Annotated in this window: 51 protein-coding genes and 1 pseudogene (1 of these 52 cut by a window edge); 10 read left to right on the plus strand and 42 right to left on the minus strand. The window is 44.5% G+C overall.

Annotated elements, in window-relative coordinates; translation table 11 throughout:
- On the minus strand, positions 1–1,011 hold the 5' portion of the coding sequence (rsxC, locus tag AB5706_RS04720) for an electron transport complex subunit RsxC (protein WP_256144057.1). The gene continues 315 nt to the left of window position 1, outside the view; only the first 1,011 of its 1,326 coding nucleotides appear in the window; the start codon lies at positions 1,009–1,011; the stop codon falls past the left edge of the window.
- A 100-nt stretch (positions 1,012–1,111) separates the two neighbouring features.
- Positions 1,112–2,002 (minus strand): putative ABC transporter permease, encoded by an 891-nt coding sequence (locus AB5706_RS04725; protein WP_173717753.1) that lies wholly within the window; start codon positions 2,000–2,002, stop codon positions 1,112–1,114.
- Positions 2,003–2,134: 132 nt separating this feature from the next.
- Between AB5706_RS04725 and AB5706_RS04730 the strand changes: the two genes are divergently transcribed.
- Both AB5706_RS04730 and AB5706_RS04735 read left to right on the plus strand, forming a co-directional pair.
- A complete protein-coding gene (locus AB5706_RS04730) occupies positions 2,135–3,157 on the plus strand; it encodes a ribonuclease H-like domain-containing protein (RefSeq protein WP_227199147.1) in 1,023 nt (340 codons plus the stop codon).
- 115 nt (positions 3,158–3,272) lie between these two features.
- The gene (locus AB5706_RS04735; protein ID WP_368365915.1) at positions 3,273–3,452 is read left to right on the plus strand and encodes a DUF6783 domain-containing protein; all 180 of its coding nucleotides are present in this window, start codon (positions 3,273–3,275) and stop codon (positions 3,450–3,452) included.
- A gap of 1 nt (position 3,453) precedes the next feature.
- On the opposite strand, the gene rpsA is transcribed toward AB5706_RS04735, so the two are convergent.
- From rpsA to AB5706_RS04885, 29 genes are all read right to left on the minus strand, one after another.
- Entirely contained in the window at positions 3,454–4,533 is a 1,080-nt protein-coding gene (gene rpsA / locus AB5706_RS04740; protein WP_118578042.1) for a 30S ribosomal protein S1, read from the minus strand.
- On the minus strand, positions 4,514–5,383 hold the full coding sequence (gene ispH, locus AB5706_RS04745) for a 4-hydroxy-3-methylbut-2-enyl diphosphate reductase (protein ID WP_148461991.1): 870 nt from the start codon (positions 5,381–5,383) through the stop codon (positions 4,514–4,516). The genes rpsA and ispH overlap by 20 nt, the downstream gene beginning before the upstream one ends.
- Before the next feature lie 3 nt (positions 5,384–5,386).
- A complete protein-coding gene (cmk, locus tag AB5706_RS04750) occupies positions 5,387–6,055 on the minus strand; it encodes a (d)CMP kinase (RefSeq protein ID WP_148461990.1) in 669 nt (222 codons plus the stop codon).
- 60 nt (positions 6,056–6,115) lie between these two features.
- Positions 6,116–7,393, minus strand: coding sequence for a BaiN/RdsA family NAD(P)/FAD-dependent oxidoreductase (locus AB5706_RS04755; RefSeq protein WP_173772328.1), 1,278 nt, complete (start codon positions 7,391–7,393; stop codon positions 6,116–6,118).
- A gap of 239 nt (positions 7,394–7,632) precedes the next feature.
- Positions 7,633–9,045, minus strand: coding sequence for an oxaloacetate decarboxylase subunit alpha (locus AB5706_RS04760; RefSeq protein WP_173715969.1), 1,413 nt, complete (start codon positions 9,043–9,045; stop codon positions 7,633–7,635).
- Between the two features lie 87 nt (positions 9,046–9,132).
- On the minus strand, positions 9,133–10,281 hold the full coding sequence (locus AB5706_RS04765) for a sodium ion-translocating decarboxylase subunit beta (protein ID WP_173772330.1): 1,149 nt from the start codon (positions 10,279–10,281) through the stop codon (positions 9,133–9,135).
- Positions 10,282–10,297: 16 nt separating this feature from the next.
- The gene (locus tag AB5706_RS04770) at positions 10,298–10,666 is read right to left on the minus strand and encodes a biotin/lipoyl-binding carrier protein (RefSeq protein WP_118578036.1); all 369 of its coding nucleotides are present in this window, start codon (positions 10,664–10,666) and stop codon (positions 10,298–10,300) included.
- 18 nt (positions 10,667–10,684) lie between these two features.
- Positions 10,685–11,419 (minus strand): OadG family transporter subunit, encoded by a 735-nt coding sequence (locus AB5706_RS04775; protein ID WP_173772331.1) that lies wholly within the window; start codon positions 11,417–11,419, stop codon positions 10,685–10,687.
- Between the two features lie 14 nt (positions 11,420–11,433).
- Complete coding sequence (locus AB5706_RS04780; protein ID WP_148461985.1) at positions 11,434–12,870, minus strand: acyl-CoA carboxylase subunit beta; 1,437 nt, start codon at positions 12,868–12,870, stop codon at positions 11,434–11,436.
- Positions 12,871–13,042: 172 nt separating this feature from the next.
- A complete protein-coding gene (locus AB5706_RS04785; RefSeq protein ID WP_233456020.1) occupies positions 13,043–14,371 on the minus strand; it encodes a D-alanyl-D-alanine carboxypeptidase family protein in 1,329 nt (442 codons plus the stop codon).
- Positions 14,372–14,524: 153 nt separating this feature from the next.
- Positions 14,525–15,322: a zinc dependent phospholipase C family protein gene (locus tag AB5706_RS04790; RefSeq protein WP_173772333.1), complete on the minus strand. Its 798-nt coding sequence runs from the start codon at positions 15,320–15,322 to the stop codon at positions 14,525–14,527.
- Positions 15,323–15,454: 132 nt separating this feature from the next.
- Positions 15,455–16,024: an SMC-Scp complex subunit ScpB gene (gene scpB, locus AB5706_RS04795; protein ID WP_173772335.1), complete on the minus strand. Its 570-nt coding sequence runs from the start codon at positions 16,022–16,024 to the stop codon at positions 15,455–15,457.
- A gap of 3 nt (positions 16,025–16,027) precedes the next feature.
- The gene (locus tag AB5706_RS04800; protein WP_118578030.1) at positions 16,028–16,819 is read right to left on the minus strand and encodes a segregation and condensation protein A; all 792 of its coding nucleotides are present in this window, start codon (positions 16,817–16,819) and stop codon (positions 16,028–16,030) included.
- 17 nt (positions 16,820–16,836) lie between these two features.
- Complete coding sequence (locus AB5706_RS04805) at positions 16,837–17,625, minus strand: metallophosphoesterase (protein ID WP_118578029.1); 789 nt, start codon at positions 17,623–17,625, stop codon at positions 16,837–16,839.
- A complete protein-coding gene (locus AB5706_RS04810; RefSeq protein WP_368356998.1) occupies positions 17,597–17,722 on the minus strand; it encodes a DUF6783 domain-containing protein in 126 nt (41 codons plus the stop codon). The genes AB5706_RS04805 and AB5706_RS04810 overlap by 29 nt, the downstream gene beginning before the upstream one ends.
- A complete protein-coding gene (locus tag AB5706_RS04815; protein WP_173717744.1) occupies positions 17,704–18,732 on the minus strand; it encodes a molybdopterin-binding protein in 1,029 nt (342 codons plus the stop codon). Before AB5706_RS04815 ends, AB5706_RS04810 begins: the two co-directional genes overlap by 19 nt.
- Before the next feature lie 39 nt (positions 18,733–18,771).
- A complete protein-coding gene (locus AB5706_RS04820) occupies positions 18,772–20,520 on the minus strand; it encodes an ABC transporter ATP-binding protein (RefSeq protein WP_148461980.1) in 1,749 nt (582 codons plus the stop codon).
- Between the two features lie 323 nt (positions 20,521–20,843).
- Entirely contained in the window at positions 20,844–22,112 is a 1,269-nt protein-coding gene (locus tag AB5706_RS04825) for a D-alanyl-D-alanine carboxypeptidase family protein (RefSeq protein ID WP_233456122.1), read from the minus strand.
- 134 nt (positions 22,113–22,246) lie between these two features.
- Positions 22,247–22,939, minus strand: a complete 693-nt coding sequence (locus tag AB5706_RS04830) for a P-II family nitrogen regulator (protein WP_173772452.1) — start codon at positions 22,937–22,939, stop codon at positions 22,247–22,249.
- Positions 22,940–23,127: 188 nt separating this feature from the next.
- A complete protein-coding gene (locus tag AB5706_RS04835) occupies positions 23,128–24,732 on the minus strand; it encodes a DUF1538 domain-containing protein (protein WP_330602718.1) in 1,605 nt (534 codons plus the stop codon).
- A gap of 451 nt (positions 24,733–25,183) precedes the next feature.
- Complete coding sequence (gene mnmA / locus AB5706_RS04840) at positions 25,184–26,269, minus strand: tRNA 2-thiouridine(34) synthase MnmA (protein WP_226815611.1); 1,086 nt, start codon at positions 26,267–26,269, stop codon at positions 25,184–25,186.
- Between the two features lie 321 nt (positions 26,270–26,590).
- Entirely contained in the window at positions 26,591–27,766 is a 1,176-nt protein-coding gene (locus AB5706_RS04845) for a cysteine desulfurase family protein (protein WP_173772453.1), read from the minus strand.
- Between the two features lie 20 nt (positions 27,767–27,786).
- Positions 27,787–28,959: a serine hydrolase domain-containing protein gene (locus AB5706_RS04850; RefSeq protein ID WP_173772456.1), complete on the minus strand. Its 1,173-nt coding sequence runs from the start codon at positions 28,957–28,959 to the stop codon at positions 27,787–27,789.
- Between the two features lie 102 nt (positions 28,960–29,061).
- Positions 29,062–29,190: a DUF6783 domain-containing protein gene (locus AB5706_RS23055; RefSeq protein WP_472515472.1), complete on the minus strand. Its 129-nt coding sequence runs from the start codon at positions 29,188–29,190 to the stop codon at positions 29,062–29,064.
- Between the two features lies 1 nt (position 29,191).
- Positions 29,192–30,742, minus strand: coding sequence for a cardiolipin synthase (gene cls, locus AB5706_RS04865; protein WP_233456123.1), 1,551 nt, complete (start codon positions 30,740–30,742; stop codon positions 29,192–29,194).
- A 174-nt stretch (positions 30,743–30,916) separates the two neighbouring features.
- Positions 30,917–31,093, minus strand: a complete 177-nt coding sequence (gene rpsU / locus AB5706_RS04870; protein WP_004222305.1) for a 30S ribosomal protein S21 — start codon at positions 31,091–31,093, stop codon at positions 30,917–30,919.
- A gap of 159 nt (positions 31,094–31,252) precedes the next feature.
- On the minus strand, positions 31,253–33,892 hold the full coding sequence (gene alaS / locus AB5706_RS04875) for an alanine--tRNA ligase (RefSeq protein WP_173772458.1): 2,640 nt from the start codon (positions 33,890–33,892) through the stop codon (positions 31,253–31,255).
- A 210-nt stretch (positions 33,893–34,102) separates the two neighbouring features.
- Positions 34,103–35,332 (minus strand): tyrosine--tRNA ligase, encoded by a 1,230-nt coding sequence (gene tyrS, locus AB5706_RS04880; protein ID WP_173772460.1) that lies wholly within the window; start codon positions 35,330–35,332, stop codon positions 34,103–34,105.
- A 598-nt stretch (positions 35,333–35,930) separates the two neighbouring features.
- Complete coding sequence (locus AB5706_RS04885; protein ID WP_173772462.1) at positions 35,931–37,304, minus strand: cell wall hydrolase; 1,374 nt, start codon at positions 37,302–37,304, stop codon at positions 35,931–35,933.
- 374 nt (positions 37,305–37,678) lie between these two features.
- On the opposite strand from AB5706_RS04885, the gene AB5706_RS04890 reads away from it, so the two are divergent.
- Entirely contained in the window at positions 37,679–37,969 is a 291-nt protein-coding gene (locus AB5706_RS04890; protein WP_118578021.1) for a hypothetical protein, read from the plus strand.
- Positions 37,970–38,143: 174 nt separating this feature from the next.
- Here AB5706_RS04890 and AB5706_RS04895 read toward each other — a convergent pair whose 3' ends face one another.
- Together AB5706_RS04895 and AB5706_RS04900 are read right to left on the minus strand one after the other, a co-directional pair.
- On the minus strand, positions 38,144–38,302 hold the full coding sequence (locus tag AB5706_RS04895; RefSeq protein WP_173717738.1) for a hypothetical protein: 159 nt from the start codon (positions 38,300–38,302) through the stop codon (positions 38,144–38,146).
- Between the two features lie 57 nt (positions 38,303–38,359).
- Positions 38,360–38,467, minus strand: a pseudogene (locus AB5706_RS04900) (DUF6783 domain-containing protein); the annotation flags it as partial.
- A 21-nt stretch (positions 38,468–38,488) separates the two neighbouring features.
- On the opposite strand from AB5706_RS04900, the gene AB5706_RS04905 reads away from it, so the two are divergent.
- Positions 38,489–38,854 (plus strand): hypothetical protein, encoded by a 366-nt coding sequence (locus tag AB5706_RS04905; protein ID WP_118578020.1) that lies wholly within the window; start codon positions 38,489–38,491, stop codon positions 38,852–38,854.
- 75 nt (positions 38,855–38,929) lie between these two features.
- Complete coding sequence (locus AB5706_RS04910) at positions 38,930–39,202, plus strand: hypothetical protein (protein ID WP_118578019.1); 273 nt, start codon at positions 38,930–38,932, stop codon at positions 39,200–39,202.
- 24 nt (positions 39,203–39,226) lie between these two features.
- Here the strand turns inward: AB5706_RS04910 and AB5706_RS04915 are convergent, their stop codons facing one another.
- The 7 genes from AB5706_RS04915 to AB5706_RS04945 form a co-directional block, all read right to left on the minus strand.
- Positions 39,227–40,489, minus strand: coding sequence for a competence/damage-inducible protein A (locus tag AB5706_RS04915; protein ID WP_148461973.1), 1,263 nt, complete (start codon positions 40,487–40,489; stop codon positions 39,227–39,229).
- A 127-nt stretch (positions 40,490–40,616) separates the two neighbouring features.
- Positions 40,617–41,156, minus strand: coding sequence for a CDP-diacylglycerol--glycerol-3-phosphate 3-phosphatidyltransferase (pgsA, locus tag AB5706_RS04920; RefSeq protein WP_148461972.1), 540 nt, complete (start codon positions 41,154–41,156; stop codon positions 40,617–40,619).
- Positions 41,140–42,477 (minus strand): 30S ribosomal protein S12 methylthiotransferase RimO, encoded by a 1,338-nt coding sequence (gene rimO / locus AB5706_RS04925; protein WP_173772472.1) that lies wholly within the window; start codon positions 42,475–42,477, stop codon positions 41,140–41,142. Before rimO ends, pgsA begins: the two co-directional genes overlap by 17 nt.
- Before the next feature lies 1 nt (position 42,478).
- The gene (gene rpoZ / locus AB5706_RS04930; protein WP_118578015.1) at positions 42,479–42,823 is read right to left on the minus strand and encodes a DNA-directed RNA polymerase subunit omega; all 345 of its coding nucleotides are present in this window, start codon (positions 42,821–42,823) and stop codon (positions 42,479–42,481) included.
- 135 nt (positions 42,824–42,958) lie between these two features.
- Positions 42,959–43,585, minus strand: a complete 627-nt coding sequence (gmk, locus tag AB5706_RS04935; protein WP_173772474.1) for a guanylate kinase — start codon at positions 43,583–43,585, stop codon at positions 42,959–42,961.
- Entirely contained in the window at positions 43,578–43,844 is a 267-nt protein-coding gene (locus tag AB5706_RS04940) for an extracellular matrix/biofilm biosynthesis regulator RemA family protein (RefSeq protein ID WP_118578014.1), read from the minus strand. The genes gmk and AB5706_RS04940 overlap by 8 nt, the downstream gene beginning before the upstream one ends.
- Before the next feature lie 211 nt (positions 43,845–44,055).
- A complete protein-coding gene (locus AB5706_RS04945) occupies positions 44,056–44,934 on the minus strand; it encodes a YicC/YloC family endoribonuclease (protein ID WP_148461967.1) in 879 nt (292 codons plus the stop codon).
- A gap of 252 nt (positions 44,935–45,186) precedes the next feature.
- Between AB5706_RS04945 and AB5706_RS04950 the strand changes: the two genes are divergently transcribed.
- Positions 45,187–46,935, plus strand: coding sequence for an Rqc2 family fibronectin-binding protein (locus AB5706_RS04950; protein ID WP_173772476.1), 1,749 nt, complete (start codon positions 45,187–45,189; stop codon positions 46,933–46,935).
- A 138-nt stretch (positions 46,936–47,073) separates the two neighbouring features.
- Complete coding sequence (locus tag AB5706_RS04955) at positions 47,074–48,630, plus strand: ABC-F family ATP-binding cassette domain-containing protein (protein ID WP_173772478.1); 1,557 nt, start codon at positions 47,074–47,076, stop codon at positions 48,628–48,630.
- 162 nt (positions 48,631–48,792) lie between these two features.
- Here the strand turns inward: AB5706_RS04955 and AB5706_RS04960 are convergent, their stop codons facing one another.
- Positions 48,793–49,851 carry a hypothetical protein gene (locus AB5706_RS04960; RefSeq protein ID WP_368365914.1) on the minus strand — a complete coding sequence of 353 codons (1,059 nt, stop codon included), beginning with the start codon at positions 49,849–49,851 and terminating at the stop codon, positions 48,793–48,795.
- 85 nt (positions 49,852–49,936) lie between these two features.
- Positions 49,937–52,027 carry an elongation factor G gene (locus AB5706_RS04965; protein WP_118578841.1) on the minus strand — a complete coding sequence of 697 codons (2,091 nt, stop codon included), beginning with the start codon at positions 52,025–52,027 and terminating at the stop codon, positions 49,937–49,939.
- 210 nt (positions 52,028–52,237) lie between these two features.
- Here AB5706_RS04965 and AB5706_RS04970 point away from each other — a divergent pair, with 210 nt between their 5' ends.
- The 3 genes from AB5706_RS04970 to AB5706_RS04980 all read left to right on the plus strand — a co-directional run bounded on the left by AB5706_RS04970 (position 52,238) and on the right by AB5706_RS04980 (position 56,231).
- Complete coding sequence (locus AB5706_RS04970; RefSeq protein ID WP_173772482.1) at positions 52,238–53,347, plus strand: prephenate dehydrogenase; 1,110 nt, start codon at positions 52,238–52,240, stop codon at positions 53,345–53,347.
- A 174-nt stretch (positions 53,348–53,521) separates the two neighbouring features.
- Entirely contained in the window at positions 53,522–54,796 is a 1,275-nt protein-coding gene (aroA, locus tag AB5706_RS04975) for a 3-phosphoshikimate 1-carboxyvinyltransferase (RefSeq protein WP_173772484.1), read from the plus strand.
- Between the two features lie 445 nt (positions 54,797–55,241).
- Positions 55,242–56,231 carry a 2-hydroxyacid dehydrogenase gene (locus tag AB5706_RS04980; RefSeq protein ID WP_118578845.1) on the plus strand — a complete coding sequence of 330 codons (990 nt, stop codon included), beginning with the start codon at positions 55,242–55,244 and terminating at the stop codon, positions 56,229–56,231.
- Positions 56,232–56,365 lie beyond the last annotated feature (134 nt).

Consider the following 56,365-nt stretch of genomic DNA (forward strand, 5'->3'; position numbering starts at 1 on the left):
ATACATGGCAAATCCCATCATAGGACCGCCGGAAATCACCTTGCCGGCATGCTCCTTCAGACCGCCGGCTGCATCGATCAGTTCGGCCATATCCGTTCCTGTACAGACTTCAAAATGTGCCGGACGGTTGATGCCCTTACCGGTTACTGTGAAAATTCGCTTCATGATCGGTCTTCCAAGTGCCACTGCGTCATAAATACTGCATATTGTTTCAACATTATCTACAATACATCCGGCATCTGCTGGAAGCATGGAGGAGTTGATTTCTCTTCCTGTCACTGCATAGATCAGGGTACGCTCACCACCCTGGGGATATTTGGTCATCAATTCTTTTACTTCGATATTCGGGACTCCGGCAGCCAGTTCTTTCATTCTGGCAATACAATCTGGCTTATTGTCCTCAATGCAGATACAGCCCTTTGCATTTGGAAAAAGTCCGACTACAATCTTTAATCCTTCCACAACCTTCTCCGGCTGATCCATCATGCGCCTGTAATCACTTGTAAGATAAGGCTCACATTCTGCACCGTTCACCAATATGTATTCAATCTTGTCAGGCTCCTTGGGGGAAAGCTTCACATGTGTGGGAAAGCCTGCACCTCCAAGACCTACTACACCGCCGTCGCGAATCCTTCCGATAATCTCCTCACGAGTAAGCGAAGCCGGATCTGCCGGGTGGAATTCCACCTCTTCATACAGTCCGTCATTCTCCACTATAATGGAATCTACCATACTTCCGGTAGCTGTCAGACGTTTCTCAATCCCTTTCACTGTACCAGATACAGAAGCATGAACAGGAGCAGATACAAATCCGCCTGCTTCAGCGATCATCTGACCAGCAAGCACATGGTCACCCTTTGCAACCACAGGCTTCGCCGGAGCACCAATGTGCTGGGACAATGGGTATGCCAAATCTGCCTTAGGAAGATATTTCTCCACCGGACAGTCCTTTGACATTTCTTTCCCCTCGAAGGGGTGTACGCCTCCTTTAAAAGTTAATCGCACTAATATTCACCGCCTTTATTTTATTGATTACTGACTCTTTTGTCCGCAGCAACCTGATTTATTGTCTGTTTGATTTATATTATTAATATCACTTTTGTCTGAGTATTTATTCAGCGTCTTTATTTCTCCTGCCAAATCCATATTTCTTATGGATCTTATATCCACGGTTCAAATTCGGATATGCCTTTACAAAACGCTGCATGTTGTGGCTGACCTTTCCTGCCATAGCCTCTTTACGCTTCTGAAGCTCTTCAGAGATATCTGACAGCATAGCAGTTCTCTTCTCTTCCAGTTCCTTGATCAGAGCAACATCATCAAGGCGTCCCAGCTTGCTCTCCAGCTGTTTCTTGATTCTCTCTCTGGAAAGTCCGCTGCTCTCCTCCAGATTCTCCATCTTCTCACGTGCCTGTACAAGCAGTTCTACACGCATCTGATCCAGCGCCTGCTCCCATGCAGGAATACGCTCGTGAATATGGAATGCAGCTGCAGCTGAGAAAGCGAAATCCACTATGTAAACAACTGTGACCACACAAACTGCAATCTCACCTGTTTTTCTGGAGTAAAGCTCTACAAAATCAGAGACCACCGGATGAAGGACTCTGAAAAGCCCTACTGTAAATAAGCCCCATCCAAGGGAACATCCCAGGCAGATACGTCCCTGAAAATTAAACTTCTTATCACTGTAGTCCCACCATGACGTATGGAAAATATTCTCCATCAGAGCTGCTGTCACATATTCCAAAGCCGTTGCAACTACAACTCCTCCCACAAACAAAAGAAGCAGATCCCCGCTTACAGGAAGAAGAATCAGATAAACAGCAAGTGCTCCGCAGCCATATATGGTACATAAAGGACCATTGATAAAGCCTCTGTTTATCAGCTTGCCTTTTCTCACCGATACATAACAGGTTTCCCACAGCCATCCAAGAAAGCTGTATATATAAAACCAATTGGCAATGTGATAGAAATCCACTCCGTTAATTGATAACTCCCACATAGATTTCTCCTTTTCTTTATATATTCTGACTATTCTATACATTCTACTATACCGCATTTTATGAAAAAATTCACTACCTAAAAATAAAAAAATTGTGTATAATTAAATACAATCCATGAAAGGAGTATAAACATGCTGATTGTTAAAAAAATGCCGATTTTACAAGGTTTTCCGGACTTTGAGACTGTTAAAAATTTATCTGGAAATGCTACTGAGAATGTCAATTTTTCACCATTATTTTATGATATTGAAACCACTGGATTGGGACGAAATTCATCTTTTTTATATTTAATTGGTGCAGTTTGCTATGAATCTGGTTCCTGGCAGCTTTATCAGTGGCTTGCTCCCGATTTCCGGGAAGAAAAAGCATTATTGGAGGTTTTTTCAGAATTTATAAAAAATTTCAGCTGTACCATCCAATACAATGGAGATTCTTTTGATCAGCCTTACCTTCAGGCTCGTTATAAATTCTACGAGCTGCCAGATCCTTTTGAGGGGATTTCTTCTTTTGACCTGTATAAAATGCTTCGCCCTCTGAAGGGATTTTTAAAGCTCCCAGGGTTAAAACAGGAACAGATGGAAGCCTTTCTTGGAGAACAGAAGCGCATTTACTGTAATGGCGGGGAATGCATTAAAATCTATAAAAAATATATGGCACACCAGGAGCAGACGGACCTGGATACGGTTATGGGACACAATATGGAAGATCTTCTCGGACTTGGCGATGTGTTTAAAATGATGGGGTATCTTGCACTCAGGGATGGTGAATTTACTATTCGCGGAACTGATTTTGACGGTGAAAATCTAATTTTGCAGATGAACCCCCATTACAGCCTGCCCGCTTCCTTTTCTAACGGCACAGAAGAATTCTATATTACAGGTCAGGACAATCTGGTAAGCCTCCTTGTAAAGCCTTTCAATGGCCGTATCCGCCAATATTACAGCGATTACAAAAGTTATGATTATCTGCCCGGAGAGGACATGGCAGTACCTAAATCTATTAGCAAATTTATGGAAAAAGGACTGAAAAAATCTGCTACAAGAGAGACCTGTTATACCTGGTTTCCATGCACAGAAGAATTTCTGGAAAATGAAGAAAAGCAAAAGCAATATTTAATACATACCCTGGAATTTTTATTTTGGAAATTAAAATAAACTTTCAACCCATATTCCAAAATTCCCAAAACCTTTTTCAAACATACTCAAACTTCCAAAGCACGTAAAATCTCACGTAAAAAAGACATCATCCCCAGAGCGTATCTGAAAAATCATTCCCGCAAATTGTGATGCACATCTTGCAGAAAGCCTTTTCCAGACACGCTCTAACAGACAATGTCTTTTTACTAATATCATATTCATGATATCAAAACCAACCGCCATTCACAAATCCTGTGAATGGCGGTTATTTACATGGGATAAAAGAAATGCACAACACATCCCTCTTGGTTAAATTATTCCTCTACAGACTCTTCCTCAGCCGGAGCCTCAAGAGCTTTCATGCTAAGGCTGATCTTCTTGTCTTCGCCATTGAAATCAACAACTTTAGCCTGGATCTCCTGTCCGATTGTAAGCACATCAGATGGTTTTGCAACGTGCTCTCTGGAAATCTGAGATACATGAAGAAGTGCATCTACGCCAGGTGCAAGCTCAACAAATGCACCGAAGTCTGTCATACGTGCAACTTTACCAGTTACTACGTTTCCAACAGCGAAATCCTCAGCAGCTGTAAGCCATGGATTCTCCTCCGGGAATTTCATTGTAAGAGCAATCTTCTCGCCCTTGATATCTTTGATCATAACTTTAACAGTCTCACCAACTGTGAAGACTTTCTTCGGGTTCTCTACTCTGCCCCAGGACATCTCAGAGATGTGAAGCAGTCCGTCAGCGCCGCCCAGATCGATGAATGCACCAAAATCTGTAACGTTCTTAACAACACCCTCTACTGTATCGCCAACATGGATACGCTCCATAAGCTCCTGCTGTTTCTTAGCTTTCTCAGCAACAAGAAGCTGTTTGCGGTTACCAATGATGCGGCGTCTTCTTGGATTGAACTCTGTGATAACGAACTCAATCTCCTGATCAGCATATTTGCTGAGATCTTTCTCATATGTGTCGGAAACAAGGCTTGCAGGAATGAATACACGTGTCTCCTCAACGTTAACACATAATCCACCGTCAAGTACCTGAGTTACAGGAGCCTTTAATACTTCCTGGTTCTCGAATGCTTCCTCAAGGCGTTTATTGCCTTTCTCTGCAGCAAGTCTCTTGTAGGTTAAGATAACCTGGCCTTCGCCATCGTTTACCTTAAGCACTTTGGCTTCCATGGAGTCACCTACATGTACAGCGTCTGTGAGTACTACGGAAGGATCATTGCTATATTCACTCTTGGTGATAATACCATCAGCTTTATAGCCAATATTCAGGATAATTTCATCTTCTTTCACATCGATGACCTTTCCCTGTACGATTTCTCCATTTCTGATTGTTTTTACGGAATCTTCCAGCATCTGTTCAAAACTTAATTCTGACATGTTCTTGAACCTCCTCAATAATTTTCTTTGGGGTTGAAGCCCCTGCTGTAATACCTACATAACTACTGCATTGGAACATATCTGAATCCAAGTCTACAGGTGTTTGTATATAGTAAGTATTTTCACATTCCTTTTTACATATTTCAAACAGCTTTTGAGTATTGGAACTATGTCGGCCTCCTACGACTAACATAGTGTCTACCTCTCCGGCTATGCTCTTTGCTTCTCTCTGCCGTTCTTCGGTAGCATTACAAATAGTGTTTAAAATATTAAGAATATTTAAAACAGTATTATCATACCTCTTTTTGCGGAGAATTTCAACTAAATCTTTAAATTTATTATAATTAAATGTGGTCTGCGACACAATGCACACATTTTTGCCTTCCGGAGGCACGAAATCCAGTGCGTCCTGTTTGGTGCGGATCACAGTATATGGTCCTATACACCAGCCGCAGATTCCCACAACCTCAGGATGATCCGGATCTCCAATGATCACAATATGGGAACCGGCTTTGCTCTCCTTTTCCACAATCCGGTGGATCTTCAGGACAAAAGGACAGGTCACGTCCACATAGGAAAGGCCGCACTCTTCCAGCTGATCGTAGACTTTTTTTCCAACACCGTGTGAGCGGATCACTACGGTGCTGCCCTCTGGAAGAGTTTTCAGTTCTTCTTCTGAAGCAACACGGACACCTTTCTTTTCCAGATCATTTACCACTTCTTCATTGTGGATGATGGGGCCCAGGGTAAAAAGCCTGTCCGGACAGCTGTCGATCAGTTCATATACCTTATCTACTGCACGCTGCACGCCAAAGCAAAAGCCTGCTGTTTTTGCAACTTTTACTTCCATGGTTTATTCCACCTTATCTTTGTAAATTCCAAGGATCGCAGCTACCACTTCATCAATGTTCATAAGAGAAGAATCCACAAGCACTGCATCCTCAGCCTGGCGAAGAGGAGAAATTTCTCTTGTCATATCCTGATGATCCCGGTTTTCAATGTCTTTCTTGATTTCTTCAAGATCAGCACTCTCGCCCTTGGCAAGATATTCATCATAACGCCTCTTAGCTCTGGTCTCCACGCTGGCAGTAAGATAAATCTTCACCTGTGCGTCCGGAAGAACTACAGTTCCAATATCCCTGCCATCCATTACCACATCGTTCTTTGCTGCCAGATTTCTCTGAAGATTGAGAAGATGTGCCCTTACCGCCGGGTTTGCAGATGTTTTGGATGCCATGTTTCCAACCTCTTCCGTACGGATATACTGATTTACATTCTCACCGTTAAGAATTACAACTTGCTCTCCATTTTCATATCGAATGGAAACCTCAGCGCTCTGACAGTTACCTGCAACTGCTTCCGCATCTGTTCCGTCAATTTCATTTCTCAGCAAATAAAGTGCAACGGCACGGTACATAGCGCCTGTATCTACATAAATAAAAGACAGTTCCTTTGCCACTCTCTTTGCAATTGTGCTTTTGCCTGCTCCTGCCGGCCCGTCAATGGCAATGTTACATCCCATTTTCTCTGTTACCTCCTCTTAAATCGCAGTTTTTTCACTTCTTACATTTATAACAGATTTTTATTCATTTTTCAATGCCATAGCTGCAAGATATGCGGTAGACCATGCAATCTGGAGATTATAACCGCCGGTCACTGCATCCAGATCCAGTACTTCTCCGATAAAATAAAGCTTCTTTACCCTTCTGGATTCCATAGTACCAGGCTGGATATCCTTCACAGAAACACCACCTCTTGTAATAACTGCTTCTTTATATTCTCCCATTCCATTGATGGTAAATGGGAAAGCTTTCACCAGTTCTTCAAAGTGCATTCTTTCTTCCCTGGAAATATCGTGTATCTTTTTTTCCGGAGAAATACCACCCAGTTCCAGCATGACAGGTGTAAGGGATGATGGAAAAAGTACGCCGATCACATTCTTAAACTGTTTGTTCTGTCCTGCCTCAAATTCCCGCAGAATTCTGGCATCCAGCTGTTCCATGGTAAGGGCAGGCTTCAGATCCAGATAAGCATTCAGCTCTCCGGATTTCTGCAGTTGTTTGCCAATATGTGCGCTTGCAGATAAAATCATGGGGCCTGTCACGCCAAAGTGGGTGAACATCATCTCGCCAAAATCCCGGAAGAGCACCTTTTTGCCTGACTTAATCGTAAGTTCGGTGTTTTTTAAGGAAAGTCCCTGAAGTCTTGGGATATAATCCTCTTTTGTCTTAAGAGGAACCAGAGACGGAGAAAGCTCCGTTACTTTATGGCCGGTTTCCTCTGCAAAGCGATAACCATCCCCTGTGGAGCCTGTTGACTGATAGGAAAGTCCTCCAGTGGCAACCAGAACATGGTCGCCCTCCATAAAACTTCCATCTGCCAGTTCTACACCGGTTACCTGGCTGTGATGTGCCTTTTTCTCATCCACGTCCGGTTCCTCATAAGGACTGACCTTCACATTTTTCACCTCTGTGCGAAGATGGATATATGCGCCAGCTTTCTTAAGTTCCCGTTCCAGACCGCGGATAATATCTGAAGAATGGTCAGACACAGGGAAAACCCGGTTACCTCTCTCTGTCTTCAGTGGAACTCCCGCTTCTTCAAAGAATTCCATTACGTCCTGGGGTGTAAAAGAATAGAAAGCACTGTACAGGAATTTCGGGTTAGACATAACTGCCCGGAACAGTTCTTCCGTGTCACAGTTATTTGTAACATTGCATCTGCCTTTTCCTGTAATATACACTTTCTTTCCAAGTTTCTCATTTTTCTCCAGAATGTGGACCTCATGTCCTGCCCTTGCCAGATAAACACCGGCCATCATTCCAGCAGCTCCGCCGCCTACGATCAATATTTTACTCATTTAGATACCTTTCATAAATCTGTTCGAAAACCTTTTTCTGCGGAATTCCCAGGTTGTGACCAGCCGCCCCTGGCGATATTTGCCCACTGTAGAATATTTTTTTCATACCGGATTCAAACAGTTTTGTGTATATTTTTTAAAAAGACACGTGCAAAAACCTTCTCTGCACGTGTCTTTCGTCGTAATTTCTATAGGATCAGCATATAACCTGTCCCATAGAAATCCTTATTCCTCACTGATTAAACCGGATATGCTCCGTTTTTGGTATCAGCAACAGTCTCATCCACCTTTTTCTCCTGAGCCTGACGATACTTGAAGAAGTCAGTAGCAACCTGTGGGAACAGTGCATAGGACAGAACGTCCTCATCCTGCTCTTTATACTGTGCCATCTCGCCTTCAAGTTTGCCCAGCTCATTCTCAAGAAGATCTGCCGGACGGCATGTGATCGGCTGTGTGTCACCGATACATTTCTTCTGAACTTCTGGATTGAATGGTTTTGCTGTAGCACCATATTTTCCGCTGAGAACATCTTTTGTCTCTTTGGTAACCATCTTGTATCTCTCGCCCATGAGAACGTTAAATACAGCCTGTGTACCAACGATCTGGGAAGACGGAGTAACAAGCGGCGGCTCACCAAGGTCTTTACGCACACGCGGAACTTCCTCAAGAACATCATAGAACTTGTCTTCTGCATGCTGCTCTTTCAGCTGGGAAGTAAGATTGGATAACATACCACCCGGTACCTGATACAGAAGAGTCTTGATGTTTACGCCAAGGTTCTTCGGATTCAGAAGGCCGCTCTCAAGAGCCTCGTCACGCATTGGACGGAAGTAGTCTGCGATCTCAGCAAGAAGCTGCTGATCAAATCCGGTATCATATGGAGTGCCTTTGAAGGTCTCAACCATAACCTCAGTTGCAGGCTGGGAAGTACCCAGTGCAAATGGAGACATTGCAGTATCGATGATATCAACACCAGCTTCAACAGCTTTTAAGTAAGTCATGGAAGCTACACCAGAGGTGTAATGTGTATGAAGATCGATCGGGATCTTAACAGTCTCTTTCAGGGCTGTAACAAGCTCAGTTGCCTTATATGGAAGAAGAAGACCGGCCATATCTTTGATACAGATAGAGTCTGCACCCATTTCCTCGATACGTTTCGCAATGCTTGTCCAGTACTCAAGAGTATACGCATCACCAAGTGTATAGGAAAGAGCAACCTGTGCATGGCCATGCTCTTTGTTTGCAGCATGTACAGCAGTCTGAAGGTTGCGAAGGTCGTTCATACAGTCGAAAATACGGATGATATCGATACCATTTGCCAGAGATTTCTGAACAAAATACTCTACAACATCATCAGCGTATGGACGGTATCCAAGAATGTTCTGGCCACGGAAAAGCATCTGCAGCTTTGTGTTCTTGAATCCTGCACGTAATTTACGAAGTCTTTCCCACGGATCCTCATGAAGGAAACGAAGGCTTGCATCGAAAGTAGCACCACCCCAGCACTCAACTGCATGGTAGCCTACTTTATCAAGTTTATCAACGATTGGAAGCATCTGCTCTGTTGTCATACGGGTTGCAATCAGGGACTGATGTGCATCACGCAGAATGGTTTCCACAATTTTAACAGGTTTTTTTTCAATTTCTGCCATAATTGTTCTCCTTATTTATTTAGTTCATCCGGACTTCCCGGTTTCACTATAGAAAGCCGGGAAAAATCCGAATTTCTGGTATCATTATTAGATTCCGTAAATAGCCATAAATGCTCCGGCAGCAACGGCTGTACCGATAACACCGGCAACGTTTGGTCCCATTGCATGCATCAGAAGGAAGTTGGTAGGATCTGCCTCAGCACCAACCTTCTGGGAAACACGGGCTGCCATAGGTACCGCAGATACACCGGCGGAACCAATAAGCGGATTGATCTTGCCGCCTGTAAGCTTGCACATAATCTTTCCGAGCATAACACCGCCGAAAGTACCACATGCAAATGCCACAAGACCTAATACAACGATCTTCAAAGTATCCACATTCAAGAATGCCTCTGCACTTGTGGAAGCACCAACAGATGTACCAAGAAGGATAACTACGATGTACATAAGTGCATTGGAAGCTGTCTCTGTAAGCTGTTTTACAACGCCGCACTCTCTGAACAGGTTACCAAGCATAAGCATACCAACCAGAGGAGCTGTTGTCGGAAGAATCATGCAGACAACGATTGTGATTACGATTGGGAAGAGGATCTTCTCAAGCTTGGATACAGGACGAAGCTGCTCCATCTTGATTTTACGCTCTTTCTCAGTAGTAAACAGTTTCATGATCGGAGGCTGGATGATCGGAACCAGTGACATATAGGAATATGCCGCCACGGCGATCGGTCCCATAAGAGCAGTCTGACCAAGCTTACCAGCAAGGAAAATGGAGGTCGGACCATCTGCACCACCGATGATGGAGATTGCTGCTGCTGCTTTTCCATTGAATCCAAGGAAGATTGCAAGGAAGTAAGCTATATAGATACCGAGCTGCGCTGCAGCACCCATCAGGAAGCTTTTCGGATTCGCGATCAGCGGACCAAAGTCTGTCATGGCACCTACACCCATAAAGATAAGGGAAGGAAGAATACTCCACTCATCAAGGATGTAGAAGTAATGAAGAAGACCACCAACACCGTTGGACATGTCTTCCGGATTTGCCATAATGTCCGGATAAATATTAACAAGGAGCATACCAAATGCAATGGGAACAAGCAGCAGAGGCTCAAATCCCTTTGCAATGGCAAGATATAAGAATACACAAGCAACCACGATCATCAGGTAGTTACCCCATGTCAGATTAAAAAATGCGGTCTGATGGATCAGGTTGGACAAAGTGTCTGCTACGTAAGACATCCTATTACCTCCCGACTTAGTTCATTGTTGCCAGGGTATCTCCATTTTCTACAGAGGCACCTTCTGCAACGTCAATGCTTGCAACGGTTCCGTCCTGAGGAGCTACAACCGGGATCTCCATCTTCATGGATTCCAGGATTACAATGTTGTCACCGGCTTTTACAGCCTGTCCAACGCTTGCTGCGATTTTCAGAACCTTTCCAGGTACGGAAGCTGCAACCTTAACTGCGCCTGCTCCGGCTGCTGCTTTAGGAGCTGCCTTCGGTGCCGGTGCTGCTTTCGGAGCTGCTGCAGGAGCTGCAGCTGCTGGTGCGGAAACGCTTCCTGTCTCTTCAACAGTTACTTCATATGCTGTTCCGTTAACGGTAATTGTATAACTTTTCATTTTAGGATCCTCCTGTATTTATCTCTTTTTACGATTGATTTTGCGGATGGAACGAACAACGAATCCATCTGTAGTGGTTCCCTCAGCTGCTGCAATTGCTGCTGCGATAACCGCGATCAGTTCTGTATCGTCTGCTTCTGCTGCTTCCACTGGTGCTGCCACCGGTGCAGGGGCAGGGGCTGCTGCAGCCTGAGCTTTTTTCTTTGCTTCCGGATTCGGGATGAATCTGAACAGATAGATCAGGAAGCTCAGGAAAATAAGAACGATGAATACGATTGCAATACCCATGATAGTATTCATAACAGCTCTTCTTAAGGTCTCAGCCATGGAGTACTGTACATCAACAGTAAGGGATGTAGGTGCTCCTGTAGAAGCATCGAAAATATAAACGAAATTTGCATCTGCTTTCTCAAAGGAGACCGGTACAGTAACAGTATATCCGTCGTCAGAAGCCTTCACCTCTGTCTCTCCGGTTCTCTCCTTTAAAGCCCCAACTTCATCCTTGGAGCCTGCCCATGCAGTCATTGCACCAACAGTAAACTCATCAGATGACTTGGTATAATTCTCAATATCTTCATCACTGAGAGCAATGATGGTATCGGTAAGTCCCTCAGCAGTAGTGACCAAAGTCTGCTTTACCGAGTCATCTACCTCATCAGCTGCCCATACGGAGGAAGCTCCGGTAAGAGTGAGAACTGCCATCATGAGAAGTACTGTGCAAAGGGAGGATACTTTCTTAAAAATCTGTTTCATATGCTCCACCTCGCTTAGACCGTGCCGTGTTTCTTGGACGGACGTTCTTCCCTTTTTGTGAACAGCATTTCAAATGCACCGATCACATATTTTCTTGTATCAGCCGGGCTGATAATGGTGTCAACATATCCTCTTGCTGCTGCAGAGGAAACAGAGTTCTGAAGTTCTCTGTACTCAGCTGCTTTCTCAGTAAGAGCTGCTGCGTCATCGCCTGCATACATGATCTTGGCTGCAAGGTCAGCATCCATCATACCGATCTCTGCGTTCTCCCATGCGTATACCATGTCTGCACCGATTGCTTTGCTGTTCATAGCTGTGTAAGCGGTTCCAAATGCTTTGCCGATCACAACGTTAACCTTCGGAACAGTAGCGTCTGCAAATGCATGAACCAGTGCTCCGACAGATTTCGCCATCATCTTCTCGCCACATACAGTAGCCTTAAAGCCGTTTACATTTGTAAGAGTAAGTACCGGGATCTCGAAAGCGTCACAGAATTTTACGAACTCTGCTGCTTTTCTTGCACCGCGTGCACTAAGGGTACCATCAGACTCCCATACCTTTTTGCCTTCTGCATCATAGCTCTCGCTTCTGTTTGCAACAGCACCAACGGTAGCGCCGTTCAGTCTGATAAATCCAACAGCAACACTCTTGCCGTAGTCAGCTTTTACCTCGAAGAACTGGCCGTTATCAGCGATTCTGGAAAGTGCAATGGCTGTGTCGCCTGTGCAGTTCTCAATATCCTCGCATACACGGTTCAGGTCGTCTGTGCACTCCATGTAAGAATCAGTGTCTTCGCAGTTAGATGGCAGATATGTTACGAGTTCACGGATTTTTCCAAGGATCTCGTCCTCAGTGCCGATTCCGTCTACAAGACCTGTCTCTTCGCTCTGGAATCTGGCAGAGGATGTGTCACATTTGGAAACGTGATTGCCTTCAAGGGCGTTCGGGGTGTTTACAAACAGTTTGCCTTTCTTCTCTTCAACAAATGTGAAGTCTGTCAGTGCCGGTACAAGTGCCATACCACCACCGCAGGTACCGAAGATACCTGTGATCTGTGGGATCAGTCCGGATGCCAGAGTCTGTTTCATATAAATTTCACCGAATGCTTCCAATGCGTCAGTTGCCTCCTGAAGACGGAGACCTGCACAATCGATCAGGCCGATCACCGGAGCACCGGTCTTCATAGCCATATCATAAAGTCTGGTAATCTTCTTGGCATGCATTTCACCAACGGTTCCGTTCAGTACGGAAACATCCTGGCTGTACACATACACCAGATTTCCATCGATTACACCATATCCGGTAATAACACCGTCTGAAGGTGCTTTTTTCTCAGTCATGTTGAAATCTGTATTTCTGGCTGTTACACTTTGGCCGATCTCAACAAAACTGTTCGCGTCAAGCAAAGAAGTGATTCTTGTGCCCGCTAAACTTTGTGTTGCGTTACTCATTCTTTCTTGCCCTCCATTTTATAATAATTTAAAAGTATAACCAAAAATTCTGCCGATTCTAATTGTACATTTTTTCACACAATTTTTCAATAGTTTTCCGTGTTTTTATGCAAAAAAATCCCTCGATTTTCGGGGGATTTTTTTATATATCATACATATTCCGTCAGGCTTTTTAGTGAAAAAAGTCATGAAACACCTTGTTTGCGCACCATAAATAGGTGATTTTGACAATATTGCGATCTGCTGTCACAAAATAGTTATCCAGGACAAGTTCTCCAAGACAAAAAGTGACCTGACCAATTTTCTGCCCCTTTTTCACAGGTGCTGTCAAATTTTTCTCAATACGCAGATGGCAGGTAATCTTTTCCCCTTCTTTCAGAAGGATCTGTTTCTTTTTGTCAGAATCAGATGCCTGAATCCGGCCATTTATATATACATCTGCGAAACCTGTCCCAGTTTCTGTGAAAATTCTCCCGGAATTTTCCTGATTTTCCTTACCAGATTCTTTCCCGCTGCTTTCGTCAGTCCCATCCTTTACTGGTATAGCCGGAATCTCCGGCTCCTGCCAATAGGTTTCCTTGTGAAAATTTGCTTTGCCATATTCCAGCAGTTTCATGGCATCTTTCCATTTATATGTCTTATTATTCGGCCAGCCGCAGCCAAGAAGGGAAATAATAAATTTTCTTTCCTCATTTTCACAGGCTGCCACATAACAATAACCCGCATTTCCTGTAAAACCGGTTTTTCCTGAAATGGCATCCGGAGTCATATCAAGAAATGCATTTGCATTATGGACGGAAAACTGACGTTTTCCTGTAATATCAGAAAAAGAATAATCCCTGGTCTGTGTGATATGAAGAAATGCTTTATTTTTCACAGCATAGCTCATGATCAAAGCCAGATCTCTTGCGGTAGTCTGATGAATGCCTCCTGCATCTGCACTGTCAAGACCGTTCGGCGTAACAAAATGAGTGTTCGTGCAGCCAATCTCCTTTGCTTTTGCATTCATCATTTTTGCAAACCCTTCCACAGAACCGCCAATGTGTTCAGCAATTGCCACAGCCGTATCATTATGGCTTTTCAACATTAAAGAATAAAGAAGATCTTCCAGGTAATACTGCTCCCCTTCCTTTAAATTCAGCTTTACTTCTGGTTGAGAGGCCGCATTTTCTGACACCATTACATAATCATCACCGGAGCCCTTTTCCAGTGCAAGGATACAGGTCATTACCTTTGTGGTACTGGCATTTGGGCGAGCTGTATAGCCCTCTTTTTCGTACAGTACCCGGCCAGAATCCCCATCCATAAGAACGGCGGATAAGGCATAGAGATTTCCAGGTCCGTCTGTTTCTTTCATATCAACAGCTGCCGGTATCATCTGCACAATGGAGCTGACAGCCTTTTTTTCATCTGTGCCAGTGCTTCCTGACACCTGGGCAGCAGTGCATAAAACAAGTACAAAAGTCAGTGTAAAACAAAAGAATCTGTATCTGCTTTTCATAGTCCACCCCACATTCCGTTTATAGTATTTTACGCGGACCTGTCCCAAACTATGCAAAGCTCACTCTACAAGTTTTGCCTGATAAAAAGAACAGGTATCTTACAGAAATACCTGTTCCTGAAATTGGTTCAATTTTCAGTTTGTATATCACAGCTAACCATTGTAAGTCAGATTCCATCGCTCAGACAACAGCATGTCCTCCTGGGAAAGCTGATACAGCTCCAGCAATTCTGCCGGTGCCTCTTTCACCTCTTTTTCAAACAATGTATTCAGCTGTTCCACAGGTTCCCTGCTGCCACCTGCCGGCTGAGCCATCATATAGTGATCGATCAAAGCAGACTGTGCTCTTCTTCCTCCAAGGCTGGAAAGCTTCGCCAGACGCGCCCGTCTCGTCCCGCCATCGTCACATACCAGCAGATTTGTCATAAATTTCATCAGTTTAAGGCTCAGAAGAATATCTCCTGTTTTTACAAGAGGAAAAACCTTGTGGATTTCCTCCGCATTTTTGCGTTTTGCTTTGATACAATCAGAAGGATAAAAGGCATATGGATTTTTCCCATTTTCTCCCATAAGGAAGCGGTCAAATTCAATTTCCAGAAGGCTGTGGGAAATTCTGCCCTTATCATTCATTTCATTGACAAAAGGATGACAGGAAGAGTCCAGAAGATAATGACAGCCAAAGCCAAGAAGATAGGCAAGAAGCGCCTCATCACCAGTCTCTCTGACCTGCGCCATTCCCTGGGCGAAAAATGCCCGGGCTTTTTCTTTGTGCATACGGTATCCTACACTGCTTACGTGATTCTTAAAAATAAAATAATAGAAGAAAATATCCGGTCCGTGAAGACCGATCCGATACAGTTCACCGTTTTTCCGAATAATTTCTTTCACTTGATCGGGCAATTGCCTGTATACTTTCTGACCAAACAAATCATGTGCATATGTTGTGGGCATTTTTTCTCTCCTGTCTTATCGCCTGCAGTTTATCTGCGGCTTACTTGTCCTGTTTCATTGTCTGCAGTTTATCCGCAGCTTACTTGTCCTGTCATATCGTCTGCAGTTTATCCGTAGCTTACTTGTCCTGTCTTATATATCCAGCTTCAGCTGTACTTCCTCTTCTGCCTCAGCCTTAAAATCCGCCATTTTTACCGGATCCACAGCCGGCAGCTCTTCCAGACCCTGCACACCAAATGTGCGAAGAAATTCTTCTGTAGTGCCGAAAAGGATCGGCCGTCCAGGTGCATCAAGACGTCCAAGCTCCTTTACCAGATTATACTCAACCAGCTTATTTACTGCATGATCGCTTTTTACTCCCCGGATCTTTTCAATCTCAGCTTTTGTCACAGGCTGCTTATAGGCTATAATAGACAGCGTTTCCAGCATAACATCTGTAAGGGCAGGTTTCTTAGGCTGCATGGCAATCCGGATCAGACAGCCATAGTAATCCCGTTTGGTGCACAGCTGATAAGAGCCCTCCAGCTCAATGATCTGGATTCCCCTTCCCTCATCCTTATATTTATCCATCAGATTATGGAGTAGTTTTTCTGTAGTTGGCTTATCCTGCTGGATTGCTTTCGCAATCTGACCTAGTTCCACAGATTCACCCATCGCAAACAGGACTGCCTCAACGGCACCTTCTAATCGTTTAATTTCCATACACTATCCTTCTTCCTCTGCAAATTCTGTCAGATTCTTCCAGGTTTCCGGCTCTGTCACAACATTGATCTGAATGTCATCAAAAATCTCTTCCTGAACCACATGAATGTGTCCCATTTTTATCAGTTCCAGCACGGAAAGGAAGGTAACGATTACCTGTACTTTGGAGCACTGCTTTTTCAGCAGGTCCCGAAAACTGAATTTCCTGTGAGTCTTTGCAAATTCTTTCATCTCCAGCATTTTATCAGAAAGACTGACTTCTTCCTTCTCAATTTTTCCAAACTGACTTCGGATAGGATCTCGTCTGTCGTCCTGCCGCCTGATGATCGACTGGTAAATGGCGTTTAATTTCTCAAGAGTAAGACCAGCCAGAAGTTCTGAGGGATCCACTGGCTCCCGATACTGAAGCACCTCCCTTGGCACATCCGGCTCACGGAAATAAACGCCGCTGGCATCGTCCATTTTGTCCTTCAGCTCATAAGACATATATTTATACATCTTATATTCCAGAAGTTTCTGAACCAGTTCCGCTCTGGGGTCCTCCTCTTCTCCTTCTTCATTGATTTCTTTTGGAAGAAGCATCCGGCACTTGATATCCAGAAGTGTGGCTGCCATGACCATAAACTCACTCATAACTCCAAGATCTTCTTTTTCCATAGCGTGAATGTATTCCATATACTGATCCGTAATCTCCACAATCGGTATATCATAAATATCAATTTTATTTTTATCAATAAGGTGAAGGAGCAGATCAAGCGGTCCTTCAAAAACATTCAGTTTTACGGGAATTGCCATGCGCTTTCCTCTCTCCCTTACGGTTTCATTTCTATAAAAATCAGCTCTCTTGGATTATGGATCCGAAGAGGCACTGTGTGTTCCCCAAGGCCTGCACTTACGATCATACATTTGCCATTTTTGTAAAAATCGCCGCAACAGTATTTTGGAAAAGGTATAAACTGGGAACTGATGGCTCCCACATGTCTGGAAAAACGGAGCACACCGCCATGGTAATGTCCAGACAGAATCAGGTCTGCCCCCCAGTGGAAATAGGTTCTGCCATATTTTGGGTTATGGGCAAGAAGAATATTTATGGCTTCCGGATCTGGCTTTCCCATAAGCTCTTCCATTTTTTCAGAAGTTAGCTTCGGGGAAAAAGGCTTGTGATAGTATTCCAGTGGAAGTTCCAGTCCATTTACCACAAAGGAATTGCCAGCCAGAACAACTTTGCTCTTCTCATTTGCCAGAAAACAGATTCCTTTTTGTTTCAACTCTGCCTGATATTTCAGGTACTCATTCCGATAAAGGTGCCCTTTGGCTTTCATTTTGGTTTCGTGGTTTCCCATGGCGTAAAAGATGGGGAAGTTCTTCGCCAGTGTACAAAGCAGTTTTCTGGCAGTTTCCAGGGTGGAAGGATCCATCCGGACCACCATGTCTCCGGCAAGAAGAATGGCATCGGGGTCATTTTCCTGGATTTTTTTCAGCAAAGCACTGTTCTCTTCGCCGAAAATGCTTCCGTGAAGGTCTGCAAGAACAGCAAAGCGCACGCTTTTTTTTATTTTCGGGTTATGGACTTCATAGGTTACAGTTCGAAATTTTTCCATAAATCTCCTTAAATACTTTGTAATTTCCAGAGCGTGTTTGAAAAAGGCCTTCTGCAATCTGCACGCCCCAGGCCCTGCTTACTTTCCAAATCCACAATTGGGGAAGGTACAGACTTTGCAGCTCAGGCAGAGACCGCCTTCTCCGTATGCAGCAACTTCTTCCGGGAAAATTTCATCGTCTGCCATGATTCTTGGCAGAACCAGGTCAAATACAGTACGCTTCGCATACATGACACATCCAGGAAGCCCAAGGATTGGGATGCATTTGCCCTCTTTCTCATAGTAAGCGATGAGAAGCATGGCTCCTGGCAGTACCGGTGCACCGTAAGTAACAACTCTGGCTCCTGTATCACGGATTCCTCCAGGTGTACGGTCATCTGGATCCACACTCATACCGCCGCTGCAGACTACCATGTCTGCACCCTGGTTAATAAATTCCATAATGTCGTCTGTGATCTGTGCCTTGTCATCTCCTGGAGTCGTCTGACCGATCACCTCAGTGGGGTACTCAGAAAGCTTTTCTTTTAATACAGGGGTAAAAGTATCCTGAATCAGACCTTTTTTTACCTCGCTTCCAGTTGTAACGATTCCAACCTTTTTAAAATGATAGGGAAGAATGGAAAAAATCGGTTCCGGGCCAGCGGCTTCCACAGCTCTGTCCATTTTTTCTTTTTCGATTACAAGAGGGATGATCCTGGTGCCAGCCAGTTTATCTCCTTTTTTTACCGGGAAGTCCCCATGGCGGGAAGCAATCATCATCTCCCCCAGAGAATTCACTGCCAGAAGGGCATCTCTGCGGATTTTCAGAACTCCGTCCTCGTCTGCTACCAGTTCGATCTTGCCTTCTTTCACATCAGTTCCATGCATGGAATCTCCTGCACAGATTTTATACAAAATATCAGCGCCCTCATTTTCATGAAGAATTCCCTCTTTCTTTTCCCACACAAAAAGATGTTCTTTTCCAACAGAAAGGAGCAGCGGAATGTCCTCTTCTTTCACAATATGTCCTTTGGAAAACAGAACGCCTTTCTTCTCATCCTTTATAATCTGTGTAATATCATGGCAGAGGATCTGGCCTGCTGCGTCTTCGGTTCTTATTTCTTTCATTCTGCAATTCATCCTTTCGCATATAATTGCTGTTTACGATCACAATCCGGCTTTGCAAAGTTTCGCATATACGCCGTCCTTCTCCATCAGCTCCTGATGTGTACCTTCTTCTGCAATTCCATCTTCGGTCAGCACCAGGATCCTTCTGGCATTGCGGATTGTGGAAAGACGATGGGCGATCACGAAGGTGGTTCGGTCTTTGGCAAGACGTTCCAGAGATTGCTGCACTACCTTCTCACTTTCGTTATCCAGGGCGGATGTTGCCTCATCAAAGATCAGGATCGGCGGATTCTTCAGAAACGCTCTCGCAATGGAAAGACGCTGTTTCTGTCCTCCGGAAAGCTTCACGCCACGCTGTCCAATGTCTGTGCCATAGTTATCCGGCATTTCCATAATAAAATCATGAGCATTGGCAAGCTTGGCTGCGCGGATGACTTCCTCGTCGGTAGCGTCCGGACGGCCATATCTGATATTTTCCATAATGTTTCCTGCAAACAGGTATACATCCTGCTGCACAATTCCAATCTGATTACGAAGATCCTTCAGTTTGATCTTTCGGATATCTTTTCCATCCAGATAAATGGCACCAGATGAAACATCATAAAATCTGGGGATCAGGCTGCAAAGGGTAGTCTTTCCAGCTCCAGAGGTGCCTACAAGGGCAACATAGTCACCGGGCTTCACTTCCAGATTTACGTTAGAAAGCACTTTCTCATTGTGGTCTTCATAGTGGAAAGAAACATTTTCGAAACGGATATCTCCTTTTACATGATCCATAGAAACGGCATCCGGCGCATCCTCAATATCCGGCGCAATGGACATCATTTCCAGGAAGCGGTCATAACCACTGTAGCCGTTCTGGAACTGCTCGGTAAAGTTTACCAGCTTGGTAACCGGCTCTGTAAAATTGTTAATATACAAAAGAAAAGTCACAAGATCTGTGGCGCTTAAATCTCCTGCTGCCAGGAACATGGCTCCGGAAACCAGTGCAGTAACTGTGATCAGTGTGGTAAACGCATCCATGCCTGCATGATAACCTGCCATATAGCGGTAAGTCACACGCTTGGAATCCACAAAACGCTCATTTCCTTTACGGAATTTCTCAATCTCACGCTTCTCATTTCCAAAAGATTTTACCACACGGATTCCGGAAAGACTGTCCTCGATCTGGCTGTTGATCTCGCCCATGCGCACACGGTTTTCCTTAAATGCACTTTTCATCTTTTTATTATAAATCAGTGCATAGATCAGCATAATAATTACAACTGCGAAGCACAGCAGTGCCATCTGCGGCTTCACATTCATAAGAATGATCAGTGCTCCGAACAGCTTGATCACTGAGATCAGAATATCCTCCGGTCCATGGTGGAGAAGCTCTGTAATATCAAAAAGATCACTTGTGATCCTGGAAAGAAGCTGACCGACCTTCTGATTATCATAAAATGCAAAAGAGAGCTTCTGGTAATGGCTGAATATCTCGTTTCGCATATCATGCTCAATGTAAGCCCCCATCATATGTCCATAATAGGTGATAAAATAACGGCTTCCAAGCTGCACCAGGATCAGTACCAGCATTCCCACCCCGATTTTCAAAATCATGGTCTTCGCTTCAGCCGCTGGCATTTCACTTATGGAATTCATAATATAACGAACCATCAGTGGAATGACAAGTGTCACTGCAGCCCCAAGGAATGCAAAAAAAAGATCTGCAAAAAACAGTCCCTTATATGGTTTATAATAGCCTGCAAGCATCTTTAATCTGCCAGGCTGTTTTTTCTCTTGTTTCATATGATTCTCCTCCGCTTTTGCTGCTATATTTTTGTAAGACATCAGCAAAAATTTTCATACAGAGTTTATTATAAACCGACGAGGACTGTTTTGTCAAAATGCTTCTGTAATTTGTATAACTATTTTTAGGGTTACTGTTCACTCCGTTCACAGTAACGCGCTTCGCGATGCACAGAAATCATGCATTCGCATGATTTCGCGCCGCAATTCTCGGGTTTTCTGTGAACTTTGTTCACAAAAAACGCCTCGCGGAACGTTACCAGTGAACAGTAACTTTTTAGGGGCAAAGGTGAAAATCAGGTTCTCCTGCCATACTACGTTCTTTACAATAGCTTTAATAGCTTTTCCAGACAGTTTTTATAGGTTGCTTTTTCTATAGTTTCAGAAAAAAGAATGTTCACCTCTCCAAGCTTTTGTCCATTCTGGTAATACTCCAGGGTACCGGCAACATCGCCTTCTTTTACAGGCGCCTGGACCTGAGTTTCCAGATTCAGTTTTCGTTCCACTTCGCCTATGGTTTTGCCGTCGGTGCTCAGATACTGGAAGTTTTTTTCATATTTTACTTCTGTGGTAGGTTTGGTTCCTTTTCGGACCTCTATCTGGGGAAGCTTTTCGGGATTTTCATCCGTGTAAAAGCTGCATTTGGAAAAACCGTAGTTCAGCATGGCAGCGGCGTCCTTGAAACGAACTTTGTAATCGGGTGCTGCCATAACTACAGAAATCAAGGTAATGTTATTTCGGGACGCCACAGCAGATACGCAATACTTTGCCAGACTGGTACTTCCGGTTTTCAGACCGATGCATCCGTCGTAGCTGCGAAGGAGCTTGTTAGTATTCGTTAAGCAAAACTCTTTGGAGCCTTGTCTGGTCACATGAGTAATATTTTCCATCCATATAGAAGAGTACTCCAGGATCTTCGGATATTTGGTGATCAGCTCCCGGCTCATAATGGCAATGTCCCGGACAGTTGTGTAGTGATCTGTGGATTCTGTCAATCCACAGCAGTCTACAAAATGGGTATTCTCCATTCCAAGCCCTGCTGCCCGCTCATTCATCTGCCGCACAAATTCCTGCTCGCTGCCTCCAATATGCTCTGCCATTGCTACACTGGCGTCATTTCCAGAGGCGATCACAATGCACTTGATCATAATCTCCACATCCTGGGTTTCTCCTTCCTCCAGAAATACCTGGGAGCCACCCATAGATTTCGCATAGGCACTGGTGGTTACCAGATCATCCATTTTCAGTGTACCATTCTCCAACGCATCGAAAATCAGGATTAACGTCATAATCTTTGTAATACTCGCTGGACTTCGCCTGGTATCCGAATCTTTTTCGTAAATTACAGTGCCTGTACTGGCCTCCATTAAAAGAGCAGAAGGTGCCTGCACAAGCGCATCATCAGGTGCTGCTGGCTCCGTGGTTTTTTCTTGTTCTTCCGGGGATGCAGCGGTATTATCACTTGTATGATTTTCTGCCCTTTCATTCAACGATATATCTGCTTTCCCATATACAATCCGACAGCCAGTTCCCACCATGAGACTGGCCAGCAAAATAGGTAAAACCGCCTTTCTTATTGCCTTTCCAAGCATAGGATGTCTCCTCAAAAATAAGTTCTATTCTATTGTAAAGCGGTCACCATAATTTTATTACTATAATCTCAGAATGCAAAAGCATCACCAATCTGCAAATATTTCCATGACTTCTCCACGTAAAAAAGTGGAGTTTACGAATTTTCTTCCTCATCTTCCAGGATCCGCAGCCCGGCTGTGCTGGTTACGGGGAGGGAAAATACGATGGTTCCTGCTTTGGAGGTGAGACCGGCTTTTTCCATGATAGCACTCATAATGGCATTTTTCTGCTCTGATTTTGCCACAATGAAGATCACCTCTTTTTCGGAAACCAGGGAAACGCCAAGAAACTGTTCGGCACGCTTCATTCCTACCCCTTTTCCATGCAGAACGGTACCGCCGGTTGCGCCACCCTCCTCTGCTGCTTTCATCACCTGGGTGTTATATCCGTAATTGGCAATTGCCACGATCAGTTCATGCTTTGTCTCTTTCAATGTACCTTCCTCCTCTCTTACAAACTCCTGACCCTGAATGAGAAATCCCAGTTCCCGCTTGCCGCCAATGCTGCTCATGGGAATGGTAAATGCAATCCCAGTTCCGGGCACGTCGATCCGCAGTTGGTTCTGCAAGCCCTTTTTCACCTTTTTCCAGGTAGCTGCTGTCACAAAGTGAAAACAGATGCTTTTCTCATCATCTTCTAATCCCATATAGTCAAGGATGGAACTTGAGGCCGTTCCCATACCAAGGGAAACCGTTCCTACTTCTATCTGATTTTCCCGGTAAAGTGCCGCAAATCTTGACATGTATTTTCGGTTGGTGATGGTAACCATCATGTATAATTCGCTCATAGATGATTCCTTTCTTTATAAAGTTCGTTGCTGTTCATAATCTTCCCTGAGTGTACCCAATCATCATTCCTATAATCTGTACTTCCACTTTGTGCCACACAAAAATGGCATCTATTAGGTCTTCCTAACTATAATTGTTCATTTATAATGTGTTTGAGTCAACACTCAATCCCTATTTTCTTAATTTTCTATAACTCTATAATTTCTGTGTCTTCCAGTTCTTCAAACAGTTCCGCCACTGGTATAGCTTCCACTGGTATTTTGTCCGCAGGCAAATTCTTCCCCTTGCCTCCAAGCTCGCCGCCTTTTACCCGATAAACCAAGCCTAGCACCTGCAAAGTAATAAGCGGCGTCATAGCAACCATTGCCACTACGCCAAAAGCATCTGTCACAATATTTCCACCCACAGCTTCACAGGCTCCCTGCGCCAGCGGAAGGAGAAAGGTGGCTGTCATAGGTCCAGAGGCAACACCACCAGAGTCAAATGCAATAGCCGTAAAAATTTTGGGAACAAACAGGCTGAGGATTAAGGCAATGGCATAACCTGGCACCAGAAAACAGAAAATGGAGATTCCAGTCAGCACCCGGAGCATGGAAATCCCAACAGAGACTGCCACACCCACAGACAGACCAATCTGTATGGATTTCCCGGAAATCGCACCGTCAGTCAGTTCCTCTACCTGCTTCATCAGCACATATACCGCAGGCTCGGCTTTTACAATAAAATAACCGATCACCATTCCAAGAGGCACAAGAATCCAGTTATAATGCAGATTTCCCAATACCATCCCCAGGTAATTTCCAGCTGGGATAAAGCCTACATTTGCCCCGGTAAGAAACAGAACAAGTCCTATATATGTATAAAATAAGCCGATACAGATTTTGATCAGCACAGTTTTATTCAATTTCAGCGAAACAATCTGGAAAATTCCGAAGAAAGCAATAATTGGGAAAAGGGATACAGCGATCTCTTTAAAATATTTTGGCAGTGCGACTGCAAATAATTTTCCCAGTTCTATCGAGTTTTCCACTTCAGAAACCACTTCCAGCGCAGCATTGCCTTCCGTGTGGTACAAAAGTCCCAGAATCAGGACTGCCAAAATAGGTCCAATGGAGCACAGAGCCACAAGTCCGAAACTATCATCTCCAGCATGTTTATCATTACGGATGGATGCAATACCAACACCCAATGCCATAATAAAGGGTACCGTCATAGGTCCAGTGGTCACTCCACCGGAATCAAATGCCACTGCCAGAAAATTCTCAGGAACAAACATGGCTAATACAAATACTAAAATATAGAAACTGAATAACAATGGCGGCAGCGCAATTCCAAAAAGGATACGCAATAAGGCCACAACAAGAAACGCACCAACACCAAGTGCCACAGATAAGATCAGCACCAGATTGGGCACAGAAGAAACCTGTTCTGCAAGAACCTGCAGATCTGGTTCAGATATTGTGATAATAAAGCCCAGAATAAAACCGATAATTATAATAAAGCCTAACTTTTTCGTGCGAAGCATACTGCCTCCCACATGTTCTCCCATGGGCGTCATGGATAATTCTGCTCCCATGGAAAAAAAGATCATTCCCAGGATCACAAGCACAGATCCTACCAGGAATTCCACCAGGATGCCTGGAGATAACGCAGCCACGGTAAAACCAAGTATAAAAACGATCAGTACAATGGAAATCACTGCGCTGATGGATTCTCTGGCTTTCTCCCTGGCTTTTTCCTTTAAGACGGACTGATGGGACTGAAGTTCTCTGATTAATTTTCTTTTTTCCACATATACCTCCATTTCTGAATATTTCACTGTAGTTGCCTGGAGCGTGTTTGAAAAGGCATTCTATCATCTATACGCCCCACTTCGATGCCTGATATGGATTATTGTAACATTTTCCCATTGGGTTCGTCATCTATAAACCCAATATATATTCTTAATTTTTTGTAAACTGTTACTGTTCACTTCGTGACCAGTAACCGCTCCGCGATGCACAGAAAGACGAACCTTCTTGTGACAGGCACAAGAAGTAGCGTTTGCTGCGCAAACTTAATTCTCGGTTTTTCTGTGAACTTTGTTCACAAAAACGCCTCACGGAATGTTACCATTGAACAGTAACTGTAAACTGACTGCATAAACAAAAAACAACCAGAATTTAATATAGACTTAGCTATATTTCTTCCGGTTGTTTTACATCAATGTATTTTCAACAGATATCATGCAATTTCGGATTTTATCAGCCCGTGATCACACCGCCGCCAATGACTACGTCTCCATCATAAAGCACAGCTGCCTGCCCTTTGGTGATAGCTCTCTGGGGCTCATCAAAAATGATGTGTACACTATGTTCTCCAGTAACTTTTACAGTTGCCCACTGCTCCTTCTGGCGGTAACGAACCTTGGCTTTGGCGCGAAATTCTGCCGGCGGGGTATCAAAGGAGATGAAATTAAAGTCTTCCACATCCAGTTCGCGATGGAACAAATCCTCATTATCTCCCAGAATCACGCGGTTCTCTGCCGGACAGATTTTGGTAACGTAAACCGGCTTCCCGGCTGCAATACCAAGCCCCTTTCGCTGACCTACCGTGTAACCAATAATCCCTTTATGATGCCCAAGCACATTTCCGTCTTTATCTGTAAAATCGCCTGCCGGATAGTCTTTTCCTGTAAACCGGCGGATAAATCCAGCATAATCCCCATCTGGGACAAAACAGATATCCTGGCTATCCGGCTTATCTGCGTTATAGAAATTCTGCTGATCTGCGATCATGCGGGTCTGATGTTTATTCATGTCTCCAAGTGGAAACATGGTGTGTGCCAGCTGCTCCTGAGTAAGAGAGTAAAGAACATAACTCTGGTCTTTTGCAGGGTCAGCTGCTTTTTTCAGAAGATATCTGCCATCTTCCCGCTTTTCAATTCTGGCATAGTGTCCGGTTACTACATAGTGACAGCCTAATTCTTCTGCACGATGGTAAAGGCTGTTGAATTTCAGGTAGCGGTTGCAGTCAATGCAGGGGTTGGGAGTTGCACCGTTTTCATAGGCTGCTACGAAGCGGTCCATAACTTGTTTTTTAAAATCTGCGGTGAAATTAAACACGTAATACGGGATTCCAAGATTATGCGCTACGCTCCTTGCATCCTCCACATCATCCAGAGAACAGCAGCTTTTTTTGCGGCTCACACCGGCATCTTCATTCTGGAAAAGCTTCATGGTGACACCGATGCAGTCATATCCATGCTCCTTCATCAGGTAAGCGGCCACTGAAGAATCTACGCCGCCACTCATGGCGATCAATGCTTTTTTCATATTGTCTGATTCCATATTTATACCTCATAAAAACTGAAAACTATTACTATTTAATGTGTTTAAGTCCCAGCCGACACACAGCATTTGGGCAATGTGTATTACTCCAGCGAGCCATTTCAGGCGCGCTCTTAGCGTAAGCGAAATCCAGCGCTTACGGAGACTTATGCGTGAGGGCTCTCCCGAACGCATTAGTCGCAGTTAGCGATTAGTTCGCTGGAGCGTTGCGCCGGCGAGTGAGTAATACACATTGTCCAAATGCGTCCCTCCTGACGAACTTTTAATCAACTAAATAGCAATCTATTCTAATAATCATATCTTGTATCATACACGATTCTTTTAATCCTCGCAATGCTTTTTCCGCCAATCATCTGACATTCCGCGGAGTTGTTCCACCACCTGGGGAATCACTTCCAGCATATAATCGATTTCTTCCTCAGTATTGGAAATGTCAAGGCTGATTCTGAGTGAACCCTGGGCGATTTCAGGAGCGAGACCAAGAGAAAGAAGTACATGGCTTGGATCCAGGGCACCTGATGCGCAGGCAGAACCGGAAGAAGCACAGATTCCCCTGCTATCCAGAAGAAGCAGCAGGCTTTCACCGGATACACCTTCAAAGCAGAAATTCACATTACCAGGCAAGCGTTTCTCCCTGGAACCATTCAGTATACTATAAGGAATCTGCGAAAGCCCCTGAATCAAACGATCTCGCATGGCGATAACCTTGGCTTCATTTTGTTCCATCAAAGTGCACTCTTCTTTCAGAGCAGCTGCCATTCCCATAATTGCCGGTAAATTCTCTGTGCCTGGCCGTTTTCCACGCTCCTGGCCGCCGCCCTCCATAAGAGAAGTCAGTTCAATCCCCCGTTTCACATACAATGCACCGATTCCTCTTGGGCCATGAAATTTATGTGCGGAAAGAGATAACATATCAATATTCTGTTTCTTCACATTTACCGGGATATGTCCTGCTGCCTGCACTGCATCTGTATGAAAAAGCACCCCGTGAGCACGGCAGGCTTCTCCAATTTCCGCTATAGGAAGAACAGAGCCAATTTCATTATTGGCAAACATAACCGTAACCAGACAGGTATCCGGCCGAATTGCTTCTTCCACCTGAGCAGCTGTAATATTCCCCTCTGCTCCCACATCCAGAAGCTGAATCTCAAATCCCTGCTCCTTCAGCCTTCTCAGAGTATGAAGCACCGCATGATGCTCAAACGCAGTAGAAATAATATGCCTCTTATTCTGTTTCGCCCCAAGCATAGCCGCTGACACAATTGCCTGATTATCTGATTCTGTCCCACCTGATGTAAAAAAAATCTCTTTCGGCATACAGCCAAGGCAACGTGCGATCTGCTCTCTCGCCGTCTGTAAGGCATCATTTGCTCCCATCCCAATCTGATGAATACTGGACGGATTTCCATAACTATTCTCCATTGCAGAAATCATAGCCTTCATTGCTGTCTGACTTATTTTTGTGGTTGCTGCATTGTCCGCATAAATTCTAGGCATAACTCAAATTCCTCTTTATATTACATTCCAAGAAGCAGCACATTTCTCAGCTTCCTTGTAAGATCAAATGTCCCTGCATCTTTCTTCTGCATCATCATAAGAATCGTCATATTCTCCTTGGGAAAATTGGCGAAATAGCAGCCAAGCCAGCCATCCCAGCCATATTCGCCCTCACAGCATGCAAAGGGTGCCTTCCACGGATCCGTCATCACACGCATCAGATTTCCATAAGAATATCCATTCATCTCCCACCATTTTTCAAACCACTCCTGCTGACATGCTATAAGCTTGTGGGTGGTCATATATTCCACAGAAGCAGGCTTAAGGATCTGTCTGCCCTGGAAGCTGCCTTTATTTATCAGCATAGCCGCAAATCTGGAATAATCCTCAATGGTGGAAACAAGCCCTGCCCCTCCGGCTTCATAAGCAGGCGGTACGTCCATGGAAAGACGGATTCCCAGACTGTTGTCACGGAATTCTTTCATTTCACCGGCAGTCTGCTCATAAGTCATGGCCAGTCTGTCCAGCTTCTCACCTGGAACATAGAAATCTGTATCTTTCATTCCCAAAGGCACAAAAAGCTCTTTCTTAAGAAATTCACCGTATTTCATGCCGGAAGCCTTCTCCACCACTGCTGCCAGAATATCTGCGGATACCCCATACTTCCAGCGCTCTCCGGGCTGAAACTCCAAAGGACATCTGCCGATCTTATCTGCAAATTCCAGTGTTGTCATGGGATGCTCTGTATTCAGACGTGCATGTATTTCTTCCATCACATTTCCAACAGCAAACTCTGCGGCACTGCTGTTTCCGCCATAAGTCAAACCACTGGTCATAGACAACAAATGATAAACCGTTACATTATGCCATACTGGTGCCAGTCCGCCAGGTACAGACACCATCTGGTCTGCAAATCCCGGAATATATCTGGAAACCGGATCTGCCAGATCAATTACTCCTCTTTCAAATAAAATCATGGCCGCTGCCGCTGTAATCGGTTTCGTCATGGAAAAAAGACGGAATATGGTATCCCGTTCAATCATTCTCCCATTTGCTTTATCCGCATAGCCACACTGAAGATAGGCTTCCTCCTGGCCGTCCTTTATTACCATCATATTCATACCGGCAATCTGATTATCCTTTACTGCCTGATCCATAATCGTCTGAAGCTGTTTCTTTATCTCTTTTCTCATATCTGACCTCCTGATTTATATATGGCAATGCCGCATGTAAGGGGCATCATCTATATACTCATTCTGCATAAGGTTTAGAGCTAAAAAAAACATTCCCGCAATCTATACGCCCCAATTTGCGGGAGATTTTGCCCGAATTCGGTTGCCGCAGCCCACTGCGATGCCCTCATCCGAACAAAATCTCCCACAAATTGTGACGCACATCTTGCAGAAACCCCTTTTTGAACACACTCTACAGCATCGGTGCAAATAACCTTAGAATACTCTGCATCGCCCGCACTGCAATATTTCTTCCACGACAGAATTCCAAAGATACCGGATTACAATATTCCAGGGTATCTGTGAAATCCTTTTTAATATCATAAATCACCTGATTCCGATAAATCCATACACCATCCTCAAAGTGAAGATACAAGCTTCGGTAATCCAGATTGATGGTTCCCACAACAGCGATCTCGTCATCACATACAAAGGACTTGGCATGTAAAAATCCCGGCTGATATTCATAGATTTTCACTCCAGCTTCCAGAAGCTGCTCGTAGTAAGACTGGGTAAGAAGAAATACCAGTTTTTTGTCAGGAATCCCAGGTGTCATCAGGCGGATATCCACACCACTTTTTGCTGCAAGGCAAAGAGCAGTCATCATCTCATTGTCAATAACAAGATAGGGTGTACAGATATACACATACCTTTTTGCACGATTGATAATATTCAGATAAACATTCTCTCCAACAGTCTCGTTATCCAGCGGAGAATCACAAAACGGCTGAATATATCCATCCCCTTCAAATGCCTCCGGATGCCATACATGAGGCAGATATTTCTCAAGTGAATGATCCTCACGGTTATTGGTAATCACATTCCACATATGGAGGAACATGGCAGTCATGTTCCAGACAGCTTCCCCCTTCAGCATAACCGCAGTGTCCTTCCAGTGTCCAAAGCGCTCCTTCTGGTTGATATACTCATCTGCCAGATTTACACCACCGGTAAATCCCACATATCCATCAATAATACAGAATTTCCGATGGTCACGGTTATTCTGGATAATATTCAGGATCGGACGGAAAGGATTGAACACCTGACACTTGATTCCTTTGGATCTCATGGTTTCGTAATATTTATGAGGGAGCGTGGTAAGACATCCCATGTCATCATAAATCAGACGGACATCCACACCTTCCTGAACCTTCCTCTCCAGTATATCCAGTATGGTTCTCCACATTACTCCATCATGGATTATAAAATACTCAATAAAAATATAATGCTGTGCCTGCTCCAGTTCCCTTACAAGAACCGGGAACATGTCATCTCCAACCTGGAAATATTCTGCAGTAGTATTTCCGTGAATAGGATAACCTGCATTATGATATATATAATCCGACTGATTGCATGCAGATATATCTTCTGCCTCCAGAAGATCATGTATTTCAGGATCTGTCTGTAAAAGATTACCGGACTTCATCAGCATCTCATTAAATCGATCCTGCATATAAGCAGCAATTCTGGAACGTCCAAATACAAGATACAAAACAAGGCCAAAAATTGGCAGGCACAGGATCAACATCGTCCATGCCAGTTTATACGAGGGATTTATCTTTCGATTCACAATTTTCAGAACAACCAGAATACTGATAACATCCAGAATAAAAGACATATATCTGGAATATCCTGCAAGACGCAGAAATATAGTCAACAGCCAGCCAAGCTGCACCGCCATGGCAAATATTACATAAAATACCCGGTTAAACAGAAGCTTGGCTATTTTTTTCAAAATCATCATAAGTTTATATTTTCTCCTTCATGCACCGGTCAGCAACAAAACGGACATGTGGTCAGCCAGCAATATCACCATATATAAAAGTCATTTCTTCCCTGAAAACAATGAGCCAAATTTGAAGATATTGCTGGATTTAAAAATCCCTGACTGAATGCAGCCAGGGATTTTTGCGCACAATTAATTATATTTACGTTTTCTTGCGGCTTCAGATTTTTTCTTACGACGAACGCTTGGTTTCTCGTAATGCTCTCTTTTGCGGATTTCCTGCTGGATACCTGCTTTTGCACAGCTTCTCTTGAATCTGCGAAGAGCGCTATCTAAAGTCTCGTTTTCTTTTACGATAACGTTTGACATAGACTCACACCTAACCTCCCTCCAGTTGTAGATTGTGCTAAAATACAACTGTCTGGGTATTTTTCTTGCACGAACATTATTATATATCATGCACTCGGGGTTCGTCAACAACTTTTGGTTTAATTTTACAAAAATTTTTGACAAAATTTTGAATGTTTTTTAGTGAATCTGTCCTTCCAGGATTCCGGCTGCTGCTTCGATTGCCTCGCCTGCCTTCTCCGGATTCTTTCCACCAGCCTGAGCCATATTCGGACGTCCGCCACCGCCGCCGCCAACGATTGCAGCAACAGCTTTGATCAGGTTTCCTGCATGTGCTCCTGCTTTCTGCGCAGAATCAGTAGCCATTGCAAGAAGGTTCACCTTGCCCTCATTTACTGCAGCAAGGACAACGACGCCCTCGCCAAGCTTCTCTTTCAGCTGGTCACCAAGATCACGAAGTCCGTTCATGTCAACGCCCTCTACCTTGGCAGCAAGGAGTTTCACCCCTTTTACTTCTACAACCTGATTCATAACATCTCCCAGAGCACCCTGAGCCAGTTTGCTCTTCAGAGATTCATTCTCACTTGCAAGAGCCTTCACCTCACCCTGAAGATGTGTGATCTTATCAATCATCTCGGAAGGGGTTGTTTTCAGAGCCTTGGCAGCCTCGTGAAGAAGTGCTTCCTGCTTCTTATAGTATTCCAGAACCCCGTTTCCGGTCAGTGCCTCAATACGGCGGACACCTGCTGCAATACCAGACTCAGAAACAATCTTAAACAGCATGATGGAGCTTGTATTTGCAACATGGGTACCACCACAGAGCTCTCTGGAAAAATCACCCATAGATACCACACGTACCTTCTGGGAATATTTCTCACCGAACAGTGCCATAGCACCAGATTTCTTAGCTTCCTCTACATCCATGATATCGGTGTGAACATCAAGTGCTGCCTGAATCTGCTCATTTACAATTTTTTCAACTTTACCGATTTCCTCAGCAGTCATAGCTGTGAAGTGGGCAAAGTCGAAACGAAGTCTGTCAGCAGTTACAAGAGAACCCTTCTGCTCTACATGAGAACCAAGAACTTCTTTCAGAGCTTTCTGAAGAAGATGTGTCGCACTGTGGTTCTTCTCAATATCTTTTCTTGCAGCAACATTTACTTTCAGAGAAACGGTCTCTCCCTTGGAAATCATGCCAGATTCCATATATCCTACATGACCGAATTTGCCGCCGCGAAGCTTGATGGTATCTTCTACGATGAATTTGCCATTTGCAGTCTCGATCACACCGGTATCTCCAACCTGACCACCCATAGTTGCATAGAAAGGTGTTTTCTCTACGAAAACAGTACCCTTCTGTCCTTCCATCAGGGAATCTACGATCTCAGCTTCTGTGGTAAGAACAGTAACCGGAGATTCAAAGGAAAGGTGATCGTATCCAACAAACTCTGTGGTAACAGAAGTATCAATCTGGTCATATACAGTAGCGTCAGCTCCCATATAGTTGGTTACCTCACGGGAGGAACGTGCTTTCTCTCTCTGCTCATCCATAGCAGTCTTGAAGCCTTCCTCGTCGATCTCGTAGCCCTTCTCCTCAAGGATCTCCTTGGTCAGATCAAGAGGGAATCCGTAAGTATCATATAATTTAAATGCGTTTTCACCGGAAAGAGTCTTCTCTCCAGCTGCATTCATAGCCTCTTCCATATCAGCCAGGATACGAAGTCCCTGGTCGATGGTCTTACCGAACTGGTTCTCCTCGTTGGTGAGAACGTTGAAGATAAATTCTTTCTTTTCTTCCAGTTCCGGATATCCATCCTTGGAACCGTCAATTACTTCTGCACTTAAAGTAGCAAGGAAGTTGCCCTCAATTCCCAGAAGTCTTCCGTGTCTTGCAGCACGGCGGATCAGACGGCGAAGTACATATCCACGTCCTTCATTGGTAGGCATAATACCATCGGAGATCATGAATGTCGCAGAACGGATATGGTCTGTGATCAGACGGATGGAAACATCGTCCTCATGATGTACCCCATACGGTTTGCCGGAAATCCTGCTTACCAGGTTACGAAGGGAACAGATGGTATCTACATCGAAAATGGAATCTACGTCCTGGACAATAACCGCCAGACGCTCGAGACCCATACCGGTATCAATATTCTTCTGTTTCAGAGTTGTATAATTGCCGTTTCCGTCATTCTCAAACTGGGTAAATACGTTGTTCCATACTTCCATGTAGCGGTCGCAGTCACAGCCTACTGTACATCCCGGCTTGCCGCAGCCATATTTTTCTCCACGGTCATAGTAGATCTCGGAACATGGACCGCAGGGACCTGCGCCGTGCTCCCAGAAGTTATCCTCTTTGCCAAATTTGAAAATACGCTCTGCCGGAATTCCAATCTCTTTATTCCAGATATCGAAAGCCTCATCATCCTCCAGATAAACAGACGGATAAAGACGGCTGGCATCCAGACCTACCACCTCAGTCAGGAACTCCCATGACCAGTGAATAGCCTCTCTTTTAAAGTAATCTCCAAAAGAGAAATTACCAAGCATTTCAAAGAATGTACCGTGACGTGCAGTCTTACCTACATTCTCAATATCACCTGTACGGATACATTTCTGGCATGTGCTGACCCTTGTACGGGGTGGTTTCTCTGCTCCTGTGAAATATGGTTTCAGTGGTGTCATTCCTGCATTGATCAGCAGGACACTTTTATCGCCCTGTGGAACCAATGGAAAGCTTTTCAGAACAAGATGTCCCTTGCTCTCCATGAAATCCAGAAACATTTTTCGAAGTTCGTTTACTCCGTATTTCTTCATTTCAATTCTCCTCCTACGCAATAAAGAAGTACTTTCGTTACTGTGAACAATAACGTGCATTCCTCTTATTGGAATGCTTGCATGGTTTATATGATAGCATATATCTTTATCACGGTCAAAATATTTTTTGCATAAGTCGGGGACCAGTACAAAAATCTGTTTTCGCATCAACGATCAGATTTAGAGCATATCTGGTCCCCTTTTATGATCTTATTTTACAAATACTTTATTAAATTTCTTCTTTCCTCTCTTAAGGACAATACCGTCACCTGTGAGAGCGTCTTTGGAAAGTACATGTCTGATGTCCGTCACTTTCTCACCGTTAACGGAAACGCCGCCCTGCTCGATGGCTCTTCTTCCCTCGGAACGGGTTGTTACAAGAGCGGATTTTACAAGAAGGCTGATCAGGTCGATATTGCCTTCTTCGTCAAAATCCTCTGCTGCAAGCTCAGTGGTCGGCATATGCTCTGTATCAGCTCCGCCTGCAAAAAGTGCCTTGGCACCAGCCTCTGCCTTCTTCGCTTCCTCTGTTCCATGAACAAGCTCGGTAAGCTGGAATGCAAGGATCTCTTTTGCCTTGTTCAGCTGGCTGCCTTCCCATTTCTCCATCTCCTGGATTTCTTCCAGCGGAAGGAAGGTAAGAAGCTTCATGCATTTGATAACATCTGCGTCGTCCACATTTCTCCAGTACTGGTAGAAATCGAATGGAGATGTCTTATTTGGATCCAGCCAGACAGCACCAGACTGTGTTTTACCCATTTTCTTACCTTCTGAGTTAAGAAGAAGGGTGATTGTCATAGCATATGCGTCTTTTCCAAGCTTACGGCGAATCAGCTCAGTACCGCCAAGCATGTTGCTCCACTGGTCATCGCCACCGAACTGCATATTGCAGCCGTATTTCTGGTACAGCATATAGAAGTCATAGCTCTGCATGATCATGTAGTTAAATTCCAGGAAGCTTAAGCCTCTTTCCATACGCTGTTTGTAGCACTCTGCTGTAAGCATACGGTTAACAGAAAAGTGAGCTCCAACCTCACGTAAAAGCTCCACATAATTCAGGTTCATCAGCCATTCTGCATTGTTTACCATAAGTGCCTTTCCATCAGAAAAGTCGATGAAACGCTCCATCTGTTTCTTGAAACAGTCAATGTTATGCTGGATGGTCTCTTTCGTCAGCATCTGGCGCATGTCGGTTCTTCCGGATGGGTCACCGATCATACCGGTTCCGCCGCCAAGAAGGGCGATTGGTCTGTTCCCTGCCATCTGCAGACGTTTCATCAGGCAAAGTGCCATGAAATGTCCTACATGAAGGCTGTCTGCGGTTGGGTCAAATCCAATATAGAAAGTTGCCTTTCCGTTATTTACCATTTCTTTAATCTCATCTTCGTCTGTTACCTGGGCGATCAGGCCTCTGGCTTTCAGTTCTTCCCAAACTGTCATTTTATTTTCCTCCTGTAAAATAGATATATGAGCTGCTTATTCTCTCTTCACGAAAAAAGCCGCTGCAAATATAAAAAGCCCGGTTCTCATGCCCCTTTAGGACGAGAACCGGGTCCCGCGTTACCACCTAAATTTACAGAAAGCTCGCACTTTCTGCCTCGATAAGTGACCATACTGAAAATTTCTTCCAGACGATTATCCACACAGACAATACTGTCCAAAAATAAATATCTTCGAATACTCTTCAGAATTATCACCCCGGCATGATAACGTATGCCACCCCGTCACAGCCTACTGGATTTCTGCAAGCGATCACAAGCGCCTGTCCGCTGCTGTCTCTGCCGCTTCAAAACCGTTCAGTGCAAAGCTCCGGGATGTATTCACAATGGATCTCTGCACGCGCCTCTCACCATCCGGCAGCTCTCTGTGTGCTCTTTCCAAAGCTACTTGTTCCCTTCAAAGCCTTTCTCATTTAATACTTGCAAGTATACAAAGGCTGTCTGTTTTTGTCAAGGATTTTAGCTTTGTATTTTAGCAACTCACCGCGGTAAAGTTTGCTATTATCATTTATACTGTTTCTACATCTGTATAGCTACCTTTATACCCAGTCCACAAAAAATGTATGATCCTTGTATGTCTCATATACAACCTTTTTAAAATTCAATGGCTGTTTCCAGAATGCAGAAGTCATCATAAAATACTTATAATTAAAATCTTTGGCCTTGATTCCGCTTACTGTACGCGGTGTACCATTCAGCACATAAGCATTAAAACTGTCAAGTGCCTGCTGGGCAGCTTCATAAGCGCTTGCACGGTCAATAAACTGACCATTCAGACGTTTCAGCAGCTGGTTGTTTGTCACGACTGAATACTGGGGGAAGGTAGTTCCCTGGTAAAGCACATAACGGACACTGGACGGAAACTCCTTGTCCAGAGTTCTGTTCAAAAGGCAGAGAGCAACTGCCTTCATACCTGCAATTCCCTGGTCTCCTGCCTCAGCCTCGCAGACAGCTGCCAGAATATCAAGATCAGACTTGGTTCCATCTGCAACTCCCGGATGACTCTTAAGCTCCTTCATAATAGTAAAATTGCGGCCACGTTTCTCATCATACCAGGTAAAGGTAATACTGCTGTCATTGTCATCCTTTCCTGTATCCTGTTTCTCGGAAGCAACACCATTGGAATCAAACGCGTATGTCTTTCCTCCAATGGAAGCTGTAGTGTTTACGTACATCACGCCTGTTGTTCCAAAATAATAGCTGTTTCCATCCAGACTCAGCCAGCCGGTCTGCGCTTTGCCATCTGTGGTACTGAAATAGTACCGCTTGCTTCCGACCTTGCCAAAGCCTTTCTGATAACGGACTCCGCTGGTCTTGGAAAAATAATAGATATCTCCATCTACAGTCTTAAGTCCGGTATACATAATACCTGTGCTGGTATTAAAATAGCGGGTATATCCCTTAGAATCTGTAAACCAGCCGGTAAGCATCTGACCATTGCTCTTGAAATAACGTTTCTCTTTCTTAGCTGTGGTCTGCCAGCCCTTTACCATAGCGCCGGTTCCGCTGGTAAAATAATATTTCTTACCCTTTAAGGTCAGCCAGCCGCGGACAAGCTTACCATTGGAAGGTCTGAAATAACGGGTTACGGTTCCGCTCTTCAGAAAACCGGTGGCCATCACACCTTTTCCCTTGGTAAAATACCGGATGTTTCTGCCCTTACTGTCTTTTTGCCAGCCTTTTAACTGTACGCCTGTTTTTTTATTAAAATAGTATTTCTTGCCTTTCAGAGTCAGCCAGCCTTTCTGCTTGGCTCCGCTGGCTGTTATGTAGTAGGTCTTGCCGTTTATAGTCTTAAATCCGGCTTTCGCAGCCTGAACATCCCTTGTCATCAGAAAAACCGTACATAATGTGGCAATCACAAGCAGCACCAGAGCCAGACTTTGCTTTCTGTTTCTCTCTTCTTTTATCATAGCATTTTCCTCTCTTTGACCTGACTAATTCCGAAGCTTTCCCACCTCTGCTTTTCACAAACAGTTACTGTTTACTCCGTGACCAGTAACACGCTTCGCGATGCACAGAAATCATGCATTCGCATGATTTCGCGCTGAAATTCTCGGGTTTTCTGTGAACTTTGTTCGCAAAAAACAGCGTTTGCTTCGCAGACTTAATTCTTAACAAATCAATCCTTGTTTTATATATTTTATGTCGAATTCTTTTCAAAGATTACAGAAATATTACGTTTTAGTTTATTATAGCCAAATTTCTCTTTTCTGTCAACTGCTTTGTCACACACCCCCTGTCCCCTCCATATGATGAACTGTAAACATTTTCTGGAGGTAACAGCATGAGTGATTTAGCTGCTACAAACTGTGGCTGCGGCGAGGAAAGATCCGGTTGCGGATGTGGTAACTGCGGTTGTAATAATGGCTGCGGATGTGACAATGGATGTGGGCTTTCCTTTGGGAACGGCTCCTGTGGATGCAATATTCTCTGGATCATCATTCTTCTTTGCGCATGCGGCGGCAACGGTATTGGCTGCAACAACAGCTGTGGCAACGGAAATGGTGACTGCTGCTGGATCATTATCATCCTTCTGCTTCTCTGCGGTGGATGGGGAAATGGCTGCGGCTGCTGATCTGAGTTTCCCACATATGAAAAAGGGCTGTCTTCTCAGTCCTTTTCAAAAAAATCGGGACAGCGGGAATTTTCCCCTGTCCCCTTTTTCAGGCATATTCTAAAAGCATTCTTACGTTTCCTTGTTTCTTTTTCAACCACGCTCTGGGTAGAAACTCTCTCCTGCAAATTGTCTTTAATCCCCGGTATGGTTTGCGGACTGCCTTCTTTCTTCTGACTGCTCCACACACCTGCCATTTCCTTCCTGTTTTCCTTGCTTCTTTCGCACACATTCCAGATCCAGCTCGTATATGGCATTTCCATCTATAATAAGCTTTTCATTTTCTCTTCTCATAACTTTCCCTCCTGACTTTGCGGGAAATTCATACATCCCCCTGCTATAGAATATGTTACAGATGTCAGCGCGTGTTTGAAAAATGCTTTCTGCAGAATGTGCGTCACAATTTGCAGAAGATTTCACCGTTTTCAAAACGTCGTCATATTTTAATAACAACAACATAGATATAGAAAAGGGATTTTTATGGATCAGGAATATATTGCCCAGACAGCTCTGGATCAGATGGTGGGAACTGACCAGGGACAGCTGTTAAAAGCTCTCATCCCCTATTTTCCACCCAGGCAGCAACAGTTTCTGTCCGTTTTTGCAAAAGCCAGGGAACTTTCCAATACAGTCGCTCTTTTTACAAAGCCGTCAGAAGCCATGCAGATACAGGCTGCAGCAGCCCCTGCCCAGCCTCTTGAAGTCATAAACGACCTGCGCCGCTACTGTTTTGGAGATATACGAAAGACTCTGGATCAGATCACCAATATGATGACCATGGCAGAAATGCTGAGGATGATGAATGAACCATCTCCAGAAGATAATTGCGAAGAAGAACGACAGTAAAAACAGAAAAATTTCATTCAAAACGGACATGTCGCCAATTGGCAGCATTACTATATAAGAAAGGAATGATTCCATATGGATGACAACTGGCAGGATAATCCAAAGCTTGCAGGTATCGACAAAAACAAGCTTGACATGCTCCAGCAGATGGCCCGGCAAGGAGCCGGAAAATCTCCCTCTGATCTGCTGCCATTTATTATGAATGCAGCTTCCCAGGGGAGAAATGCCGGTCTGAACTTTAACAGTAATGAAATCAATACCATCATTGAGGTTTTGAAAATGGGAAAAAGCCCACGGGAACGTGCAAAGCTTGATAAAGTGGTAAACCTGATGAAGATGATGAAGTAAAGCATTTTCTGCGATTAAGAAAACTTACTCCTCAACTTCTCCCATCATGCACTCGCGAAGCAGTACTAGCGCACTGGCAACAGCCTGCTGACGGATCTTGGTTCTGTTTCCGGTAAAATGATATTCCCGGGTAATCGTATGTCCATTGCAGCAGCAACCCATAAACACGGTTCCAACAGGAGTCTCACTGGTTCCGCCATCCGGGCCTGCAAGGCCGGTAACAGAAAGACAGATATCAGCTCCTGAAGCTGCGCAGCCCCCCTTTGCCATCTGTTTGGCACATTTTGCAGAAACAGCTCCCACTGTTTTCAATGTGGATTTCTTCACTCCAAGACATTCTCTCTTGGCACGGTTGCTGTAAGTAACAAATCCATGGGTAAACACCTGGGAAGCACCTGGAACATTTACAATGCGGGCAGCAATGGCACCACCTGTACAGGATTCTGCAAGAGACAGAGTTAATTCTTTCTCCTTCAGCAGATCCACAACAGATTCTTCCAGCGTTTTGTCCGCATCCAGGGCAAATACATTTTTGCCGAATCGCTTTTGAAGTTCCTTTACTACAGGTTTGATCAGCTTCTTGCAGGATTTCTCATCCTCACCCTTGGCTGTAATACGGAGATGAACCTCTCCTGTCTTTGCATATGGGGCAAGAGTTGGATTTGTCTGGGCCTCGATCATATCCTGGATATCGGCAGCCACCTGGCTCTCACCGATTCCACAGATCTTCACAACCTGGGAGCAGATGATCTCCGGCTGTTTCTTGCGAAGGTATGGGAAAACAGACTCCTCAAACATAGGGATCAGCTCATTAGGCGGTCCCGGAAGAAGAATGGCAGTCTTACCGTTTTTCTCAAGGATCAGACCAGGTGCTGTACCGTTGTGGTTATCAAGCACAATAGCGCCTTCCGGAACCTGCGCCTGCTTATAATTATTGGAGGTCACACGTCTGTCCGGATGATTCTTCTTATATTCCTTCATATAGCGCTCAATACGCTTACGGGAATGAGGATCTTCAGAAAGAGGAAGTCCCATTACCTCAGCACATACTTCCTTAGTCAGATCATCCTCAGTTGGTCCGAGACCTCCCGAAAGAATTACCACGTCAGATCTGTCGAGGGCAGAGGCAATCACAGCTTTCATTCGGTCGTGATTATCTCCCACAACAGACTCATAGTAAACAGAAAGTCCCAGCTGGGCACATTTCTCAGAAAGATATGCGCTGTTGGTGTTTACAATATTTCCCAGCAAAATTTCAGTTCCTACAGCTACAAGTTCTGCAATCATATATATACCTCTTTTCCAGAGCATGTTTGAAATCAGCCAACATCTCTGCTCACAAAGATGCTGGCTGATTTACATTCAGATATTCTCACTCTCTGCACGCAAAAGCATTCCGCGGGCAGTGACTATTTTATTCCTGCATGGAAATTACATTCTTATTCTGCACAATATACGTGATCAGAGAAATCACCGTCAGAGCAAGTGATACCCATACAAAAATCTGTGTCAGTATTTCAAAAACTCCCCCAAAGTTCAGGATCAGAAGAATGATCATGACCATCTGGGATACAGTTTTAAATTTGCCCCAGTAGTTTGCAGCGATGACAACGCCGTTCTCGGCAGCGATCAGTCTGAAGCCACTGATAATAAATTCTCTTGCAATGATAATGATCACGAACCATGCCGGCAGGCGGTCAAGCTCGATCATGCAGATCAGTGCAGAACAAACAAGAAGCTTGTCAGCAAGAGGATCCATGAATTTACCAAAATTGGTAACCAGATTATTCTTGCGGGCAAGATGACCATCAAACCAGTCCGTAATACTTGCCACTACAAAAATAGCAAGGCAGATATAGCGGTTGGCATCTCCGCCCCAGCCAGTCAGAATAAATAATACAAAAAACGGTACCAGGATCATTCTGGCAATAGTCAGTTTATTCGGTGTATTCATCTTCCAGCTCTCCTATCAAATCGTACTCCAGAGCTCCGGTAACCCGGACTCTCGCAAAATCTCCTGTCATGAGAAGTTCGCCGGTCTGTACAAAAATATATCCATCGACCTTCGGCGCATCTCCGTAAGTACGTCCAATGTACGCACTCTCTCCAGATACTTTGCCCTCGATCATAACAGTCAGCACCTGACCAACGCGGCTCTCACCCTTTTCAAGAGAAATTTCCTGCTGAAGTTCCATGATCTCATCGCGTCTGGCTTCCTTGACCTCCTCCGGAATCTGATCTTCCATAGTGGCTGCCGGGGTATCCTCCTCAGCAGAGTATGGGAAAACACCAAGGCGGTCAAACTCGATCTCATCCACAAACTCCATCAGTTCTTCGTGGTCTTCCTGTGTCTCTCCAGGAAAACCACTGATCAAGGTTGTACGAAGGAAAATATCCGGGATCTCCCGGCGCAGCCTGCCAATAATATCCACCAGCTCCTGCTTGGTGGTACGGCGGCCCATGCGTTTCAGCACACGGTCACTTGCATGCTGGATCGGAAGATCCAGATAATGACAGATCTTCTTCTCTTCCTTCATAGTCTGAATCAGCTCATCATAAATCTCTTCCGGGTAACAGTACAAAATACGGATCCAGCGGATTCCCTTTATTTTGCAAAGCTCCTTTAAAAGGACATGAAGAGATTTCTTTCCATAGATGTCCTTACCATATACAGTAGTCTCCTGGGCAACCAGAATCAGCTCTTTCACCCCTTTTTCAGCAAGAGACCGGGCTTCTTTTACGAGCAGCTCCATAGGCACGCTTCTGTAGCCGCCCCGGAGTCTTGGGATAATACAGTAGGTACAATGCTTGTCACAGCCTTCTGCAATTTTCAGATATGCAAAATGTCCACCTGTGGTCAACATACGCTTACCGGAAATATCCGGAAGAAAATCAATGCTCTTGTACTCTTCAAAGTGTCTGCCTGCCCGGGCTTCCTTTACAGCCTTGCTGATATCGCCGTAAGAGGTTGTACCAAGAATAGCATCCACTTCAGGTATTTCCTCTGAAATTTCTTTCTTGTAACGCTGTGCCATGCAGCCGGTAACGATCAGCACCTTGCAGGTACCTGCCTTTTTCTTCTCTGCCATTTCAAGAATGGTATTTACACTTTCTTCTTTGGCATCACCGATAAAACAGCAGGTATTGACAATAATGACCTCTGCTTCGTCCTCATCATCAACGATCTCATGTCCGTCTGCAGCAAGCATTCCAAGCATTTCCTCAGAATCTACCAGATTCTTATCACATCCAAGGGAAATGAACAGTAATTTCATATTATTCTGCACTCTCCTCAGACTCAGCAGGATCAACTGCAGCTGCAGGTTCTTCAGCAGCAATCTCCTCTGCAGAATGTCCTGCGATCTCTGCTAAATCCTCTTCCTCATGTTTACCTGGAAGGATCTTAACCTTTCCGTGATATAACTCGTCAATTGCGATAGAAAGAGGTTTCTTGCCTTTAACATTATCTGCCAACGGCTTTGCACCGCCGATCAGCTGACGCGCACGCTTGCTTGTAGCAAGAATCAGGGAATAACGGCTGTTGAGCACCATGCTCTCATCGTCGTCCTCATTGTTGGTATTGATTGCTTCGATTAACTCAGAATAAGATGGATGGATCATATATATACTCCTTTCAAAAATTGTGATTATTGTTATAATTTTTATAAAGATTCGCAGCTTCAAACTGTATTTTCGCGAATAAAGTTGCAAATCAATATTTCATTTTATGGCAGTTTCATCTGCTCTTTATTTGGATTATTCTTCCACAAACTTTGCTGCCTGTGCCTGGATCTCATGGATAAAACCAAGGTTTCGCCTCATGGCGAAATGTTCGCTCTGAATAATATTATGAAGCCTGTCTACAGCATCCTCCAGCTGGTCATTCACCAGCAGATAGTCGTACTCGTCAACTCCTTCTGCCTCCTGTGCAGCTCTTGCAAGACGCTGGTGGATCACTTCCGCAGTCTCAGTGCCTCTTCCAACAAGACGCTCTTTCAGTTCCTCCATGGAGGGCGCTGTTACAAATACCAGCACAGCTTCCGGGAATTTCTTCTTGATCTTGCGGGCTCCCTGAATCTCGATCTCCAGGATCACATCCCGGCCTGCTGACAACTGCTCCTCCACATAAGCCTTAGGTGTGCCGTAGTAATTCTCCACGTACCGGGCATATTCGATCAGCTGATCCTGACGGATCATTTCCTCAAATTCTTCTTTTGTGCGGAAAAAGTATTCTCTTCCGTCTTCTTCCCCTGGTCTGGGGTTTCTGGTGGTGGCAGATACAGACAATGCGTAATTGTCGTACTTCGCCATCAGGCTTTTCATAATGGTGCCTTTTCCTGCTCCGGAAAATCCGGAAACAACTGCCAAAACTCCTCTACTCATGGCCCTCTCCCTTATTTTCTATAACTTCTGCAAATCTGCGAGCGATCGTGTCCGGCTGGATCGCAGATAATATCAGAATGTGGTCTGAAGTAACGATCACGGACTTGGTCTTTCTTCCCTGAGTGGCATCCACAAGGGAATTGGAACCCTTCACACTCTGAACCATTCGTTTCACCGGAGCGGCATCCGGGTTTACCACAGCTACGATTTTCTGGGAATTCACCACATTGCCGAATCCGATATTGATTAATTTTGCCATGTTTTCACCCTTCTGTCAATAAGGAAAGCTTACGTCTTTGATTCTCTAGTACATCGCTTCGTAAATAACTATACCAATCACGTAGGATGTGGATTCGAGTGTGCAGGTATAAAAACGCAGGTGTAGCGGGCTACGCCGAGGCTTTTATACCTGTGCAATCGGATTCACAGACAAGTGAGTGGTATAGTTATTTCGAAAACGATGTACTAGGTTACTCCACATTCTGAACCTGTTCTCTGATCTTCTCAATCTCTGTCTTCAGATCAATTGCTATATTGGAGATAATCAGATCACTTGATTTCGACAAAATGGTATTTGCCTCACGGTTCATCTCCTGTGCCATAAAATCAAGCTTGCGTCCGATGCCTTCCTTCTCCTCCAGCATCTTCTTCATTCCCTGGATATGGCTGTGGAGACGAACAGTCTCCTCATCGTTGCAGATCTTGTCGGAGAACAGGACAACTTCTGCTGCAATACGGGAATCTTCGATCTGAGAATCCTCCAGAAGCTCATGAACCTTGGCTTCCAGCTTCTCTCTGTAAGAATCCACAACCTCCGGAGAGCGGGCTTCTACCTGACTTACCTTCTCATCAAGAGCATCCAGCTTGGCGATCAGGTCGTTCTTCAGATTCTCTCCCTCTCTTGCACGGGACTGGGCAAATTTCTCGCAGGCCTCACGAAGCGGTGCTTCCAGAACTGCCCATAATGCGTCCTCATCTACAGACTGCTCCTCCATAGTCAGCACGTCCGGATAACGGGAAAGAGCTCCTGCCTTCACATCGTTCTCAAGGCCAAATTCCTCTGCCATCTGACGGATATATGCAAGATATTCTCCTGCAAGCTCCTTATTATACTTCAGTGCGCCACAGCTTAAGGTGTAGTCCTCATATGTGATAAACACATCCACTTTACCACGCTGCATATAGGTCTTCATAAGATTCCGGATCGCGCCCTCAAGGAAAACCAGCTTCCTTGGCATTTTGATACTCAGATCCAGATATCTGTGATTGACGGATTTTAACTCAACGGTGATTTTCCGCTCTTTTGTAATCACCTCGGCCCTTCCAAAGCCGGTCATACTTTTTATCATAGTAATCTCTTTCTTTATTTTTATTCCGAATACTGTCTGAAAAGAGTACCATTCCGCATAACAGAATCGTCTCTGATATTCAGGCAATAACTCTACGCAGGTTACCGTTCACAGTTGCCTACGCATACAGATTTATTATAGTTCATTCTAAAACCCTAGTCAAATCCTTTTTTTGCTGTTATAATAAAGTCTGCATGTCACGGTTACTGGTCACGGAGCGACCGGTAACCTGTCAACAGAAAGGAGTTTTTTATGGCTTTTGACGGAATTACCATTGCTGCAATGGTTTCTGAATTAAATAAAAATCTCTCCGGGGGACGCATTAACAAAATTGCCCAGCCGGAAAGTGACGAACTGCTGATCACCGGAAAAGGTGCAAATGGTCAGAAGCGTCTGCTTCTCTCCGCCAGCGCCTCCCTGCCTCTGATCTATTTTACAGGCAAAAACCGGATCAGCCCTTTGACTGCTCCTAATTTTTGCATGCTTCTCCGCAAGCACATCGGAAGCGCCAGGATCACTGCGATACGCCAGCCTGGTCTGGAGCGTGTTGTAGAATTTGAGCTGGAGCACCTGAACGAACTTGGTGATGTATGCCATAAGGTTCTCATTATGGAACTGATGGGAAAGCACAGCAACATTATCTTCTGTGATGATAATAATATGATCCTGGATAGTATCAAGCACGTATCCTGCAACGTAAGTTCTGTACGTGAAGTTCTGCCAGGACGTCCTTATTTCATCCCCCACACTCAGGACAAGCTGGATCCTCTTACCATTTCCAGAGAGGATTTCATGGAAAAAGTATGTGGCAGATCCAATGCTGTCTCCAAAGCTCTCTATCAGACGCTTACCGGTTTCAGCCCGGTAATGGCTCAGGAGCTTTGCTATCGCGCTTCCATTGATGGAAATGATGATGTCCAGACATTAGATGGGAATACCAGAGAGCAGCTTTATACAGAATTCACCCGTTTAATGGAACAGATCCGGAGGGAAGAATTTACCCCGGTTATTGTTTTCAAAGGGGACGAGCCGGTTGAGTACGGTGTTCTTCCTTTTTCCCAATATGGAGAAGGCTTCACCACCCGGACCTTTGAATCTGTGTCAGAGATGCTGGAAACCTATTATGCCTCCCGCGACGTGATCACCCGTATCCGTCAGAAATCTGCGGACCTCCGAAAGATCGTCCAGACTGCCCTTGACCGAAACCGAAAAAAATTAAGCCTTCAGCAGAAGCAGATGAAAGACACTGAAAAAAAGGACAAATACAAGGTTTACGGCGAATTGATCAACACCTACGGCTACGGTCTGGAAGAAGGCTGTAAATCCTTTAAGGCTGTGAACTATTATAATGGAGAAGAAATCACCATTCCTCTTGATCCTACCCTGACCCCCCAGGAGAATTCCAAGAAGTATTTCGATCGTTACGGCAAGCTGAAGCGTACCCAGGAAGCTCTGGAGGTTCAGATTGCAGATACCACCAGCGAGATCGAACATCTGGAATCCATCTCCAATGCCCTGGACATTGCCGCTGAGGAGAGCGACCTTTCCCAGATCAAGGAAGAGCTTATGGAATACGGCTATGTGAAGCGCCACTACGGAAACAAAAAAGGTGCCAAAATGCAGGTGAAATCCAAACCCTTCCATTATGTTTCCAGTGATGGCTACGATATTTATGTAGGAAAAAACAACTACCAGAATGATGAGCTGACCTTTAAATTTGCCACAGGAAATGACTGGTGGTTCCATGCCAAAAAGATGCCGGGCTCCCATGTTGTGGTAAAGACAAAAGACGGCACACTTCCGGACCGCACCTTTGAAGAAGCAGGAAATCTTGCAGCCTTTTATTCCAAGGGACGCACTGCACCAAAGGTAGAGATTGATTATCTCCAGAAAAAGAATGTGAAAAAGCCAGCTGGAGCCAAACCGGGATTTGTAGTTTATTATACAAACTATTCTCTGATGGCTTCACCAGATATTGCAGGAATCCAGCAGTTATCCTGATTGTAACAGTTTTTCCCTCTTTGCATTTTGCATACAGCTCTGAATTTGCAAAACGGCTGCTCTGCAAACCGCAAGCTGCTATCTATATACACCGGAGCCTGTTTCAAACACGCTCTGATTTAAGAACAGGAGTTATCTATGAGTATTTTAAATGTTGAACACCTTACCCACGGCTTTGGTGACAGAGCCATTTTCCATGATGTTTCCTTCCGCCTTTTAAAAGGAGAACATATTGGCCTGGTAGGCGCCAACGGAGAGGGAAAATCCACCTTCTTCAATATTGTAACTGATAAACTGATGCCAGATGAGGGCAAGATCCAGTGGGCAAAAAATGTCCGTGTAGGTTATCTGGACCAGCATTCTGTCCTCGCTCCTGGCATGACTATCCGCGACGTGCTGAAATCTGCTTTTTCCTGGCTTTTTGAACTGGAAGAACGAATGAATACCATCTGTGATTCCCTTGGTGAAGCCTCCCCGGAAGAAATGGAAGTTCTTATGGAGGAACTGGGAACTATCCAGGATACCCTGACCATGCACGACTTCTACGTAATTGATTCCAAGGTAGAAGAGGTTGCCCGGGCACTTGGTCTTCTGGATCTTGGGCTTGACCGTGATGTCACAGATCTCAGCGGCGGACAGCGTACCAAGGTGCTCCTTGCCAAGCTGCTTCTGGAGAAACCAGATATTCTTCTTCTGGATGAGCCCACCAACTATCTGGATGAAGAACACATTGCATGGCTGAAACGCTATCTTCAGGAATATGAGAATGCTTTTATCCTTATTTCCCACGATATTCCGTTTCTCAATGATGTGATCAATATCGTTTATCATATGGAAAATCAGGAGCTAAACCGTTATGTAGGCGATTATGACCACTTCCAGGAAGTCTATGAAGTGAAAAAGGCTCAATTAGAGGCAGCTTACCGCCGCCAGCAGCAGGAAATCAGCGAACTGAAGGATTTCGTTGCCAGAAACAAGGCCCGGGTTTCCACCAGAAATATGGCAATGTCCCGCCAGAAAAAGCTGGACAAAATGGACGTGATCGAACTGGCTGCCGAGAAACCAAAACCGGAGTTTCATTTCAAACAGGGACGCACCCCAGGCAAATACATCTTCGAGACAAAGGATCTTGTGATCGGATATAACGAGCCCCTTTCCCGCCCTCTCACCCTTTCCATGGAAAGAGGCCAGAAAATCGCGCTTGTAGGTGCCAACGGAATTGGAAAAACCACACTTCTGAAAAGTATTCTTGGTCTGATCCCATCATTAAAGGGAACCAGGGAATTAGGGGACAATCTGCAGATCGGATATTTTGAGCAGGAAGTAAAAGGTGACAACAAAACTACCTGTATTGATGAGATCTGGGCAGAATTCCCATCTTATACCCAGTATGAAGTCCGCTCCGCACTTGCAAAATGCGGTCTCACCACCAAACATATTGAGAGTCAGGTCCGTGTGCTTTCCGGCGGTGAGCAGGCCAAGGTCCGCCTTTGCAAGCTGGTAAACAAAGAGACAAATGTCCTTCTTCTTGACGAGCCTACCAACCACCTGGATGTGGATGCAAAAGAGGCTCTGAAGGAGGCACTAAAGGAATACCGCGGAAGTGTGCTTCTCATCTGCCATGAGCCGGAATTTTATCAGGATGTGGTTTCACAGGTGTGGGACTGCAGTAAATGGACAACTAAGATCCTGTAAATGCTATATTAAGATTATTATTTTATAAATAAAACAGCATCCAGACAGAATATACTTCTTCATAATTCTGTCTGAATGCTGTTTTTATTTCATATATAGTGATGTCACTTGCAGCAGCATGTCCATTTAGAATAATTTGTCATTCTACTATATCTCATTCTATCAGTTCACAAACTGAATGATTCCGGATACCTGCTCGTATGCACTATCCCAGTCCTGACCACTTGCCAGTCCTTTTACTTTTCCTTTGATCGTCACTCTCTTGGAAGCTGCATATCCGGAAGCATCTGCCTTGATTCCCTTATTGGTTGTGAAGTCATGCGTACCCCAGATCTTATCTGCATAATATTTGCCGTCAGCCTTCAATTCAATATTGCTGAATGTGGCATTTACAGAATCTCCGTTTAATCTTGCAGAACCATCTACGCGAAGATAGACAGTTGTGTTTGCAAGACTGCTGTTTTTAACTGTTTTGGCAAGTTTGCCGTTGATGTAGCAGCTGCAGGTTCCGTCTTTTTTCACAGTCAGCATTACATGGTAAGTCTTATCTCTGGCCGCTTTCTGAACCCAGATATAATTCTGACCGCCTGCACCATTGTGGGCTACATTCTCGATCATGAACCATGCCTTACCTGTATAGGGAGCTCTTGCATGCTTGTCATACTGGATACCAAAGCTTACTGCAGAGGTCGCCGTGCAGGCAACCAGCTTCGCATGGTAACCGGAACCGGAACCAGAAAGTACCATATCCGTTTCAATGGTATATTCGGAAGCTGTATTTGCAACAGTGGAACCTGTTGCCGTGGTATTTCCGCCGGCAGTATCCGGTTTCGTTGTGGTTGGCACCTCATAAACAATTTTCAGTCCTTTTTTGTTATAGGAACTTACTTTCTTTCCTTTGTAGGCTTTTACTGTGTAGTAGTATGTAGTTCCACTCTTCACTTTTTTATCTGTGTAAGATGTTTTGGAACCGCCTTTCACAGTTTTGATTTTTTTCCAGGAACTATTTTCTGTCTTACGCATAACATAGTAGCCGGAAGCGCCTTTACTCTTTTTCCAGGTAATTTTAACACTTTTGTTTACACGTACCACCTTGGAAAGCTTCGGTGCTTTTAATGCTGCTGCCTGAACTGCCTCTGCTTTTCCAAATGAATAAACCGGAAATACAAGCATAAAAGCAAGTAAAAACAGCATAATCTTTTTGATTGTTTTTCTGTTCATAATATTCCTCCTTCTTTCCTCATATGAACTTCCATCATAAAAGACGGAGAACTTCTTCAAGAAATTCTCCGTCTCATTATACTACTTATTCATCAGCAGCGTCAACCTTACTTGCCCTTGCTTCGATCTCTTTCTGCTGGATATCACCAGGAGCCTGCTCATAGCGGGCAAACTCGTAGGAGAAGTCACCACTTCCACCAGTCATGGAACGAAGATCTGTGGAATATCCATAAATCTCAAGAAGAGGAACGTCAGCTTCAATAATGGTATTTCCGTTATGATCCGGATTCATTCCAAGAACACGGCCGCGGCGCTTATTCAGATCGCCCATAACGTCACCTGTATATTTATCTGGAACTGTAACCTTCATGGAAACGATTGGCTCTAACAGTACCGGAGAAGCATCCATGAAGCCTTTCTTGAATGCAAGGATGGTAGCCATCTTAAATGCCATCTCTGAGGAATCTACCGGATGATAAGATCCATCATAAAGAGTAGCCTTTACACCAACTACCGGATATGCTGCAAGAGGTCCTTTCTGAACGCATTCCTGAAGGCCCTTCTCAACTGCCGGGAAGTAGTTCTTCGGAACTGCACCACCAACAACAACCTGCTCAAATACGTATGGAGTCTCCATATCGCCAGACGGCTCAAAACGCATCTTAACATGTCCATACTGTCCATGTCCGCCGGACTGTTTCTTATGTTTGCCTTCTACGTCAGAATTCTTGCGGATGGTCTCACGGAATGGAACCTTCGGTTTGGAAAGCTCTACATCAACTTTATAACGCTCTTTCAGCATGCTGACAATAACATCAAGATGCTGATCGCCCATACCATAGATCAGACTCTGACGGTTAGCACCATCGTTCTCAACACGAACAGTCCTGTCTTCGCTCATGATCTTGGCAAGAGCCTGGGAAATCTTATCCTCATCGCCCTTGTTCACAGCCTTAAATCTCTTATAGGTATAAGGTGTGGAAAGAATTGCTTTCGGATAAAGAACCGGATTCGCCTTGGTGGCAAGGCTGTCACCAGTCTGAACACTGACTAATTTGGCAATTGCACCGATATCACCTGCATGGAGCTCTGGAACTTCGATAGGCTTGGAACCCTGAAGAACATATAATTTGTTAAGACGCTCTTCTGTGCCTTTCTCAACATTGAGAAGAGTATCATCAGATTTAATAACACCGGAGCAAACCTTGATCAGGGAATACTTGCCAAGGAATGGATCCACGATGGATTTCCATACATATGCTGATTTTGCTTTGGCGAAATCGTAATTTGCTTCAAAAATCTCGTTGGTCTTCTGGGAAATACCGTTGCAGGAACGTTTGTCCGGGCTTGGGAAATATCCGCAGATGTCGTCCAGAAGGTTGGATACGCCGCGAAGATTGATCGGGGATCCCATGCATACCGGAACAATGCTTGCATCCTGTACATTGGCGGCAAGTGCTGCGGAAACTTCTGTAACGGAGAACTCGTCTCCCTCAAAATAACGATCCATGAATTCCTCGCTGGTCTCTGCTACAGATTCCATCAGGATATCATGATACTTCTCAAGATACTCATCCAGATAAGAAGGAATCTCGCACTCTTCCTTCTGTCCCTTGTCGATATATTTTCTTCCGGCCTGCTTCACAACGTTAACATATCCCACGAACTTGCCATCCTCACGGATCGGGAAATGCAGCGGGGCAATCTTCTTGCCATAAAGCTCGGTAAGCTGATCTACTACCTTACGGTAGCTTACATCGTCCACGTCCATATCGGTAACGAAAATCATTCGCGGAAGTTTATACTTCTCGCAGAGATTCCATGCCTTCTGGGTACCAACCTGTACCCCTGCCTTACCTGATACTACGATGATTGCTGCGTCTGCAGCGCTGACAGCTTCCTCAACTTCTCCTACGAAGTCAAAATATCCGGGAGTGTCCAGAATGTTTACCTTGTTCTTCTGCCACGGGACCGGAATCAGAGATGTAGTGATAGAGAAATGTCGTTTGATTTCTTCTTTATCATAATCACTGACTGTATTGCCATCTTCTACACGGCCTAAACGGTTGGTCAAGCCGGCAAGATATGCCATTGCTTCTGCCAGAGTTGTCTTTCCAGCACCGCCGTGTCCTAACAGCACTACATTTCTGATTCGGTCAGTTCTAAAAACGTCCATATGTAATACCTCCCTGTTTGTCTAATATGTTCATATTTTACTAAATATTCAGAAGAATTTCAAGTATTTTCTGGGATTTTGACGGTCTTTTTTCAAAAAAGTTTAGATTATTTTGTCATTTCTGTAGGAATTGACAATTTGCGAGGAATCTCGTACAATATCATAAGATAATTTTTCACTTTAACGAAGGAAAGGAAACGACATTATATTATGAAGACAATCGGTTTTATCGGTCTCGGTCTGATCGGCGGCTCTATCGCCAAGGCCATCCGGAAGTACCATCCGGATTTCCACATTCTGGCCTATAACCGCAGTAAGGAAGCACTTGCCTCTGCCATCAGCACCGGCATTATAGATGGTGTCTGTGAGGAAATGAAGGATCCACGCTTTGGATCCTGTGATTATGTATTTTTATGTGCTCCGGTAGAGATCAACCTGGAGTGCCTTGCATATCTGAAAGAGATCCGCCAGCCAGGCTGCATTATCACAGATGTGGGAAGTGTAAAGGGAATCATCCATCAGAAGGTGGAGGAGCTGGGAATGACAGACTGCTTTATCGGCGGTCACCCTATGGCCGGTTCTGAGAAAACCGGTTTCGACCATTCCAACGAGCGCATTCTGGAAAATGCATACTATATTCTTACCCCGGGTGGGGAAGTGGGACTGGAATATATTTCAGATTTTACAGAGCTGATCAGTTCTCTTGGTGCTATCCCTATGGTGCTTACAGCTGAAGAGCATGATTTTATTACAGCAGGTGTAAGCCATCTGCCCCATATTATTGCTTCCGCCCTTGTAAATCTGGTAAAAACTCTGGACAACGATGCCGAATATATGAAGACCATCGCAGCAGGCGGTTTCCGCGATATTACAAGGATTGCCTCCTCCTCTCCCGTTATGTGGCAGCAGATCTGCATGGAAAACCATGAGAACATTTCCAATGTTCTGGACGACTACATCCGCATGCTGATCCAGATCCGCTGTTCTGTAGACAACTGTGCTACAGATGGGAAGGAGGCAGATGCTATTTATCAGATGTTTGCAAGCTCCAGGGATTACCGTGATTCCATTGATGTTGTGGATAATGGTCCTATCCGCAAGGCTTATGTGCTTTATCTGGATATTGCAGATGAGGCCGGCGGAATCGCTACCATTGCCACCATCCTTGCCATGGATAAGATCAGCATTAAAAACATCGGCATCATCCACAACCGCGAATTCGAGCAGGGCGTTCTGAAAATCGAATTTTATGAAGAAGACGCTATGGAACGGGCCATTGCACTTTTGAAAAAGCGCAATTATATTGTTTATGAGCGATAACCTGCGCACCGGCAGTTGTTTATTGGATACATCACAATTAATTTTTCATACAAACTCTGTATCAATACAGCAAATATGAAGTAACCGCCATATTGACTCGTCTAATTCTTTATAAGTAATATAGCCGATACTCGTTTTTGCTGTATGAAACTTTATATTTAAGGAACGATTATTATGGAAATAAAAAAACTTACAAATCTCCACGGAGAACTTACAGTCCCAGGCGACAAATCCATCTCCCACCGTGCCGTCATGTTCGGTTCCCTTGCCAAAGGAACCACAAAGATCACCCATTTTCTGGAAGGAGCTGACTGCCTTTCCACCATCTCCTGTTTCCGCAAAATGGGCATTGATATTGAGAATAACAGCGGAGAAATCCTGGTTCATGGAAAAGGACTCCACGGATTATCTGCCCCTGTTGATATTCTGGATGTTGGAAACAGTGGCACAACTACCCGCCTGATTTCCGGTATTCTTGCAGGACAAAATTTTGTATCGGAGCTTACCGGCGATGACTCTATCCAGAGCCGTCCCATGAAACGGATCATGACGCCTCTCCTTTCCATGGGCGCTGATATTGCAAGCATAAAGGGAAATAACTGTGTTCCCCTTCGGATCACAGGTCATCCTCTGAAGGCCATTCACTATGATTCCCCAGTTGCTTCTGCTCAGGTAAAATCCTGTGTACTTCTGGCAGGAATGTATTCTGACGGAATTACCAGCGTCACCGAACCGGTTCTTTCCAGGAACCATACAGAAATCATGTTAAACTATTTTGGAGCTCGTGTAACTTCTGAGGGAACTACCGCTTCCATTGCTCCGGAACCATCTCTTTTTGCCAGAGAAATTACAGTACCTGGGGATATTTCTTCTGCTGCTTATTTCATCGCTGCCGGACTTCTGGTGCCAGGCAGTGAGATTCTTCTGAAGAATGTGGGAATCAATCCCACAAGAGACGGACTGCTCCGTGTGTGTAAGGACATGGGCGCAGACATTACCCTGCTAAATGTTAATATGGATGGAGAACCTACTGCTGACCTTCTTGTCCGCGCCAGTTCTCTTCATGGTACAACAGTGGGCGGGGAAATCATTCCGACTCTTATTGACGAGATTCCGATGATTGCAGTTATGGCGGCTTTCGCAGAGGGAACTACTGTGATCAAGGATGCAAAAGAACTTAAAGTAAAAGAATCAGACCGTATTCTGGTTATGGCAGAGAATCTTTCCCGCATGGGTGCGGACATTACACCTACAGATGACGGCATGATCATTCATGGGGGAAAACCACTGCATGGGGCAGAGATTGACTCTTACCTGGATCACAGAGTGGCTATGTCCTTCGCTGTTGCCGGACTGCTCTGTGATGGACCACTCTCTATTAAGGGGTGGGACTGTGTGAAGATTTCTTATCCGGAATTTTATGAGGATCTGTATAGGTTAGGGGAATAATCTAAACCTCAGGAACTTAAATGAGAACATTTTTCGTTACTGTGAACGGAGTGAGCAGTAACCATTTTTCCATTTAGGTTCCTGTTTTTTTGCCTGTTTAGATGTACATTCCTATTATTTTATGTTAAATAATAGTCAATGTTAGTTTAGTGCAACTGTCATACTTTGCCAGATTATATGCTTGTATTTTCTTTTTAAATATACATATTGCACATTTTACCATGTATTAATTTCTGTGCAATTTTAAAATTCGTTTTAATCTCATTTCTATATTGATATTCTTTTAACGATTTCGACGAAGTTAAAAAACTTTCCGTTTTCCTCTTTTTTTCTTCAAAAAAATAACGTATAATCCCACTGTAAGTTGAGGAACACTAAAACAAACAAAGCGAAGGTGAACAGCCCAGACAAAAGAGCGGCTGCCACAAGAAAGGAGCCAGAAATAATGAAAATTTTATTTTACGGAACCAAAAATTATGACGAGCAGTTTTTTGAAAAACTTTTACCTGAATTTCCAGATATTAAGATTAAATTTATTGAAGCAAATATCCATGAGGAGACCGCTTCTCTTGCAAAAGGTTATGAAGCCATCTGTGCTTTTGTAAATGCAGACCTTGGCGCTCCTGTTATTGAAGAATTACATCAGCAGGGTGTAAAACTGATCCTTATGCGCTGCGCTGGTTACAATAACGTGGATCTTAAGACAGCCCACAAATATGGCATGAAAGTTCTGCGTGTACCAGGTTACTCTCCCGAGGCTGTTGCAGAGCACGCAATGGCGCTGGCGCTTACAGCTAACCGTCACACTCACAAGGCTTACATCAAATGCCGTGAGAACAACTTTACTTTAAGCGGTCTTATGGGCGTGAACCTTTACAAGAAAACAGCTGGTATTATCGGTACTGGTAAAATTGGTCAGGCTATGGCAAGAATCTGCAAGGGATTTGGAATGCGGGTCATTGCATATGATCTTTTCCCAAACAAGAATCTTGACTTCCTGGAATACGTTTCTCTTGATGAGTTGCTGGCTACCAGTGATCTGATCAGCCTGCACTGCCCGCTTACTGACGAAACCAAACATATTATCAACGAAAAGACAATTGCCCAGATGAAGGACGGAGTTATCCTTGTAAACACTTCCCGTGGCGGTCTTATCAAGACGGAGGATCTGATTTCCGGTATCCGTGACCACAAGTTCTTCGCAGTTGGTCTGGATGTTTATGAGGAGGAATCTGATTACGTATTCGAGGATCTGTCTGAGAGCATCATGCAGACTTCCTTGATCCAGAGGCTTCTCTCCTTCCCGAACGTAACCATGACCTCCCATCAGGGATTCTTTACAGAAGAAGCGCTCACTAACATTGCAGAGACAACTATGGAGAATGCGCAGGCTTATATCAATGGAGATGAGCTGAAGAACGAGGTTCTCTCATAATTCATAAATCACTATAGAAAATACGGTGTTTCAATGCATAGGTATTGAAACACCGTTTTGCTATTTAGTGTGTTGAAAGTTGTTCAAGGCGGACGCATTCGGACAATGGTGATTGCTCACTCGCCGGCGCAACG

This window comes from Ruminococcus sp. RTP21484sp1_RTP21277st1_D2_RTP21277_210401 (genome assembly GCF_040924225.1).
In the GTDB taxonomy this organism is placed as follows: domain Bacteria; phylum Bacillota; class Clostridia; order Lachnospirales; family Lachnospiraceae; genus Blautia_A; species Blautia_A faecis.

Bases quoted from the DNA above. Each gene is read 5' to 3' on its own strand.
- rpsU (WP_004222305.1), bottom strand. From the start codon at position 31,093: ATGTCAAACGTTATCGTAAAAGAAAACGAGACTTTAGATAGCGCTCTT.
- AB5706_RS04755 (WP_173772328.1), bottom strand. From the start codon at position 7,393: ATGAGTAAAATATTGATCGTAGGCGGCGGAGCTGCTGGAATGATGGCC.
- AB5706_RS04915 (WP_148461973.1), bottom strand. From the start codon at position 40,489: ATGATTGCAGAACTTGTAGCTGTAGGAACTGAAATTTTGCTGGGAAAT.
- alaS (WP_173772458.1), bottom strand. From the start codon at position 33,892: ATGAAGAAATACGGAGTAAACGAACTTCGAAAAATGTTTCTGGATTTC.
- AB5706_RS04945 (WP_148461967.1), bottom strand. From the start codon at position 44,934: ATGATAAAAAGTATGACCGGCTTTGGAAGGGCCGAGGTGATTACAAAA.
- rpsA (WP_118578042.1), bottom strand. From the start codon at position 4,533: ATGTCAGAATTAAGTTTTGAACAGATGCTGGAAGATTCCGTAAAAACA.
- AB5706_RS04955 (WP_173772478.1), top strand. From the start codon at position 47,074: ATGAGTATTTTAAATGTTGAACACCTTACCCACGGCTTTGGTGACAGA.
- AB5706_RS04805 (WP_118578029.1), bottom strand. From the start codon at position 17,625: ATGGAAAAATTTCGAACTGTAACCTATGAAGTCCATAACCCGAAAATA.
- AB5706_RS04850 (WP_173772456.1), bottom strand. From the start codon at position 28,959: ATGAGAAAAGAGATAAAGAAACAGCTTCAGACGATTATGGATCAGGCA.
- ispH (WP_148461991.1), bottom strand. From the start codon at position 5,383: ATGGAAGTAAAAGTTGCAAAAACAGCAGGCTTTTGCTTTGGCGTGCAG.
- AB5706_RS04970 (WP_173772482.1), top strand. From the start codon at position 52,238: ATGAAGACAATCGGTTTTATCGGTCTCGGTCTGATCGGCGGCTCTATC.
- AB5706_RS04960 (WP_368365914.1), bottom strand. From the start codon at position 49,851: ATGAACAGAAAAACAATCAAAAAGATTATGCTGTTTTTACTTGCTTTT.
- AB5706_RS04905 (WP_118578020.1), top strand. From the start codon at position 38,489: ATGGATCAGGAATATATTGCCCAGACAGCTCTGGATCAGATGGTGGGA.
- AB5706_RS04885 (WP_173772462.1), bottom strand. From the start codon at position 37,304: ATGATAAAAGAAGAGAGAAACAGAAAGCAAAGTCTGGCTCTGGTGCTG.
- AB5706_RS04775 (WP_173772331.1), bottom strand. From the start codon at position 11,419: ATGAAACAGATTTTTAAGAAAGTATCCTCCCTTTGCACAGTACTTCTC.
- AB5706_RS04760 (WP_173715969.1), bottom strand. From the start codon at position 9,045: ATGGCAGAAATTGAAAAAAAACCTGTTAAAATTGTGGAAACCATTCTG.
- AB5706_RS04725 (WP_173717753.1), bottom strand. From the start codon at position 2,002: ATGTGGGAGTTATCAATTAACGGAGTGGATTTCTATCACATTGCCAAT.
- AB5706_RS04825 (WP_233456122.1), bottom strand. From the start codon at position 22,112: ATGCTTGGAAAGGCAATAAGAAAGGCGGTTTTACCTATTTTGCTGGCC.
- AB5706_RS04940 (WP_118578014.1), bottom strand. From the start codon at position 43,844: ATGGCAAAATTAATCAATATCGGATTCGGCAATGTGGTGAATTCCCAG.
- AB5706_RS04785 (WP_233456020.1), bottom strand. From the start codon at position 14,371: ATGAAAAGCAGATACAGATTCTTTTGTTTTACACTGACTTTTGTACTT.
- AB5706_RS04765 (WP_173772330.1), bottom strand. From the start codon at position 10,281: ATGTCTTACGTAGCAGACACTTTGTCCAACCTGATCCATCAGACCGCA.
- AB5706_RS04800 (WP_118578030.1), bottom strand. From the start codon at position 16,819: ATGGCAATTCCCGTAAAACTGAATGTTTTTGAAGGACCGCTTGATCTG.
- rpoZ (WP_118578015.1), bottom strand. From the start codon at position 42,823: ATGATCCATCCATCTTATTCTGAGTTAATCGAAGCAATCAATACCAAC.
- mnmA (WP_226815611.1), bottom strand. From the start codon at position 26,269: ATGGAATCAGACAATATGAAAAAAGCATTGATCGCCATGAGTGGCGGC.
- rimO (WP_173772472.1), bottom strand. From the start codon at position 42,477: ATGAAATTACTGTTCATTTCCCTTGGATGTGATAAGAATCTGGTAGAT.
- AB5706_RS04910 (WP_118578019.1), top strand. From the start codon at position 38,930: ATGGATGACAACTGGCAGGATAATCCAAAGCTTGCAGGTATCGACAAA.
- AB5706_RS04845 (WP_173772453.1), bottom strand. From the start codon at position 27,766: ATGCCTAGAATTTATGCGGACAATGCAGCAACCACAAAAATAAGTCAG.
- AB5706_RS04815 (WP_173717744.1), bottom strand. From the start codon at position 18,732: ATGAAAGAAATAAGAACCGAAGACGCAGCAGGCCAGATCCTCTGCCAT.
- cmk (WP_148461990.1), bottom strand. From the start codon at position 6,055: ATGGGATGTAACATTGCCATTGACGGGCCGGCAGGAGCAGGCAAAAGC.
- AB5706_RS04830 (WP_173772452.1), bottom strand. From the start codon at position 22,939: ATGAGCGAATTATACATGATGGTTACCATCACCAACCGAAAATACATG.
- scpB (WP_173772335.1), bottom strand. From the start codon at position 16,024: ATGGAAATTAAACGATTAGAAGGTGCCGTTGAGGCAGTCCTGTTTGCG.
- cls (WP_233456123.1), bottom strand. From the start codon at position 30,742: ATGATGATTTTGAAAAAAATAGCCAAGCTTCTGTTTAACCGGGTATTT.
- tyrS (WP_173772460.1), bottom strand. From the start codon at position 35,332: ATGACAGTTTGGGAAGAACTGAAAGCCAGAGGCCTGATCGCCCAGGTA.
- gmk (WP_173772474.1), bottom strand. From the start codon at position 43,585: ATGAGTAGAGGAGTTTTGGCAGTTGTTTCCGGATTTTCCGGAGCAGGA.
- AB5706_RS04980 (WP_118578845.1), top strand. From the start codon at position 55,242: ATGAAAATTTTATTTTACGGAACCAAAAATTATGACGAGCAGTTTTTT.
- AB5706_RS04730 (WP_227199147.1), top strand. From the start codon at position 2,135: ATGCTGATTGTTAAAAAAATGCCGATTTTACAAGGTTTTCCGGACTTT.
- AB5706_RS04890 (WP_118578021.1), top strand. From the start codon at position 37,679: ATGAGTGATTTAGCTGCTACAAACTGTGGCTGCGGCGAGGAAAGATCC.
- AB5706_RS04780 (WP_148461985.1), bottom strand. From the start codon at position 12,870: ATGAGTAACGCAACACAAAGTTTAGCGGGCACAAGAATCACTTCTTTG.
- AB5706_RS04965 (WP_118578841.1), bottom strand. From the start codon at position 52,027: ATGGACGTTTTTAGAACTGACCGAATCAGAAATGTAGTGCTGTTAGGA.
- AB5706_RS04895 (WP_173717738.1), bottom strand. From the start codon at position 38,302: ATGAGAAGAGAAAATGAAAAGCTTATTATAGATGGAAATGCCATATAC.
- pgsA (WP_148461972.1), bottom strand. From the start codon at position 41,156: ATGAATACACCGAATAAACTGACTATTGCCAGAATGATCCTGGTACCG.
- AB5706_RS04770 (WP_118578036.1), bottom strand. From the start codon at position 10,666: ATGAAAAGTTATACAATTACCGTTAACGGAACAGCATATGAAGTAACT.
- AB5706_RS04820 (WP_148461980.1), bottom strand. From the start codon at position 20,520: ATGAAACAAGAGAAAAAACAGCCTGGCAGATTAAAGATGCTTGCAGGC.
- AB5706_RS04790 (WP_173772333.1), bottom strand. From the start codon at position 15,322: ATGCCCACAACATATGCACATGATTTGTTTGGTCAGAAAGTATACAGG.
- aroA (WP_173772484.1), top strand. From the start codon at position 53,522: ATGGAAATAAAAAAACTTACAAATCTCCACGGAGAACTTACAGTCCCA.
- AB5706_RS04950 (WP_173772476.1), top strand. From the start codon at position 45,187: ATGGCTTTTGACGGAATTACCATTGCTGCAATGGTTTCTGAATTAAAT.